The organism is Streptomyces paludis (assembly GCF_003344965.1).
GTDB classification, from domain to species: Bacteria; Actinomycetota; Actinomycetes; order Streptomycetales; family Streptomycetaceae; genus Streptomyces; species Streptomyces paludis.
In genome coordinates, this window is sequence record NZ_CP031194.1 from 286,655 (window position 1) to 341,763 (window position 55,109).

A 55,109-nucleotide genomic window follows, 5' to 3' on the forward strand; every position below is an offset into this window, starting at 1 on the left:
CCAGCTGCCGGAGACCAGCACCGACGATCTGACCCTGCTCTACGCGGACGACCTGCCCCCGCTCCCGGAGCCGGCCACCTCCGAGTCCGGGGTCTCCGCCTCCGCCGAGTCCGCTTCCGCCGAAACCGCTGCCGCCAAGGACGAGTTGTTCTGACCGCGCGGCGGGGGCAGCGGCCGGGGCGGCAGCGGGGGCGGCAACCGGTCGAGCAGCGCGGCGCGTTCCTCGGCGAAGACCGGGTCCGCCTGGTAGTTGGAGTGCCCGAACACCGGCTCGGGCAGCGGGTGTTCCACCGTACGGCCGTAGCAGAGCGGGTCGGTGAGAGGGCCCCGGTCGACCTCCGGGCGGTCGCCGTCGGCGGGGACCCGGACCGGGCCGCCGATGGGGTCGGTGGCGCGCCACAGATTGCGCCAGCAGTGCACCTCCCGGGAGAGCCGGGCCAGTTGACCGGCGCCGAAGTACGCGGGGAACCAGCGGCCGTACAGCCGCTCCAGCGGCGAGCCGTACGTCAGCAGCGCGACCCGGCGGCGGGTGGCGGGCCGTAACTGCCAGACGGCCGCGGCGGCGAGCACACTGCCCTGCGAGTGGCCGGAGAGGACGAGCCTGCCGCCCGTACGGCCGGTCCAGGCGGCGATGCGCCAGGTGAGGTCGGGGACGGCGCGCTCGGCGTAGCAGGGCGGCGCGAAGGGGTGGGCGGCGCGCGGCCAGAACGTGCCGACGTCCCAGAGGATGCCGATGGTGCGGCGGGCCGAGGCGTCCCGGTAGGCGCGGCGGCCCCAGGTGACGAAGAGCAGGAAACCGAACCCGACCAGCCAGGAGCCGATGGCCTGCGCGGTCTGGGCGAACGCCTCGACGAACGAGTCGGTGCCGCGCGCGGCCTGTCCCGGCACCTCGCCGCTCGCCCAGGACCCGGCGACGGCGGCGGCGCCCAGCAGCAGGGAGGCACCGGAGACCACCCCGACCAGCCGGGGCGCGGAGTCCGTGAGCGCGGCCCGGGCCCGGACGCCGGCCACCTGCCGGGTACGGAGGGCGTCGGCCTTCGTACCGCCCCGCTCCCTCGCGTACTCCCGCTCCACGAGCGGAGCCAGCGCGCGGGCGCCGCGGGCGGTCCGTACGGCGAGCACACCGGCCGGGACGACCAGCAGGACCAGCAGGACGGGGATGACGGACGCCTGCCAGCTGAGCAGCACCGGCGGGCCGGGCATCGGGCCGCCGCCCATGCCGGGGGTGGCGTCCCCGTCCAGCCGGTCGGCGACCCACTGGGCGACCCCGCCGGTCATCACCCCGCCCAGGGCGCAGGCGAGCATCGCGACGGCGGGCCCGCCGAGACCGCGCATCGCGGTGCGCGGCTGGGACGTCCGGCGGTACATCCGGCGGGCGACGACGACGAGCGCGACGACCAGCACGACCTGGGCCAGGGACAGTGCCCGGAAGACCTGGTCGACGGGGAGCGCGCCCGTGGAGACCCAGCCGGGCCGGGACCAGCCGACGTACACGACGGAGAGCCCGAGCAGGGCGAGCGAGGCGGCCGGCAGCCGCTCGGTGAGCAGCCGGTCGAGGGAGCGGCGGCGCCCCCGGTCACCGCGGCTCCTGGCGCACACCACCCACAGGGCGACGGCCGCGCAGCACAGCAGCGCCGCCCGCAGCAGTACGCCGAGGACCGCCGCCGGAGCGCCGGGGACACGCGCGTCGTGGTCGGCGCCGGCGGCGGTGAGGGCGGCGGCGACGGTGAGGAAGCCCGCGGCGGTGTGCGCGGCACGGAGCCGGGCGACGAGCCGGCGCCCGTACCAGAACCCGGGCCGGCCGAGGGCGGACCGCACCCCGTCGGTGAGGGACGGATCGGAGGCGAGGGGTTCGGGGGCGGTTGGTTCGGGGGCGGGGAGTCCGGTCGCGGGTGGTTTGGAGGGCAGCGGGTCCGGGGCGGCGGTGCGGTCGGGGACGCCCAGACGGTCGTCGGTGGGCGGGCGTTGGGACTCGTACGCGCTCCACGTACGGTGCGAGAGGTACCAGAGCAGCCCCACCAGCGCCGTCGGCACGACGGAGGCGAGGGCGAGACGGCGGCCGGGCTGCGCCCACCAGCCCTCCCGCTCCGCCGCGAGGAAGCCGAGCCAGGACCGGCGGGCGACGCACTCGGCGGACCCGGCGCACTGCCACGCCGTCAGGTCCAGCGCGACCTCGCAGGCCGCGGCCGTCAGCAGCACGGTCAGGGTGAGGGCGACGAGCCGGACGAGCACCCCGTACAGCCGCTGGGTGCCGGGCACGCCCTTCGTGGCGGGCCGCATCCAGTGGGCGAGGTTGACCACCATGAAGGGGAGCAGCAGCAGCCACAGGGCCCGTGAGCCGTTGCCCGAGGTGAGGTTGGACCAGCAGTACGCCTCCGGGACGGGCCGGCCGCCGTAGCGCTCGGGGTGCCGTTCGGCGTCGGCGTCCACGGCGCGGCGGTATATGGCGGCCGTCTCGTCGCCGGTGACCCGGACCGTACGGGGATCGTCGAGCATCCGGCTCGGGGTGGTGCCGCCGACGCCGTGGACGAGGAGTTCGAGCGCGGCGCCGCCGTGGTGTGCCGCCTCGGCGGACACGGGTGGCGCCGCCGGCACCGGGGACGGCAGCGGTAACGGGGACGGCAGCGGTGTCGGTGTCTGCGTCGGCGTCTGCGGATCCGTTGTCTCAGGGGGCACTTCGGCGGCTCGCTCTCGTACGGGACCCGGCGCGGTGGGGGTGGCGCGGTGGGGTGCGGCGCCCCAGGATGACGGACCTGGGCGGCGGGCACCCCGTTGTCACCGAATCTTCCCGGTCCCCGCCGCCCGCCATCACCGGGGCGGGTGTCGGACCTCCGTGCGAGGATGAGTCCCTTGGACTCGGCGGAAGGACCGGACCGGCGGTGAGCGACAATCAGAACCTCCTCGCGGAGCAGCGCCGCGCGCTGATCCTGGACGAGGTGCGCCGACGTGGCGGAGTCCGCGTCAACGAGCTGACGCGCAAGCTCAATGTCTCCGACATGACGGTGCGCCGGGACCTGGACGCGCTGGCCCGGCAGGGCGTCATCGAGAAGGTGCACGGCGGCGCGGTCCCGGTGGTCGAGGCGAGTACGCACGAACCGGGGTTCGAGGCGAAGTCCGCGCTGGAGCTGACCGCCAAGGAGGACATCGCGCGGGCGGCGGCGGCGCTCGTCCAGCCCGGGAGCGCCATCGCGCTGTCCGGTGGGACGACGACCTTCGCGCTGGCGCACCATCTGGTGGACGTCCCCGAGCTGACGGTGGTGACCAACTCGACGCGGGTGGCCGATGTGTTCCACACCGCGCGGCAGACGGCGGGCGCGGGCGGCCAGCGCTCCGGCTCCCCCGTCGTGGTGCTCACGGGCGGGGTGCGTACGCCGTCGGACTCGCTGGTGGGTCCGGTGGCCGACCAGGCGATCCGCTCGCTCCACTTCGATGTGCTCTTCCTCGGGGTGCACGGCATCTCGGTCGAGGCGGGCCTCTCCACACCGAACATCGCGGAGGCGGAGACCAACCGCCGGTTCATGCGGTCGGCGCGCCGGGTGGTGGTCGTGGCCGACCACACGAAGTGGGGGACGGTGGGGCTGAGTTCGTTCGCGACACTGGACGCGATCGACACTCTGGTGACGGACTCGGGGCTGTCTGAGGAGACGCGCGCGGAGATCGCGGAGCATGTGCCGGGCCTGCTGGTGGCGGACCGGGCCACATCGGGTTCGGTGCCGGGGAACGGCTGACAGGAAGCGTGTCGCGCCGCCCCGCTGCCCAGCGCCTTTGGGCGGCGGTCCGGCCTACGATCGGCGGATGAGCGTCTTCCGGATCGACCGTGCCACCCCGCTCCCCGCCGACGAGGCATGGCGGCGGCTGACGGACTGGCCCGCGCACGGGCGCGTGGTGCCGCTCACCCGGATCACGGTCCTGACCCCGGGCCCGACCCGCACCGGGACACTCTTCACCGCCCGTACGGGGCTAGGGCCTCTCGGGTTCGACGATCCGATGGAGGTCGTCCACTGGCAGCCGCCCGCGCCGGGGGTGCCGGGCCACTGCCGGCTGGAGAAGCGCGGCCGGGCCGTCACGGGCTGGGCGGAAATCCGCGTACGGGACGACGGGCCGGCCGGGGACGGGCGCGGCGCCCGGGTGTGCTGGGAGGAAGACCTGCGGTTCGCCGTACTGCCGCGCCCACTGGACCCGCTGACGGCGCGCGCGGGACGGCTGGTCTTCGGCCGCGCCGTGGGCCGTCTGCTGCGCGGAGGGAGCACGGCGGGCACGGGCGCGGGCGCGGATGCCGGGCATGGCTAGCCCCGGCACCGCGCTCCGGTCAGGTCCGGTCAGGTCAGGTCCGGTGGTGCTCCCTGTCCGGTCCGGTGGGATCCGGTCCGGTCAGGATTCCTCGAAGTAGGCGTCCAGGACCGCGTCCAGCTCGGCCGCCCACCCCTTCAGATCGCTCCTGGCCGCCGCGTCGACCTCGGCGGTGAACCAACGGCGGCTGGACACATGGACCGTGACCGTGAACCGGCGGCCGAACCGGGGGGTGCCGACCTCCACCGCGCCGATCTCGTCCCACCGGAAGTCGGCCTCCTCCTCGTCGAGGCGGAACCGTACGCCGTCACGGTCGGCCGTGATCGAGCCACGCCGGTCGCTCGCCTCGAAGACGGGCCCGTCGTCCTCCGCCGCTGCTTCTCCTTCCTTCTTCCCCTGTTCTGACTCCGCCGGTTCGGACTCCGCCGGTTCGGAGTCGGCCGCGGGGGCGTCCTCCCGGTCGGCGTCCTCGGCCGCCGCGTCCTGGACGTCGGCCTCGGCCGCGGCCTCCGGTTCCGGCTCCTCGGCCGGTGCCGTCTTCTCCTCCGCCCCGGGGCGAGGGGCCGTCAGACCGGGGATATATGCCGGATCTGTCCCCGCGGCGTACTCGGGCTGGACTTTCGGATCTATGCGCTGCTCCACGGCGGGCAGTATGGTCCACGAACCTGTATGAGGCCAGTAGCCCCCGTGCGGGCTGGTCAGTCCGGCCAGACGCCCGTCGTCAGAAAGCGGTCGAGCGCCTCGGTGTACGGGGTGATGTCCAGGCCCTGCCCGGCGAGCCAGGCGTCCGAGTAGTACTTGTCGAGATAGCGGTCGCCCGGGTCGCAGAGCAGGGTGACCACACTGCCCGTGTCACCGGCCTCGACCATCTCCGCGACGATCCGCAGCGCGCTCCACAGGCCGGTGCCGGTGGAGCCGCCCGCCTTGCGCCCTATGGCGCGCTCCAGCATCCGTACGGCGGCGACGCTGGCCGCGTCCGGGACCTTCATCATCCGGTCGATGGCGCCGGGCACGAAGCTCGGCTCCATCCGGGGGCGCCCGATGCCCTCGATACGGGAGCCGCGCTCGCTGCGCGCGTCCGCGTCGTGCCGGGTCCAGCCGTCGAAGAAGCAGGAGTTCTCCGGGTCGGGGACGCAGATCCGGGTGTCGTACTGCATGTAGTGGACATAGCGGGCGATGGTCGCGGAGGTGCCGCCCGTGCCGGCCGTGGCGACGACCCAGGCGGGCTCGGGATAGCGCTCCAGCCGCAGTTGCTGGTAGATCGACTCGGCGATGTTGTTGTTGCCCCGCCAGTCGGTGGCGCGCTCCGCGTAGGTGAACTGGTCCATGTAGTGGCCGCCGGTACGGGCCGCCAGACCCGCCGACTCCGCGTAGATCCCGGCGGCGTCGTCCACGAAGTGGCACTGCCCGCCGTGGAATTCGATCAGCCGGCACTTCTCGGGGCTGGTGGTACGGGGCATGACGGCGATGAACGGCACGCCGATCAGCTTCGCGAAGTACGCCTCGGAGACGGCCGTCGAACCGCTGGACGCCTCGATCACCGGCTTTCCCGGCCGGATCCAGCCGTTGCAGAGGCCGTAGAGGAACAGCGAGCGGGCGAGCCGGTGCTTGAGGCTGCCGGTGGGATGCGTCGACTCGTCCTTGAGGTACAGGTCGATGCCCCACCGCTCGGGGAGCGGGAAGCGCAGGAGATGGGTGTCGGCGGAGCGGTTGGCGTCGGCCTGGACCTTCCGTACGGCCTCCTTGAGCCATGCGCGGTAACCGGGGTCGCTGCGGTCCACGTCGACGATGGCGGCCGGCGTCCCGTCCGTACAGTCCCCGGATCCGTCCGTCTGTGTCATCGCGCGCTCCTCGCTCATCGGTGCTCCCCGATCGGGCCCCGCCCGCACCGTACCTCCACCACCTGCGCGGACGACGGGCGCTCTGGTGCGGCGCCGGATACTTGGGCACACTGCCTTGAGGGGATTCGCAGGGATATGGCATGGAGGGGGCTGAAGAGCCATGGCTGAGCCGGATTTCGACGCGCGTGGGGTGCTCATCGAGCGATGGCCGCGCTCCCTCACCACGGCGGGCCAGGTACTGGTCCAGGACGGCAGGCTGGCGCTGCTGACCAGTTACGGCCGGGTGATCGACAGCGCGCCGCTGCGGGCCGTCAGGACCGCCCGGCCGTGGTTCGCCGGGAGCGGCAGTACGGTCGCCACCGTCAACGGCATCCGCTACCGGCTGACGATGGGGCGGCCCGGGCGGCGCCCGGACGCGACGGCGCTGGCCCGGCGGTTCATGGAGGCCGTCAGCAGGGCGGGGCACTAGGTCCCCCCCTGCGCCCACGCCGCCGCCCGCCGCCCACCGCCCGCCCGGTCAGCCGACCACGGCCGAGCGGGCCGCCGCCGAGCTGTGGTCGACCGCCGCCGGGCCGAACTCCGCCCCGGGGAACGGGCCGTCGGTCGTCGCGCCGTACACCGGGCGCAGCGGCAGGGCCAGCGCGGCGGGCGGGGCGGGAAGCGTGAACCAGATGCTCTTGCCCGTATCGCCCCGGCGCCGCATGCCCCAGCTCTCGCTGACGGCCGCGATCAGGGCGAGACCGCGGCCGCCGGTATCGAACGGACCGGCGTCGTTGACCGCGGGCAGCCGCGGATCGTGGTCGCTGACCGAGACGGTGAGCCGTTCGAGGAGCAGCTCGATGTCGACGGTGCAGAGCTTGTCCGGCTGGGCGTGCCGGTGGACGTTGGTCAGCAGCTCGGTGACGCCGAGTGCCGCGTAGTCGATCAGAGGATCGAGATGCCAGTAGCGCAGTTGCGCCGAGATGATTCTGCGGACCTGACCGATCCGCGACGGCAGGGCCTGGAGCTCCACCGTGCAGTGCCTGCTGGGCCGGCTGATCACGGCTGCGACTCCCCGAATGAGTCCGGAAGAAGACGACGATCGGATCCAGCGGCGCGGCGCGCCGCCGATCCCGCCCGGCGGGGCTGGATCGCAGCGTCACCGCCGGTTAACCCTGAGTGATATGAGACCAGAGTGACGCAGGGGGCCCGACTCCGCAACTCGCGGGCGCCCGGCGGGTGACCGCCAGAACCCGCAAGGTTTGTTGCGCAATTTTTATTGCGCAAGGTTTCTTTCCTGTCTAACCTCGGCGCATGGCCAAGGAGACGACGACCCCGACCATCACCGATCTCGCCGCGCTGAAGGTCTTCGCGCACCCGCTGCGCATCGAGCTGTACCGGCGGCTCTTCACCGCGCGCTCGGCGACCGCGTCCCAGCTCGCGGAGCAGGTCGACGAGGCGGTGTCGCTCGTCAGCTACCACCTGCGCAGGATGGCGGCGCACGGCTTCATCGTCGAGGCACCGGAGTTGAGCACGGACGCGCGGGAGCGGTGGTGGAAGCCGGCCTCCGAGCGGGGGTGGAGCTTCCGCAGTTCCGACTTCATGGGTGATCCGGAGGGCGCGGCCGTGGTCGGGCAGGTGACCCGCCAACTGCTCACGGCGCGCGCCGAACGGTACGCCGCCTACCTCGACCAGCAGTCGGCGTGGCCGAAGGAGTGGACGGACGCCGCGTTCACCGCCGAGTACCTGCCGCGGCTGACGGCGGCCGAACTGGCCGAGCTGAACGAGGAGATGCACGCGTTGGTACGGCGCTGGGAGGAGCGCGGGCGGGCCGCCGAGGAGGCCGGGGAGACCGGGAACACCGCGGGCCGCGAGCAGGTCGCCCTGCATCTGTACGGGTTCCCGTACCGCCCGTGAAACCCCCGAGTCCGTGCATCACCGCGTCGTACATCCCCGCGTTCCCCGAGGAGGCATCCGCGTGACCGCGACAACGACCGCGATATCCGCGACGCGCGGCTCACCGCCCGCGCACCGAGACGCGAACGTACTGCGCTGGCTGGGCGCGCTCGCCCTCTCGCTGCTGGGCGACAACGTGTACTTCCTCGCACTGTCCTGGGCGGCGATCCAGGCCGGCAGCCCGGCGCAGGCGGGGCTGGTGCTCGCCGCCGGTTCGGTGCCGAGGGCGGTGCTGATGCTCGGCGGGGGTGTGGTGGCCGACCGGTTCGGTCCGCGCAAGGTGGTGATCGGCGGGGATCTGACGCGGTGTGTGGTGATCCTGGCCGTGGCGGGCGTACTGGCCGTATCGACGCCCGGTGTATGGCTGCTGGTGGTGGTCGGTCTGGTCTTCGGCACGGTGGACGCCTTGTTCCTGCCGGCCGTCGGCGCGCTGCCGCCGCGTATCACCGGTCCTGACCAGCTGGCCCGGGTGCAGGGGCTGCGCGGGCTGGTCACCCGGGCTGCCACCATCGGCGGTTCACCGCTGGCCGGTCTGGCCATGGCGCTGGGCGGCCCGTCGCTGGCGTTCGCGGTCGCCGGGATCCTGTTCGCGGTGTCGCTGCCGCTGCTGATCGCCGTACGGATCGCGCCGCTCCCGGAGCCGCCGCCCGCCCCGGACGACGACGGCCGGGCCGCCGGGAGCGGTGGCACGGCCTGGCGGGACCTGACCGACGGGCTGCGGCACATCCGGCGCCACCGGGTGCTGGCACCGCTGGTGATCGTCCTCGCGACAGCCGACCTGGGCTTCGCCGGTCCGCTGAACATCGGCGTGGCCCTGCTGGCCGGTGAACGCGGCTGGGGCGTCACGGGACTCGGCTGGATCGTCGGCGGTTTCGGGGCCGGCGCGGTCGCCGCCTCGCTCCTGCTGGCCGTCCGGGGCCGTCTCCCGCGCGCCGGGCTGGTCCAGCAGGGGTTTCTGGCGCTCGGCGCGGTGGCTCTCGGCGCGCTCGCCTTCGCGCCCTCGCTGCCCGTCGCCGTCGGCGTCGGCGCCGCGGTCGGACTGGCCGGCGGGCTCTGCGGGGCGCTGTGCGCGGCGCTGCTCCAGACCGCCGCCGATCCCGCGTATCTCGGCCGGGTCACCGCCGTGGCGAGCCTGTTCTCGCTCGGGGTCGCCCCGCTGACGTACCCGCTCACCGGCGCGGCCGTCGCCGTCTGGGGTACGCGGCCGGTCTTCGTCGCCAGTGCCGCGATCGTGGCGCTCGGGTCCGCCGTCGGGCTCTGCTTCCGGTCCCTGCGCCGCGCCGAACTGCCCCGCTAGCCGTGCGGTTCCTGCGCCCGCCTCTGTACCTACTGGTATGTACAGTGGAGGGATGAGCACTCCCGAGCGGCGCTGAGCGGCGGCGGCGCGTGACCCGGCCCGCCGGCCGTCCGGCGCCCGGCTCCGAGGCCCGACGCGTCGTCCGTACGGTCCTCGGCGATATCGCGCCGGACGCGCTGGGCCTCTGCGACGCGCACGACCACCTCTTCCTGCGCAGCCGTCTGCTGCCCGGTCAGGAGCTGGCCGACCCGGCGCACGCGGCCGGGCGGCTGCGGGAGTTCCGGGCGCTGGGCGGGCGGGCCGTGGCCCAGTGGACACCGTTCGGGATGGGCCGCAGGCCCGCCGATCTGGCGGCGCTGTCACGGTCGGAGGGCGTCCATCTGATCGCCGCGACCGGGCAGCACCGGGCGGACCACTACGACGCGTCCCTGCTGCGCGAGACGGACGGGGATCTCGCCGCGCTCTTCGTCACCGAGCTGACCGAGGGCATCGCCGGGACCGGGGTACGGGCCGGGCTGATCAAGGTGGCCGGGGCGTTCCACGGGATCGACGCGCACGCCCGCCGTACGATGACGGCCGCGGCCCGCGCCCATCACCGTACGGGCGCGCCCATCGCCGTCCATCTGGAGCTGGGCACCGGCGCGCTGGACGTACTCGACCTGCTCTGCGGGGAGTTGGAGGTGGCGCCGGACCGGGTGATCCTGGGCCACCTGGGCCGCTCCCCCGATCCGACGGCGCAGCGGCAGGCCGCCGAGTCGGGCGCCTATCTGGCTTTTGACGGTCCGTCACGCGCTAATCACGCGACGGACTGGCGGCTGCCGGAGCAGTTGGCGGCGCTCGCGGTCGGCGGCTTCGGTGACCGGCTGCTGCTCGGCGGCGACACGACGGTGCCGGAGACTCCCGGAATGCCGTATCTGCTGCGCCGGTTGCGGCCGAGGCTCGAACTCACCCTGGGGGAAAGGCTGCTGGAGCGGATCCTGGTCACCAACCCGGCACGGGCGCTGAGTTTCACCCCCCGGAGCGGCTGAGCGCGCCCAGCGGGTCGTCCAGCACCGGCTGCCACGCCAGCTCCGCCGCGCCCACCAGGCTGTTGTGGTCGAGGGTGCAGGCCAGGATCGGTACGCCGCCGCTGCGGCCCCACAGGCTGCGGTCGGCGACGACGGCGCGCAGCCGCTCCGGATCGGCGGCCAGCAGCTCCCGGTGCAGTCCGCCGAGGATGATCCGGTCGGGGTTGAGGATATTGACCAGGCCGGCGAGTCCGAGCCCCAGCCGGTCGATCAGCTCCTCGGCGGCGCCGCGCACGGAGGGGTCCGCGTACTCCGCGCGGAGCAGATCGCTGGACTGCTTGAGCAGCGAGACCTCGGGGCCGGGCGCGCGGCCCGCGGCGGTGAGGAAGGCGAGCGGGTCGGCCTCGACATCGAGGCAGCCCTTGCTGCCGCAGTAGCAGGGGCGCCCCTCGGGGTTGACCGTGAGATGGCCGACCTCCAGCGCCAGGCCCGAACTGCCGCTGTGCAGACGGCCGTCGAGGACGAGGGCACCGCCGACACCACGGTGTCCGGTGGCGACGCAGAGCAGGTGCTGGGCGCCCCGGCCGGCGCCGTGCCGGTGTTCGGCGAGGGCGGCGAGGTTGACGTCGTTGCCGGTGAGGGCGGGCCCGGCGAGGCCCGCGGCCCGTACCCGCTCGGCGAAGATCTCCCGTACCGGCGCACCGGCCGGCCAGGCCAGATGGAGCGGGTTGAGGGCCGTGCCCTCCGGTTCGGCGATCGCGGACGGTACGGCGAGACCCACGCCCACGCACCGGTGTCCGCCGGCCCGCAGCAGCGCGGCGCCCGCCTCGACGACCTCGCCGAGCACCTGCGCGGGGTCGGCGGTGGCCGTACCGCGGGTGGGCGCCGTGGCGACGATCCGGCCGCCGAGCCCGACCAGCGCGACCCGGAAGCCGTCCGCGTGGATCTGGGCGGCGAGCGCGACGGGACCCTCCTCGGCCACCGACAGCCGGTGCGAGGGCCTGCCCTGGGAGCCGGCCGCCGCGCCGGGCCGGGAGTCCACCCGGATCAGCCCGAGGGCCTCCAGCTCGGCGGCGACGGCGCCCGCCGTGGCGCGGGTGACGCCCAGCTCCGCCGTGAGCACGGCGCGGGTGGGCGCACGGCCCGTGTGCACGAGTTCCAGTGCCGGGCCGAGTGCGCTCCGGCCTCTCTCCAGCCGTGTCCGGGTGGGGGTAGCCTTGCCGTCCATGGAGGGGAGTCTCCCATGATCCGCGGGCCGCGCGGACGCCTTGTACGGACGAGGGACGGCCCCTATCCTCATTTTGTGCCGAACCTAAACAAAGTCAGGACCGGGCTCCGGGGAAGCCCGCCGCCGCTGTCGTCGCTCTCCTCGCTGACCCGGCTCCGTACCGCGCTGACCGTGGTCTTCGCGCTCGACGGATTCCTCTTCGCCGGCTGGGTGGTCCGTATCCCGGCCATCAAGCACCAGACCGGGGCCTCGGCGAGCGATCTCGGGCTCGCCCTGCTCGGCATCTCGGCGGGTGCGGTCATCACGATGGTGCTCACCGGCGGGCTCTGCCGCCGGTTCGGCGCCCGGCCGGTGACCGTGGGGTGCGCGGTGCTGCTCTCGCTGAGCATTCTGCTGCCGCCGCACATGCATTCAGCGCTCACGCTCGGACTGGTGCTCCTCATCTTCGGTGCGGCATACGGGTCTTTGAACGTCGCGATGAACAGCGTGGCGGTCGATATCGTCGCGGCCCTGCGGCGCCCGGTGATCTCCAGCTTCCACGCCGCGTTCAGCCTCGGCGGCATGATCGGCGCGGGGCTCGGCGGGCTGGTCGCGGGCGGGCTCTCGCCCGCCGTCCATCTCGCCCTCCTGACGGTCATCGGTCTGCTGGTCGTCGCCGCCGTCGGCCCCACGCTGCTGCGCGAGGCCCCGCCCGTACCGGACCTTAAGGCCGGGGGCGCCCCGTCGAGCGATACGTCACCGCCACCGGCCGCGCCCGCGAGCCGGCCCGCGCGTCCGGCGCGGCTCGACCGGCACGCCCGCGCGCTGGTCCTCCTCTTCGGCGTGATCGCGCTGTGCACCGCGTACGGCGAGGGCGCGATGGCCGACTGGAGCGCCCTGCACCTCACCCAGGATCTCGGGGCGTCGCCCGGCACGGCCGCCGCCGGGTACTCGCTGTTCGCCCTCGCCATGACCGCGGGCCGGCTCTCCGGCACGGTGCTGGTGGAACGGCTCGGCCAGACCACCGCCCTGGTCGCGGGCGGGGTCACCGCGGCGCTCGGCATGCTGGTCGGCTCCCTCGCGCCGAGCACCTGGCTCGCGCTGACGGGCTTCGCCGTGGCCGGTCTCGGCCTCGCCAACATCTTCCCGATGGCCATCGGCCGGGCCGGCGCGCTGGCGGGTCCCAGCGGGGTCGCCGCGGCGTCCACGCTCGGCTACGGCGGGATGCTCCTCGGCCCGCCCGCGATCGGCTTCCTCGCCGAGTGGTTCTCGCTGCCGCTCGCCCTGACGACGGTCGCCCTGCTGTCCGCCGCCGCGGCGGTCATCGGCTACGCGGCCCGCAACGCGTCGGCGCGTCCGGCCGGCCGGACGGCCGTCCACGACAACCCGGCGCCGAGTGAGTAGCCGTACTCAGGCGTGCCTGTTCGATCCACCTCACTCTGGAGTGACACACACCACTTCGGAGGAGACCACCATGATCTCGGGACGGCTCAGCACGCTCGCCCGGCTGACCTTCGGCAACCGCGCCTCGCAGGTGTATCTGGGTCTGGTCCTGATGACGGCGGCCTTCCTCTCGTACGACCTGGCGTTCACGCACCACCCCGACGCCACGTTCGCCGGGGTGCCGCTGCTCCTTCTCGCCGTGCCGACCGTCCTCGGATTCCTCGCCGCGGGAGGGGTGTTCGGGGACGCGGTCACCGAATCCGCCGCCTTCCTCTACCCGGCCCTCGTCCTCTCGGTGCTGATCCAGTCGGCGGCGCTCGGCGCTCTCGTACGGCTGCTGCGCCGGCCGGGACAGCCCGCGCGCACCGAGACGGCCTGAAGCGCACCCCGGACATCGGTCGTCTGCCGCCTACCGGGCTTCCGCGTTGGCGCGGATCTGCTCGGACAGCCGCGCGAGTTCGGCCGTCGCCGCGGGCGAGGTGTCGCTGAGTCCGCTGTTCACGGCCGTCGGGCCGCGCAGGAAGCGCCGCAGCGCGGCCACGAGCACTCCCTCCGGCAGGGTCCGCAGCGCGCCGAACCCGCGAGGGACCGGCGGCGTCGGCAGCGCGGCCAGATTCTGCCGCATGAGGCGGAGCATGGCGCGGACCGCGGCCGGATCGCCGGCCAGCGCCACCGGGCCGCCCGCCGCGTGGACCGCCTGCCCGAGGGGCACCTCGAACGCGGCGTGTGTCTTGAGCCAGGCGTCCATCCTCGGCTCGGACTTGGTGTTGATCCCGGCGGCACGGAACGTCCGTACGATCCGTTCGAGCCGCGGGGTGGTCCGGCCGTCGGGTTCACCGATCGGCGTCGCCACCCGGCGGGTCAGGAAGCTCGGCGCGCGGTAGCGGACCACGTCGCCGTCCATCGTGCCGCCGGCCGTGCCGAAGCCGAGCAGCACCCGCTCGTGGCCGATCACCGCGCCCAACGGCTCCGGGCCGCCCGCCCAGTTGAGCTGGAACAGCACATCGCCGTCGAGACCGGCGAGTGACTCCAGCACCGCGTCCACCTGATGGCTGCGGACGAAGACCGAGGTCAGGTCGTACCCGCCGGCCGGATGCTCGACCACCGGCACCGGTATCCGTCTGACGACCGGGCTCCCGGCCGCGGCGAGCCGCACCCCGTGCCGGCGCAGGGCGGCCAGGCGCTCGCCCCGGGCGAGGAGCGCGACATCGTGGCCGGCCTCGTGGAAGCGGGCGGCGAACTGGCTGCCGAGGACCCCGGCGCCGTACACGAGCAGTTTCATGGCACCTTTTTCATACGTTCGTTTCAGTCATACGTTCGTTTGAATCAAACGTCTGTAGTGTACGCAGACATGGCGCCACCCGACACCCGCACCCAGATCCTCGACGCGGCCGAACACCTCTTCGGCGAGCGCGGCTACCGCGGCACCTCGGTCCGCGCGATCACCGACCGCGCCGGCGCGAACCTGGCCGCCGTCGGATATCACTTCGGCTCGAAGGCGGAACTCCTGGCCGCGGTCGCCCGCCGGGTGATCGAGCCCCTCAACGCCGCGCAGTGCGCCGGGCTCGACCGGCTGCTCGCCAGGACGCCGGAGCCGGCGGTCAGCGACCTGGTGGAGGCGTTCGCGGGGCCGCTGTTCGACGGAATGCCCGCCGGTGACGCGGGCGGTGCCCAGACATCCCGGCTGATCGTGACGATCCTCAGCGACCCGGCCGAGGAGGTGCGCGGCTGGACCGGTCCGGCCGAGGACACGGTCCGCGAGCGCTACGTGACGGCCTTCGCGCGCGCCCTGCCCGGGCTCTCCCCGGCGGAACTGCGGTTCCGGATGCGGGGAATCCTCGCCGTGACGGCCGTGGACCGCGTGGAGGTCCACCAGCGGCCCGTCCCGGCCTGCTCGCCCCCGGCAGCGGGCGGCGAGGCGGCCCGGCACTGGGCGATCACGTTCCTGACGGCCGCGATGAGCGCACCACCGACGGGGAACTGACACCTCGGAGCTGACGCCTCGGGACGGGCACGCCGACCGGCCCGGACCCGGCGGCCGAACTCGCCGGTACGGCGGGCCGCTTGCCGCCGCTCGCCGGGTCGGCCAGACTCGCCCCATGGGGACACGGAGCGGCGCGGAGCGGGACGCCATCACGGTGGAGATCGTCTTCGCGCTGATGACGGGGATCCTGGCGGCGGGGCTGGTGTTCGCCGCCGTCGCGGTCCCCACGTACTACTGGCGGCTGCCTCCGGTGCTGCTCGGCTGCGCGGCCGGGGCGGCCGGGCTGGTCTTCGTGGCGCGGATCGTCCACGTGCTGCGGGGGTTCCGGGGGCGGCCCGGCCTGACGGGCCCCGACTCATAGGCCAAAAACATGAGTTGGCACGGGCGCGGGCGGTACGGGAGTTGACCGCCCCTGCCGGGTCCCGGGCGGCGCGGAAGCCCAATATTCGGTGGCGGACCCGTGCCGGCGCCCGCGACGATGCCCCGCATGGACGTGAGCGAGGACATCGAAGGCCCCGGGGACACCGATGACGAGGCGACGGTGGCGGCCCGGTGGACGCGCGCGACCGTCTATCCCGACATGTGGGTCGACCCGGACGACGACCCCCGCGAAGTCGGTACCGAACCCGCCGACGAACGCGGCGTCCTGCTCGGCTTTCTGCGCCACTACCGCCTGACCCTGGAAATGAAATGCGCGGGCCTGGACGCCGAGCGGATGGCCCGGCGCTCCGTACCGCCGTCCACGATGTCCCTGCTCGGGCTGGTGCGGCACATGGCCGAGGAGGAGCGGCATCTGCGCCGGGTGATGGCCGGCGAGGACGCGCCGAAGCTGTACCGCACCGACGAGGACCGCGACGGCGACTTCACCGGCGCGCTCGCGGACCCGGCCGTCGTGGCGGACGCCTGGCGGCAGTGGCGGGCGGAGGTGTCGCTCACCGACCGGTATCTCGCCGGTGTCACCGACCTCGACACCGGCAACGCCGGATTCTCCGACCTCGGTCCCCAGCCCGGCGGGGAGGAGCGGCTCCGCGATGTCCTGGTGGCGCAGATCGCGGAGTACGCGCGGCACTGCGGCCACGCCGACCTCCTGCGCGAGCGGATCGACGGCCGGGTGGGCCAGTAGGAGCGCGCCGGGCCGGCCGTCATCCCTACGGCCGACCCGGCAACCGGCAACCGACTTCCTGTACGGGGAAGCCTCAGCCCCGCGCGCCCGTCTCCGGCACCCCGGCCTCCGGGGACGCGCCGGCCGGCGCGTCCGGTGTGCCCGTGCCGCCGTCCTTCGCCGCGGCGGACTGTTTGCGGTCCAGCACGTCCAGCGCCCGCCGGGCCACCGGATGCGTCCGTACGACACCGGCCAGGGTGGTCGAGCCCCGTGTGATGTCCGCGAACGCCTTCCACGCGGGCCGCAGGCCGGTGATCGCGGCGTGCACCACGCCCGGCCGGCGCGCGAAGATGCCGAGCATCCGGCGGCCGACGCCCATCTCGACACCGAGGCCCGCCTTGATGGCGAACGCGTAGTTCAGCGCCTGGCGGCGGGCGTCCACCGCGTCGTGCGACTCGGAGATCCGGACCGCCCACTCCCCCGCGAGCCGGCCCGAGCGCAGCGCGAAGGAGATCCCCTCGCGGGTCCACGGCTCCAGCAGCCCCGCCGCGTCGCCGCACACCAGCACCCGGCCGCGCGACAGCGGCGAGTCCTCACTCCGGCACCGCGTCAGATGCCCGGACGACACCGAGGGTTCGAAGCCGGCGAGCCCGAGCCGCGCGACGAAGTCCTCCAGATAGCGCTTGGTCGCCGCGCCCTCGCCACGGGCCGAGATCACCCCGACGGTGAGGGTGTCGCCCTTCGGGAACACCCATCCGTAACTCCCGGGCAGCGGGCCCCAGTCGATCAGCGCCCGGCCCGCCCAGTCCTCCGCGACCGTCGGCGGCACCGGGATCTCCAGCTCCAGGCCCAGATCCACCTGGTCCATCTTCACCCCGACATGGCCGCCTATCCGGCTCGCGCTGCCGTCGGCGCCGACCACGGACCGCGCGAGGACCGTCCCGCCGTCCGCGAGGACGACGGCGACCGTACGGCGGTCGGGCACGGCCGGGCCGTGCTGCTCGACGCGTGAGACCGTCGCGCCGGTCCGCAGGACGGCGCCGGCCTTCTGCGCGTGCTCCACCAGACTCGCGTCGAACTCCGGGCGGTTGATGAGCCCGAAGAGCATGCGTTTGGAGCGGCGGGTACGGGAGAGCTTCCCGTTCAGCGAGAAGGTCACCGCGTGCACCCGCTCCTTCAGCGGCAACTCGAAGCCCGGGGGCAGCGAATCGCGCGAGGGGCCGATGATGCCGCCCCCGCAGGTCTTGTAACGGGGCAGGTCGGCTTTCTCCAGCAGCAGCACCTGCCGGCCCGCGACGGCCGCCGCGTACGCCGCGGAGGCTCCCGCGGGTCCTGCGCCGACCACGACGACATCCCACACCGGCTCGTCGTGCACGCTTCCGGCGTCTGCGTTCTCGCTGCTCACGATGTGCTTCTGCTCCTGATCCGCCCGGTGGCCCCTGCTGTCGAAACGGCATCCTACGGCGCTGGCGCTCCTTACCCGCTGTGGGAGGATCGACAACGCCTTCTATGTACACCTGACCGATACAACGTCGCACCGACCTGGAGCGTGCCCATGACCGTGAATTCGATCGCCGAGACCGTGGCCTCCCTGATGCCCCGTGCCCGTCAGGAACTCACGGAGCTGGTGGCCTTCCGTTCGGTGGCGGATGTCGCGGTGTTCCCGAAGAGCGAGTGCGAGGCCGCCGCCGGCTGGGTGGCCGACGCGCTGCGCGCCGAGGGCTTCCAGGACGTGGCGGTGCTCGACACCCCCGACGGGACGCAGTCCGTGTACGGGCTGCTGGCCGGCCCCGAGGGCGCGCCGACCGTGCTGCTCTACGCGCACTACGACGTACAGCCGCCGCTGGACGAGGACGCCTGGCAGAGCCCGCCGTTCGAGCTGACCGAGCGCGACGGACGCTGGTACGGGCGCGGCGCGGCCGACTGCAAGGGCGGCTTCCTGATGCATCTGCTGGCCCTGCGCGCCCTCAAGGCGAACGGCGGGGTCCCGGTGACCGTCAAGGTCATCGCGGAGGGGTCGGAGGAGCAGGGCACGGGCGGGCTCGAACGGTACGCCGAGGCGCACCCGGAGCTGCTGGCCGCCGACGCGGTCGTCATCGGTGACACGGGCAACTTCCGGGCCGGGCTGCCGACGGTCACGGCCACCCTGCGCGGGATGACCATGGTCCGTGTCTCGGTCGACACCCTCGAAGGCAACCTGCACTCGGGCCAGTTCGGCGGGGCGGCGCCCGACGCGCTCGCCGCGCTCATCCGGGTGCTCGACTCGCTGCGCTCCGAGGACGGCTCCACGACGGTGGACGGGCTGCCCGCCGACGCCGACTGGGACGGAATCGACTACCCGGAGGCCGACTTCCGCGCCGACGCCAAGGTGCTCGACGGTGTCGGCCTGATCGGCCACGGTTCGGTCGCGGACCGGATCTGGGCCCGGCCGGCCGTGACGGTGCTGGGCATCGACTGCCCGCCGGTGGTGGGCGCGACACCGTCCGTCCAGGCGAGCGCGCGGGCGACCGTCAGCCTGCGGGTGCCGCCGGGCCAGGACGCCGCCGAGGCGACGCGGCTGCTCACCGCGCATCTGGAGAAGCACATCCCGTGGGGTGCGCGGGTCGCGGTGGAACAGGTCGGCCAGGGCCAGGCGTTCCGCGCGGACACCACCAGCCCGGCGTACGCGGCGATGGCCGACGCGATGCGGGTGGCGTACCCGGGCCAGGAGATGCAGTCGTCCGGCATGGGCGGCTCCATCCCGCTGTGCAGCACCCTGGCCGCGCTGTACCCGGCGGCGGAGATCCTGCTGATCGGGCTGAGCGACCCGGAGGCACGGATCCACGCCGTGAACGAGAGTGTGTCGCCTGAGGAGTTGGAGCGCATGTCGGTGGCGGAGGCCCACTTCCTCGCCAACTACGCCCGTTCCAAGCAGGCTTGAGCCACCTCCGGCCGGCGTCCGCCCGAACGGGGCCGCCACGCTCGGGTCTTGGCCGTCGACACGCGCCCCTCACCCCTGGGCCATCGGCCCTCGGGCCTTCCGCCGGGAAGGCCCGAGGACGGGCCGTCAGCCGACCGGGACGCCGTCCTCCAGGTTGAGCACCACTCCGCGCTCCCTGGCCCGCAGCGCCCAGCGCAGCCGCGTGTAGCGGGCCGGGGGCAGCAGCTCGGCGGCCTCCTCCTCGGCGACGAAGCGCCAGCCCCGCAGCTCGGGCCCCGGCAGCAGCAGCCGGCCGGCGTCCCCGGCCGACAGCAGACCGCCGTCGAAGAGCAGCCGCAGCCCGCCGTAGCCCGGCGGCCGGGCCGGCTCCCAGTCGACCACCAACAGACCGGGCACCCGGTCGAGTTCGATGCCTATCTCCTCGGCGACCTCGCGCATTCCGGCGCGCGCGGGCGCCTCGCCCCGCTCCACCACCCCGCCGGGGAACTCCCAGCCGGGCTTGTACGTGGGGTCGACCAGCAGGACCCGGTCGTGCTCGTCGAAGAGAAGCACCCCGGCCGCGACGGTCTCGGCGGTCGGGTCCGGCGTCTGGACGATCTCGCACACCCCGGCCGCGCCGGTCTGTACCGCCGCCGCCAGGGACACGGCCGTCTGCCGGGCCGTGAGCCGGGTGTTGTCGATGACGTGGGCGTCGCCGGTGAGCCAGCTCAGGGCGGCCAGATACGGTTCGACGTGCTCGTCGCACCACCGCCGGTTGGCCTCGTTCGCCTCGTGGTCGTCACCGTGGGCTGAGCGGCCCGCGATCCGCTTGCGAAGGATCGTTTCGTCTGTGGCCAGCAGCACATGCCGTACCGGGATACGGCGGGCGGCCAGACCGCCGAATATCTCGTCCCGGTACTCCTGGCGCAGCAGGGTCATCGGGACGGCCAGCACCCCGCCCACTTCGGCCAGCAGCGCGGCGGCGGTGTCGACCACCAGCCGGCGCCAGATCGGCAGATCCTGAAAATCGCTCACCTCGGCGAGCCGCTTCTGCGGGAGCAGCTGCGCCAGTCCCGCGCCGGTCAGCTCGGGGTCGTACAGAGTGCAGTTCGGGAGCAGGTCGGTCAGTTCACGCGCCGTGCTCGTCTTGCCCGCTCCGAACGCACCGTTGATCCAGACGATCACGGTTCCCCCTCTTCCGGTAGCCCCCAGAGGACTGCCCGCAACACCCTGCCACGGAAACACCCGCCCGTCTCCGGGCCCGTGCGCGGCCGGGTGGCGGTACGGAGCCGTGGCCGGTTCGTTGCCGTTCCGAGGCCCGTCGGGCCGTAACACGGGCACCAGGAGCCTCGTTGGAGGTCCCATACGATCCGGAGCGTGGTCCGGATCCACCACGCGGACACCGCGGACATCGCGGACACAGGGGGTACCTCATGCGCCGGACCGTCATGCCCAAAACACTCGCCGAGCCCGGAGCGCCCGCCGCGCCCCGGCTCCCCGGGCGGCCCCGGGGGTCCCGGGGAGCCCGGCGGCCCGCTCTGACGCTCGCGCTGACGGGCCTCGCCCTCTCCCTGTCGGCCGCCCCCGCCGCGGCCGACAGCAGCGCCTGCACACACCACTTCTCCGGGCCGCAGATCTGTATCCGGCTGGAGGGTCAGGGCGCCAGGAACGCGGTCACCGGGATCTGGACGAACCCGCCCGGGGATCTCACCACGCACGAGGTATCGCTTTACCGGGGCGGCCGGCTCGTCTCGACGGCGACGGCCACCCGGTCGGGCAAGGCGCTGGCGTACACCTGGCCGACCGGGGACACCGGCACCGGCACCGAGCTGTGCGTGAAGTTCCGGGGAAGCCAGCGGCTGGCCTGCCAGACGCCGCGCTGACCTCCCGGGACGCCGGTCCGGTCACCGGTGAGGCGGTACGACGGGACGCGGGCGCCCCGGTACGCCGGCGTTCAGCCGCCGACCACCGCCGCGGGCTCCTCCGTACCGTCCCGGCTCTCCAGCAGCGCGGCGGCCGCCGCGCCCACCAGGCCCGCGTCCGTGCCCATGCGCGCCGGGACGATCTCCAGGTCCCGGACGTACGACAGCGTCGCGTAGTCCCGCAGGGCGCGGCGCAGCGGTGCGAAGAGCACCTCGCCCGCGTTGGCCACGCCGCCGCCGATGACGGCTATCCGGATGTCGGCCAGCGCGGCCGTCGCGGCGATCCCGGCGGCCAGTGCGCGCGCGGCCCGGTCGAACGAGGCGATCGCCACCGGGTGCCCGGCCCGCGCGGCGGCGGCCACGGCGGCGGCCGACGCGTCCCCGTCGGGGCCCGGCCGCCAGCCGTTGTCCAGCGCCCGGCGGGCGATGTTCGGGCCGCTCGCGATGCGCTCGACACAGCCCCGGGAGCCGCACGGGCAGGGGTCGCCGGCCAGCTCGACGCTGATGTGGCCGATGTGGCCGGCGTTCCCGCTCGGCCCCGGGTGGAGCCGGCCGCCCAGCACGAGACCGCCGCCGACGCCGGTGGAGACCACCATGCACAGCGCGTCGTCGTAACCGCGGGCGGCGCCCTGCCAGTGCTCGGCGGCGGCGATGGCGACACCGTCGCCGACAAGCGTCACGGGCAGCCCGCCGGTGGCCGCCCGGACCCGCTGGACCAGCGGGAAGCCGCGCCAGCCAGGGACATTGACCGGGCTGACCGTACCGGCGGAGGCGTCCACGGGTCCGGCGCTGCCGACACCGACGGCCGTGGCCGAGGACCAGAGCGGGGAGGCCGACAGCTCCGCGAGGACCGACTCGACGGCGCCCATCACCGTCTCGCCGTTCTCCCGCGCGGGCGTGGGCCGTTGGGCCCGGACAAGGATCCTGCCCGTACTGTCCACCAACGCACCGGCGATCTTGGTTCCGCCGATGTCGAGCGCGGCGACGGATTCGGTAGGCATCGGTCTTGGATCTCCCGGCGATCGAGGTATCTCCCCTTGGACGGGGAGATGTACGGAACTACTGTTTCGTGACACAGTCTCCATTCACTTGACAACGTTGTCCAGGCTTTATGCTCGACGCCACCCGCCCCGGGCCCCGCCCGGCGGCGTCGCACGTACCGCCGAGAAACGGACAGGACAGCGCACTGTGGCAGATATCGCCCACCGCCCCGAGAGTCGCTACGGCAACCGGCCCACGATGAAGGACGTCGCCGCGCGCGCCGGAGTGGGGCTGAAGACGGTCTCGCGCGTGGTCAACGGCGAGCCGGGGGTCACCGCCGACACCGAGCGCCGGGTGCAGGAGGCGATAGACGCACTGGGTTTCCGCCGCAACGACTCGGCGCGCGTGCTGCGCAAGGGCCGTACGTCGAGCATCGGACTGGTCCTGGAGGATCTCGCGGACCCGTTCTACGGTCCGCTGAACCGGGCCGTGGAGGAGGTGGCGCGGGCGCACGGCGCGCTGCTGATCAACGGGTCGAGCGCCGAGGACCCGGCCCGCGAGCAGGAGCTGGTGCTGGCGCTCTGCGCGCGCCGGGTGGACGGGCTGATCGTGATCCCCGCCGGGCACGACCACCGCTATCTGGAGCCGGAGATCAAGGCGGGGGTGGCGACGGTCTTCGTGGACCGGCCCGCCGGCCGGATCGACGCGGACGCGGTGCTCTCCGACAGCTTCGGCGGCGCCCGCTCGGGCGCCGCGCATCTGATCGCGCACGGCCATCGCAGGATCGGCTTCATCGGCGACCAGCCGGGCATCCACACCGCGAGCGAACGGCTGCGCGGCTACCGTACGGCGATGGCCGACGCGGGGCTGGCGATCGACGACGACTGGGTCTCGCTCGGTACGACGGCGCCGCGCCGGGTGCACGAGGCCGTCGTCGCGATGCTCGGCCAGCCCCGTCCGGTCACGGCGATCCTCACCGGCAACAACCGGGTGACCGTGACGGTGCTGCGGGTGCTGGCGGCGCACGAACGCCCGGTCGCGCTGGTGAGCTTCGACGACATCGAGCTGGCCGATCTGCTGGACCCCGGCGTCACGGTCATCGCGCAGGACGCGGCCACCCTGGGCCGTACGGCGGCGGAGCGGCTCTTCCACCGGCTGGACGGCGGGCTGGAGGCGCCGGCCCATGTCGTGCTGCCGACGCGGCTGATCGCCCGGGGCTCGGGCGAGATCCCGCCTCCCGCCGACGGGTAGCGGCGCTCGCTACCCCGCGGCCGGGGCCGCCGCGCCGCGCGGGTCGCGGAAGGTCTCCAGATCGGCGCGGGTCAGCCCGGTCAGTCCGGTGACCTCGTCGTCGTCCAAGGCCCCGCAGTCGAGTCCGCGCAGCAGATGGCCGCTGAGCGCCCTGGCGGTGGCCGGCTCGTCCATGACCGCGCCGCCCGCCCGGGCGACATAAGCGGCCAGCCGGGCCGCGGCGGGCTCCAGGCCCTCGCGGTAGAAGGCGTAGACGGCGGCGTAACGGGTGGGCAGATGGCCCGGGTGCATGTCCCAGCCCTGGTAGTAGGCGCGGGCGAGGGCGCGCCGGGTCAGCCCGTAGTGCAGCCGCCACGCCTCGTGGACGCGCTCCGCCGGACCGACCGGCAGGACGTTGGTGGAGCCGTCGCTGACCCGTACGCCGGTGCCCGCGGCGGCGACCTGCATGACGGCCTTGGCGTGGTCGGCGGCGGGGTGGTCGCTGGACTGGTACGCGGCGCTGACGCCGACGCAGGCGCTGTAGTCGAAGGTGCCGTAGTGCAGTCCGGTGGCCCGGCCGCCCGCCGCGTCGATCATCCGGGCGACGGTGGCGGTGCCGTCGGCGGCCACGATGGCCTGGCTGGTCTCGATCTGGATCTCGAAGCCGAGCCGGCCCGGCGCCAGCCCCCGCGCCTCCTCGAACGCGCCGAGCAGCCGCGCCATGGCGGTGACCTGCTCGGCGTAGGTGACCTTGGGGAGGGTGAGGACCAGCCCCCCGGGGAGGCCGCCGGCCGCCAGCAGCCCGCTGAGGAAGAGATCGAGGGTCCGTACGGCACGCTCCCGGACGGGCGCCTCCAGGCACTTCACGCGGATGCCCATGTACGGGGCGGCCGTGCCGTCCGCGCAGGCGGCGTGGACGAGCCGGGCGGCGCGGACGGCCGCCGCGTCCTCCTCGTCGTCGGGGCGCGGGCCGTAGCCGTCCTCGAAGTCGACGCGCAGGTCTTCCACGGGCTCGCGGACGAGCTTGGCCCGTACCCGCTCGTACACCGGTCCCGCCAGCGCGTCGGAGAGGCCGAGTACGCGCCCCAGCGAGGCGGCGTCCGGGGCGTGTTCGTCGAGGGCGGCCAGCGCCCGGTCGCCCCAGGAGCGGACGGTACGGGCGTCGAAGGCGTCGGCGGGGACATAGACGGTGTGGACGGGCTGACGGGTCACCGGGTCGCCGGGGTAGCGCCGGGCCAGCTCCGCGTCGACCGGCGCGAGGAAGGCGCCGACGGCCTCCGTGACCGCGGCCGGGAGACTGGTGACGGCCTTCTCCTGCTGCCCCATTCCGGCACCTCTCCCCTGCTCAGCACTGTTCCGGCCTGCGGAATCAACAATCCGTTGAACGACGCTATGCGGCGGGAACGGCGCGCGTCAATGGCGGCCGGACACGGCGCGGGGCCGCGCGGTGAGGATCACCACGCGGCCCCGGGGCCGGACCGGAGCGTGTCCGGGCTCAGCCCTTGCGGTTCTTGATCTCTTCGGTGAGCTGGGGGACGACGTCGAAGAGGTCGCCGACGACTCCGTAGTCGACGAGGTCGAAGATGGGGGCTTCGGCGTCCTTGTTGACCGCGACGATGGTCTTGGAGGTCTGCATGCCGGCGCGGTGCTGGATGGCGCCGGAGATGCCGGAGGCGATGTAGAGCTGCGGGGCGACGGACTTGCCGGTCTGGCCGACCTGGCTGGCGTGCGGGTACCAGCCGGCGTCGACGGCGGCGCGGGAGGCGCCGACGGCCGCGCCGAGGGAGTCGGCGAGCGCCTCGATGATCCCGAAGTTCTCGGCGCCGTTGACGCCGCGTCCGCCGGAGACGACGATCGCGGCCTCGGTCAGCTCGGGACGGCCCGTCGACTCGCGCGGGGTGCGGGAGACGACCTTCGTGCCCGTCGCCAGCTCCCCGAACGTCACGGTCAGCGCCTCGACCGCGCCGGCGGCCGGAGCGGCCTCCACGGGCGCGGAGTTGGGCTTGACGGTGATGACCGGCGTGCCCTGCGAGACACGCGAGGTGGTGGTGTAGGCGGCGGCGAAGACGGCCTGGGTCGCGACGGGGCCGTCGTCGCCGGCCTCCAGGTCGGTGGCGTCGGTGATGAGTCCGGAGCCGGTCCGCAGCGCGAAGCGCGCAGCGATCTCCTTGGTCTCCGCCGACGACGGCAGCAGCACCGCGGCCGGGGAGACGGCCGCGTGGGCGGCCTGGAGGGCGTCGACCTTCGGGACGACCAGGTAGTCGGCGAACTCGGGGGCGTCGGCGGTGAGGACCTTCACCGCGCCGTGCTCGGCCAGCACGGCGGCGGTGGCCTCGGCGCCCGGGCCGAGCGCCAGGGCGACGGGCTCGCCGAGGCGGCGGGCCAGCGTCAGCAGCTCCAGGGTGGGCTTGCGGACGGCGCCGTCCACGTGGTCGACGTAGACAAGAACTTCAGCCATGGTGTGCGATCTCCTGCGGATTGCGAAGTCGATGGGGGCGATGGGTGGGGAGGGGCGCTAAATGAACTTCTGGCCCGCGAGGAACTCGGCGAGCTGCTTGCCGCCCTCGCCCTCGTCCTTGACGATCGTGCCCGCCGTACGCGCCGGCCGCTCCGCCGCCGAGACGACCACGGTCCGTGCGCCGGCCAGGCCCACCTCGTCCGCCTCGATACCGAGGTCGGACAGGTCCAGCGCCTCCACCGGCTTCTTCTTCGCCGCCATGATGCCCTTGAACGACGGGTAACGCGCCTCGCCCGACTGGTCGGTGACCGACACCACCGCCGGCAGCGACGCCTCCAGCCGCTCGGACGCGGTGTCACCGTCCCGGCGGCCCGTGACCGTGCCGTCCTCGACCTTCACCTCGGAGAGCAGCGTCACCTGCGGTACGCCCAGCCGCTCGGCCAGCACCGCCGGGAGCACGCCCATCGCGCCGTCCGTCGAGGCCATACCCGTGATCACCAGGTCGTAGCCGGCCCGCTCGATCGCCTTGGCGAGGACCAGCGACGTACCGATGACATCCGTGCCGTGCAGATCGTCGTCCTCGACGTGGATCGCCTTGTCCGCGCCCATCGACAGCGCTTTGCGCAGCGCGTCCTTCGCGTCCTCCGGACCGACCGTCAGCACGGTGATCTCCGCGTCGTCGGCCTCGTCCGCGATCTGAAGCGCCTGCTCCACCGCGTACTCGTCCAGCTCCGACAGCAGACCGTCGACATCGTCGCGGTCGACGGTCAGGTCATCGGCGAAACTCCGGTCACCGGTGGCGTCGGGCACGTACTTCACACAGACAACGATCCTCAGGCTCACGCCGGCTCTCCTACTGCGTCGTCATTTCTGGGCTGCCTTGTTCTTGTTCCAGCAGCATAGGCGCCCGTGGGGCGGTCCCGGTCGGGAGGACCGGTGCACCGGAGTCCATATATTACTCACCAGTACACCCAGCGGGCTCCCGCTGAGCAAGCGCTCGGAACTGTGACGTTGCCAACGCGTGGGAGAGCCGGAAACGGGAACCCTCAGTCGCGCAGCGCGTTGAAGCGCCCCTGGTGGTACAGGAGCGGCCGGCCCGGGCCCGCCGGGTCACCGACGACGGCCTGGGCGACGATCAGCCGGTGGTCGGCGGCGGGCACCCGGGCGACCACCCGGCAGACCAGCCAGGCCAGTACGCCGTCGAGCAGCGGTACGCCCTCGGGTCCCTCGCGCCAGGCGGTCGGCGGGGCGAACCGGTCGGCGCCGCTGCGGGCGAACGTGGCCGCCAGGTCCGTCTGATGCTCGGCCAGTATGTGGACGCCTATGTACTCCGCCTCGGCGAGCACCGGCCAGCTGGAGGACGAGACCCCCACGCCGAAGGAGACGAGGGGCGGTTCGGCGGCGACGGAGTTCAGTGAGGTGGCGGTGAAGCCGACGGGGCCGTCCCCGTGGGCGGTGATGACCGCGACACCCGCCGCGTGCCGCCGGAAGACGGAGCGGAGCAGTTCGGGGGAGGCGGTCCGGGGCGTCGAGAGTTCGGGAGAAACCGTCATGTCAGGGTCCTTCTACGAGGGGCGCGATGGGGTCCGTGGCTGCTCAGACACCCGGACAGCGCGCACTCGCGTTGCGGGCCAGATCCACGTGGGCCCGCCCGTAGAGAAGGAGTTCTTGGGGCACTTCGTCAGAGTGACGATAGGTGGTGGGCGCAGTCAAGGGCACCCGTCACACCGCCTCGCCGAGCGCGGCGATCACATCGGCCTTGCGCGGCTGCCCGGCCGCCCTGCGGACCACCCGCCCCCGGGCGTCCAGGACAAGCACGGTCGGGGTGCGGAGAATGCCCAGCTCCCGGACGAGTTCGAGCCGTTCCTCGGCGTCCAGCTCCACATGGGAGACACCGTCGACCATCGCCGCGACTTCGCTGAGTGTGCGTCTGGTGGCCCGGCAGGGCTGGCAGAACGCGCTGGAGAACTGGACGAGCGTGGCCCGCTCCCCCAGTTCGGCGCCGAGTTCCGCCGCGCCGAGCGCCCGCTCCCCGTCGTCCCGCACCTTCAGCCTCCCGTCGCGGCGCCGCCGTACCAGTCCGAACGCGGCGGCCGCCGCCAGCACCGCCGCGCAGACCACGAGTCCTGTCGTCTCCACCCCAGCACCAGCGTTCGCACGATCGCAAAGTATTCCCGGCGCTCCGAACAGCGGTGATGGGCGATGCTGAGGGGATGGACATCGACATCCGAGGACCACGGTTCGGCGCGACCCTCACCACCCTGGTGCTCGCCGCGGTACTGATCACCAGCAGCGGGGTCCTGCTCGGCTGGCAGGCGCTCTGCTTCGCCGTTGGCGCGGCACTGGGGGTGCCGCGGTCGCCGTACGGGGTGCTCTTCCGTACGGTCGTACGGCCCCGGCTGGGGCCGCCCGCGGAGTTCGAGTCGCCCGCCCCGCCGCGGTTCGCCCAGGCGGTGGGCCTGGTGTTCGCGCTGGTGGGGCTGGTCGGCTATCTGTGGGGGCCGCCGTGGCTGGGACTGCTGGCCACCGGCTGTGCGCTGGCCGCCGCTTTCCTGAACGCGGCCTTCGGCTACTGCCTGGGCTGTGAGCTGTATCCGTTGTTCCGGCGCGGTGTGGCGGTATTGCGGTTGACGTGACGAGAATCTCGCCCCGCGCGCAGACGAGGACTGGCCTCACGGCCGTGTTTGGGGCACGATCGGCGGAATGCCGAAAACCTACGGCTGCGTAACTTCCGCCGGGAGAACCCTCCCCGGAACAGAAGGGTCCTCCCCAGATGGCAGAGCTCGTCTATCGGCCGGTCATCGGCGCCGCTCTCACGATGTTCAAGGCGCTGGACCTGAAGATCGACACGCAGGGTTCCGAGCACATCCCGCGCACCGGTGGCGCCGTGCTCGTCAGCAACCACATCAGCTATCTGGACTTCATCTTCGCCGGACTCGCCGCCCTGCCCCAGAAGCGCCTGGTGCGCTTCATGGCGAAGGACCAGGTCTTCCGGCACAAGATCTCCGGGCCGCTGATGCGCGGCATGAAGCACATCCCGGTGGACCGCAAGCAGGGTGAGACGGCGTACGCGCACGCGCTGGCCTCGCTGCGGGCCGGCGAGATCGTCGGGGTCTTCCCCGAGGCGACCATCTCGCAGTCCTTCACGCTCAAGAGCTTCAAGTCCGGCGCGGCCCGCATGGCGCAGGAGGCCGGTGTGCCGCTGATCCCGGTGGCGCTCTGGGGCACCCAGCGGGTGTGGACCAAGGGCCGGCCGCGGAACTTCAAGCGCAGCCACATCCCGGTGACGATCCGGGTCGGTGAGCGGGTGGAGGCCCCCGCCGACCAGTACGCGGGCGCGATCACACGGCGGCTGCGGGACCGGGTGCAGGAGCTGCTGGAGGCGGCGCAGCGCGCCTATCCCGTACGCCCCAAGGACGCGAACGACACCTGGTGGGTGCCCGCGCATCTGGGCGGGACCGCGCCGACGCCGACCGAGGCGCGCGAGGCGGAGCAGCACTGACACCGTCGTCGTCCGCCGCCGGGGCGGGGAGAGGGCCGAAACGTCTCTCCGCGCCCCCGGCGAGCAGGTGGGCCGTGGCGCTCAGCCCGTCGTGGGAAGCGCCGAGGGCAGTGTGCGGGTGAGGTGGGCCCGGTCGGTGGCGGCGCGCAGCGCGCCCAGCACCGCCGGGTGCGGCGCGTCGTACAGCTCCGGATAGTCCACCTCGCCGAACTGGGGGCGTACGGGCCAGGCCAGGCGCTCGCCGGTCACGGAGAACCGGGCGTCGACGCCCGGTTTGTTGCCGCGCGCGTCCTGCCGGGCCCAGCCGTCCGGCGGCGCTCCCGGGAGCAGGACGGCGACCAGTCCGTGGACGAACGAGTCCGGGCCGTCGCCGGCGGCGAGGCGCTGGTAGCACAGGGCCGTGGGCAGGGACTCCGCGCGCAGCAGCGCGGCCAGCGCGTGCGCCTTGGCGTGACAGATGCCGGTGCGCAGCGCGAGGACGTCCGAGGCGCGCCAGGTGACGCGTGGATCGTCCGCGTCCCAGGAGTGCGGAATCGTGTCACGTACGTGTTCGTACGCCGCTTTCGCGTATGAGTATGCGTCGGGGCTCTCCGCGCGGAGCCGGGCGGCTGTCTCCCGTACGAGCGGATGCTCATGGTCGATGGCCTCGTCCGCCGCGAGATAGGCAGAGATATCAGGGTTCTGCTGGATGAGCCGCATGACCGCCACCCTAGGGATACGGCCGACCGGAACGCAATAGATTTCCGATCGGCCGTATTTCTATGCGGTCCGTATTTCTATGCGGCCGCTGCCATCTCTTCCTTCAGCGCCTGCACGAAGGTGTCCACGTCGTCCTCGGTGGTGTCGAAGGAGCACATCCAGCGGACGTCGCCCGCCTTCTCGTCCCAGAAGTAGAAGCGGAACCGCTCCTGGAGCCGCACGCTCACCGTGTGCGGCAGCCGGGCGAAGACCGCGTTGGCCTGGACGGGATGGAGGATCTCGACGCCGTCCACCGCCCGCACGCCCGCCGCGAGCCGCTGGGCCATCGTGTTGGCGTGCCGGGCGTTGCGCAGCCACAGATCGCCCGTGAGGAGCGCCTCCAACTGCACGGAGACGAAGCGCATCTTGGACGCCAGCTGCATGGACAGCTTGCGCAGATGTTTCATCGCACGGACGGCGTCCGGGTTGAGCACGACGACCGCCTCGCCGAACAGCATGCCGTTCTTCGTCCCTCCGTAGGAGAGGACGTCCACGCCGACGGTGTTGGTGAAGGTGCGCATCGGGACGTCCAGGGACGCGGCGGCGTTGGCTATCCGCGCGCCGTCGAGATGGACCTTCAGACCGAGGCCGTGCGCGTGGGCGCAGAGCGCGCGGATCTCGTCGGGCGTGTAGACCGTGCCCAGTTCGGTGTTCTGGGTGATCGACACCACCTGCGGCATGGCCCGGTGCTCGTCGTCCCAGCCGTACGCCTGCCGGTCGATCAGCTCGGGCGTCAGCTTGCCGTCGGGTGTCGGTACGGTGAGCAGCTTGAGCCCGGCGACGCGCTCGGGCGCGCCGCCCTCGTCCACGTTGATGTGCGCGGACTCGGCGCAGATCACCGCGCCCCAGCGGTCGGTGAGCGCCTGGAGGGCGACGACGTTGGCGCCGGTGCCGTTGAAGACGGGGAACGTCTCCGCCGTGGGCCCGAAGTGGCGGTACATGACGCGCTGGAGGTGCGCGGTGTAGTCGTCCTCGCCGTACGCGGTCTGGTGGCCGCCGTTGGCGACGGCGAGCGCCGCCAGGATCTCGGGGTGCGCGCCGGCGTAGTTGTCGCTGGCGAAACCGCGCACCCCGGGATCGTGGTGCCGGGCGGCGTCCGTCGTACGGGACCTCACGGCTCGGGGGTCAGCCACAGTCGGTGTCCATTCACTTCGCCGGCGGGCCGGTCCCAGACACCGGCGATGGCCTCGGCCAGTTCCGTGACGTCCGTGTAGCCCGCGAATTTCGCGTTCGGGCGCTCGGCGCGCAGCGCGTCGTGCACCAGAGCCTTGATCACCAGGATGGCAGCCGCGGCCCGGGGGCCCTCCTCGCCCCCCGCCTTGCGGAAGGCGTCGGCGAGCGCGAGGGTCCATGCCTCGGCGGCGGCCTTGGCGGCGGAGTAGGCGGCGTTGCCGGCGGTGGGGCTGCTCGCGCCGGCCGCGCTGATCAGTACGTACCGTCCCCGCTCGCCGCGGAGCAGCGCGTCGTGGAAAGCGAGGGTGGTGTGCTGGACGGTGCGGATCAGCAGCTTCTCCAGCAGGTCCCAGTCGGCGAGGTCGGTCTCCGCGAAGGTGGCGCTGCCGCGCCAGCCGCCGACGAGGTGGACCAGCCCGTCGACCCGGCCGTACTCCTTCTCCGTACGGTCGGCCCACGCGCGCGTGGCGGCCGGGTCGAGCAGATCGACGGTGTCTCCGATGACGGTGGCCGCGGGGTGCGCGTCCCGGGCCGCGTCGACGGCCTCGGCGAGTCGCTCGGCGTCCGCGTCGGCGCCCACGACGGTCGCGCCCGCCCCGGCGAGCCAGGTCAGGGCGGCGCGGCCGGCCGGTCCGGCGGCGCCGGCCACGGCGACCACCCGGCCGTCGAGGGAGCCGGCGCGGCCCGTGTCGGTGTCCGCGCCGGTGGAAGCGCCGGGCGTACCCGTGCCGGTGGTGCTCGTGTCCATGCGGTCGATCTCCTTGTCCGGAACGCTCACGCGGCTACGCGCCCGGCGTCCGCCGTGGTTCCGTCCGTGCTGCCGGGGCTGGTCCCCGTAATGCCCTGGGTGGAGACAATCACCTTCTTGAGCTTCTTGGAGAGCGCTTCGTAGAACATGCTCAGCGGAAACTCGTCGGGCAGCACGTCGTCGACCAGTTTCCGGGGCGGCAGGGTCAGGTCGAGCGCGTCGGGCCCCTTGGCCCAGCGGGAGCCGGGGTGCGGCGGGAGATAGCCCGAGACCAGGTCGTACGCGGCGAGCCAGTGGACGAGCTTGGGGCGGTCGATGCCGGCCCGGTAGAGGTCCTCGATCTCGGCGCAGAGCTGATTGGTGACCTCGGCGGCGCGCGCCCAGTCGATGCGCAGGGTGTTGTCCGTCCAGCGCACGACATCGTGGCGGTGGAGGTACGAGAAGAGCAGCTGGCCGCCGAGCCCGTCGTAGTTCTTCACCCGGGCACCGGTGACCGGGAAGCGGAACATCCGGTCGAAGAGGACGGCGAACTGGACGTCACGGCCCTGCGGGAAGCCGTCGGCCTCCAGCCGTACCGCCTCGCGGAAGGCGGTGAGGTCGCAGCGCAGCTCTTCGAGCCCGTACATCCAGAACGGCTGGCGCTGCTTGATCATGAAGGGGTCGAAGGGCAGATCGCCGTGGCTGTGGGTGCGGTCGTGGATCATGTCCCAGAGGACGAACGCCTGCTGGCAGCGCTCCTGGTCGGCGACCATGGCGCGCAGGTCGTCGGGCAGCTCCACCCCGAGGGTGTCGACCGCCGCCCCGGTGACCCGGCGGAAGCGGGCGGCCTCCCGGTCGCAGAAGATCCCGCCCCAGCTGAACCGCTCGGGTGCCTCGCGCACGGCGATCGTCTCGGGGAAGAAGACGGCGGAGTTGGTGTCGTACCCGGAGGTGAAGTCCTCGAAGGTGATGCCGCAGAAGAGCGGGTTGTCGTAGCGGGTGCGCTCCAGCTCGGCCAGCCACTCGGGCCAGACCATGCGCACGACGACGGCTTCGAGATTGCGGTCCGGGTTGCCGTTCTGGGTGTACATCGGGAAGACGGCGAGGTGCTGGCGGCCGTCCGCGCGGTCGGCGGCGGGACGGAAGGCGAGCAGCGAGTCCAGGAAGTCGGGGACCGCGAAGCCGCTGTCGGCCCATTTGCGCAGGTCGGACACGGAGGCGGCGTGGTAGGCGGCGTCGTACGGGAGCAGCGGGGAGAGCTGCTCGACCGCGGCGACGACCCGGTCGAGGGTGACCTCGACGAGCGCGCGCGCCGGGGCGCCCTCGGCGTCGAAGTCGATCGATCCGTCCGCCGACTGCCAGGGCCGGATCTCCTCGACGGCGGCGCGGAGTTCCGGCCAGGCCGGGTGGTCGATCACCCGTGCCGCGTCGTGTCCACCGGCCGCGGCGGACGCGGCACCGGCCTCCGCCGGACCGGATGCGGTGGATTCACCGGATGCGGTGGCGTCCTGCGCAAGAATTTCCGTCATGTCACGTCCCTCACCGTAGAACCTGGCGCACCTGGGCGCTGACCTCACCGTATAGGCCGCTGGATCATCCGGACAAGCGGCGCCGGAAGAAATTATCCGGCCGTAACCCCATGGTCACCGCTGTTTTTCCGGCGATACGGCGTCGTGGCGCTTACTTCCACCGTATCTCCGGGTCGCTCGGGTGGCAGCTCCACCGGTGGGCGTTAGGGTCGGGCGCGGAGCCGCTGTCGACGGAAGCGAGAGAGTCTTGACTTTCCACACCATCGGTCATCGCGGAGTGATGGGTGTCGAACCGGAGAACACCCTGCGCTCCTTCCGGCAGGCCGAGCGGGCCGGTATGGACGCCATCGAGCTGGATCTGCATCTGAGCAAGGACGGCGCCCTCGTCGTCATGCACGACACCACGGTGGACCGTACGACGGACGGTACGGGCGCCATCGCCGACCGGACCCTCGCCGAGCTGCGGGAGCTGGACGCGGGGCTGGGCGAGCGCGTACCCGTCTTCGAGGAGGTCCTGGACGCCGTCGCGTCGCCGCTCCAGGCCGAGATCAAGGATGTGGCGGCGGCGCGCGCGCTGGCGGCGGTGATGCACGCGCGCGGGCTGGTGGAGCGGGTGGAGGTGTCGTCGTTCCACGACGAGGCGGTCGCCGAGATCGCCTCGCTGGTGCCGGGCGTACGTACGGTGCTGATCGCCAGCCGGTGGGGCGCGGACGTGGTGGACCGGGCCAGGGCGGTGGGCGCCGCCTCGCTGGCGCTGAACATCCGCCGGCTGAGCCTGGAGGTCGTGGAGCGCGCGCACGGCGAGGGGCTCGGCGTCATCGGCTGGGTGGTGAACACCCAGGACCAGCTGCGGCTGGCGCGGGCGTTCGGGCTGGCGGCGGTGACCACCGACCTCCCGGAGATCCGGCGCGCCGGACGGTTCACGGCGTAGGCACGCACGCTTCGGGGTGCCGGACGCGTCGGACGCGTACCGGCGTCTCAGTCCAGCGGCTTGACCAGCAGCTCGAACGCGAGATCGGCGCGCTGGGGCACACCGAAGCGCTCGTCGCCGTACGGGAACGGCAGCAGCTTTCCCGTACGGCGGTAGCCGCGCCGCTCGTACCAGGCGATGAGGTCCTCGCGCGCCGTGAGCACCGTCATCTGCATCTCCGTGACGCCCCAGCCCTCGCGCGCCATCCGCTCCGCCGTCTCGATGATCCGCCGGCCGAGACCGCCGCCCTGCGCGTCGGGCCGTACCGCGAACATGCCGAAGTAGGCCGCCTCACCGCGGTGTTCGAGCTGGCAGCAGGCGGTCAGCACCCCGTCCAGCTCGATGGCCAGCAGTCGGCTGCCGGGCGCCTCCACGACATCGAGCACCCCGCGCGCGTCGGTGCGCTGCCCCTCCAGGAGGTGCGCCTCCGTGGTCCAGCCCCGCCGGCTGCTGTCGCCCCGGTAGGCCGACTCGATGAGCGCGACGAGCGCCACGGCGTCGGCGGCCGTGGCGTCGCGGAAGACGGGCTCCGCGACGGAGTGCGGGGCGGTGGCGGTGGTGGCGGAATGTCCAGTCCGGTTCATGCGCCCGCAGCGTAATGCCCCGCTCCGCGTAGCCGGTGACCGGGGCGGGCAGGGTCACCGGGGTGCCGCCGGATCCGGACGACGCCCGCGGTTCCGGTGCGCGCCGGATCCGAACGACCAGATGGGAGTGTGCGACCTCGTGACATCCGAAGCACGGCAGGCCCTTGTCGTCCGTGGCGGCTGGGAGGGACACCGGCCCGTGGAGACCACGGAGCTGTTCCTGCCGTTTCTGCGCGAACACGGCTACACCGTACGGATCTCGGAATCCCTGGACGTCTACACCGACGCCGGGCTGCTCGCCGCCACCGATCTGGTGGTGCAGTGCTGGACAATGGGCGAGCTGTCCGGGGAGCAGAGCGCGGGACTCTCGGCGGCGGTCCGGGCGGGTACGGGGCTGGCCGGCTGGCACGGCGGGATCGTCGACTCCTTCCGCGGCGACCTCGGCTACCAGCTGCTGACCGGCGGCCAGTTCCTGATGCACCCGGCCGGCTTCTCCGAGCACGGGGTGACGCTCGTCAAGGAGCGCGCCGACCATCCCGTGATCGAGGGGCTCACCGACTTCCGGGTCCATACGGAGAAGTACTGGCTGGCCACGGATCCGCTGATCGATGTCCTGGCGACAACGGAGTTCGCGGCGGACGAGGAGCGCTCCCGGCCGGTGACCATGCCCGCGGTGTGGACCAGGAGCTGGGGCGCGGGGCGCGTCTTCGTCTCGGCCATCGGCCACAAGCCGGACGATTTCGATGTGCCCGAGGTACGGACACTGACCGAGAGGGGGCTGCTGTGGGCGAGCCGCTGAGGATCGGGGTCGTCGGGGCGGGCGCCATCAGCGGCGCCTATCTGGACACCCTGGAACGGCTGGACGGGATACGCCTCACCGCCGTCACGGACCTCGATCCGGCCCGCGCGGGCGCGCTGGCCGCCCGGGTGCCGGGCGGGGGCGTCGCGGTCGTCGGCTCGGTGGCGGATCTGGTCGTACGGGACGATGTGGACGCCGTGCTGAATCTGACCGTCCCCGCCGTCCACGCGGAGGTGGCGCTCGCCGCGCTCGGCGCGGGCAAGCATGTGTACGGCGAGAAGCCGCTGGCCACCACGCGGGCGGCGGCGGACGGGCTGCTGGCCGCCGCGGCGGCGGCCGGACTGCGGCTGGGCTGCGCGCCCGACACTGTGCTGGGCACGGGCCTCCAGACCGCCCGCGCGGCGGTCGACGGCGGGCTGATCGGCACACCGGTGGCGGCGACGGCCTTCATGACCACCCCGGGCCACGAACGCTGGCACCCGGACCCGGAGTTCTACTACCGGCCGGGCGGCGGACCGCTGCTCGACATGGGCCCCTACTATCTCTCCGCGCTGGTGCATCTGCTGGGCCCGGTCGTCGAGGTGACCGGCGCGGCCTCCCGGCCCAGGGCGGAGCGGGAGATCGGCAGCGGGCCGCGCGCGGGCGAGCGGTTCGGGGTCGCCGTGGACACCCATGTCACCGGAGTGCTGCGGCACGCGGGCGGCGCGCTGACCACGCTGGTGATGAGCTTCGACATCCAGGCCGCGCGGCTGCCGTCCATCGAGGTGCACGGTACGGCGGGTTCGCTGTCGGTGCCCGACCCCAACCACTTCGACGGGCTCGTGGAGCTGCACCCGGCGGGCGGCGAGTGGACGGCCCTGCCCGTCTCGGCGGGATGTCCGGGAGCGGGGCGCGGCATCGGACTCGCGGACCTGGCAGAGGCGTTGGCGGAGGACCGGCCGCACCGGGCCTCGGCCGAACTGGCGCGCCATGTGCTGGATGTGATGCTCACCCTGCTCGACGCGGCGCGGGAGGGCCGGTCGCTGGGGGTGTCGAGCGACTGCGTACGGCCGGAGCCGGTGCGGCTGTAGTCGCACTCAACGGCTTTACCCCGACGGCGTCTTCCGGGGGGCGCGTCCCGAACGGCGCGCCCCCCGTGTCCCGTTGCGCCCTTGCGCGCCCGAATGGGCGCCGGGCGGGCGGGGCATGACCTTGCGGACGGCCCGGCGGACCCGGTCCACCGGCCGGTCATCGGCTCGCTCGGGGGAGGTACGGGGTGCACGGACCGGCGACGGCCGGCTGGCTGCTCGTCGCGCTCTGCGCGGCGGCCGGCGGCTTCTGTCTGCTCCGGCTGCGCGGTGGCGCGCCGGAGCAGCGCCGTTCGGCGGGCGGCGAGGCGCTGATGGGGTTCGGGATGGCGGCGATGGCGGTGCCCGCGGCCGTGCTGACCCCGCCCCGGTGGGTCTGGGCGGGGTACGCGGTGGTGTTCGGCGCGGCGGCGCTGCATGTCCTGATGCCGGCGCGGGGCGGGGAACGGGCGAACGCGCCCCGGACGGACCGGTCGTCCCGGCACCGGCACCGTTCGCACCATCTGCTGGGGATGCTCGCGATGGTCTACATGGCGGGGGTCATGGCCGCCGCGCCGGGCGGCGCGCACGGCGCGCACGCGGGGGCCGGCGTGGGCGGAACTCCCCTGGTCACCGGGGTGCTGCTGGTCTACTTCGCCGGATATGTGCTGTGGTCGGGCACCCGGCTGCTGCCGGTGGCGGCCACGGATCCGGCACCGCCCGGGCAGGCGGTGGCCGTGGCCGGCTGGGGCGGGCGGCCGGAGCTGGTCTCCGCCTGCCGGCTGTCCATGGGCCTCGCCATGCTCGCGATGCTGATGACGCTCTGAGCGCCCCGCCGGACCGGCGCGGTCAAACGTGTCCTGGATCACTTGGCGGAAAAGGCGATACCCCTGAGCGGGCCCGCGCTCATAGTCTGGTGCGCATGATGGTCTCCCTGGCACTGCTGCTGCTCGGAGCACTGGCCGCCGTGGTCGCCCCGCGACTGCTGGCGCGCGCCGAATGGCCGGAGCGGGAGCCGGTGGTGGCGCTCTGGGTGTGGCAGTGCGTGGTGGCGGCCGTGCTGATGTGCTTCGCGCTCTCCATGGTCTTCAGCGCCGCCGCCGCCTGGCTGGCGGTACGCGGCCATGTCTTCGCGCCCGCCCCGCGCGGTGTGGTGGAGGCGTACGCCTTCGGTCCGCACCGGCCCTGGTCGGCGGTGCTCGCGGTGGTGCTGGCGAGCGGCGGGCTGTGGACGGTGGCGATGCTGACCCGCGAGATCCACCGGGCGCGCCGGCGGCGCGGGCGGCGCCGTGAGGAGCTGCTCGTCCGCTCTCCCCTGCTGCCCGGCGAGGAGCCCGGCGGCGAGCGGCTCGTGGTGCTGGAGGGCGAGCGGCCGGACGCCTGGTGGCTGCCGGGCGCGGCGCCCCAACTGGTCATCACCACGGCCGCGTTGCGCCGCCTGAAGGGGCGTCAGATCGATGCCGTACTGGCCCATGAGCAGGGGCACGCGCGGGCCCGGCACGACTGGCTGCTGCACTGCTCGGGGGCGCTGGCGAACGGCTTCCCGCAGGTGCCGGTGTTCGCGGCGTTCCGCGACGAGATGCACCGGCTGGTCGAGCTGGCCGCCGACGATGTCGCCTCACGGCGGTTCGGCCGGCTGACCATCGCGCTCGCCCTGGTCGAACTCAACGAGGACCGTGGGGTGTTCGGCCCCGGCGGTACCCCGGGCGCGCAGGTGCCCCAGCGGGTCAGCCGGCTGCTCTCGCCGGCCGGTCGGCTCCCGGCCGGCCGCCGGCTGCGGCTGACCGCCGCGGCGGCGCTGGTGCCGGTGGTGCCGGTCCTGATCGCCTTCGTACCGGCACTCCGCGCCCTGGGTTAGCCCCGCCCGCCCGAAGGCGCCCGAGGTGAACGCGCCGGGAACACGATCGGCACGTACGGGTGGTGGGCCTTGTCCCCGGGGCGGTGCCCCGGCAAGGATCGGATACATGACGTTCAAGGGTGTACTTTTCGACTTTTCCGGAACCCTGTTCCGCATCGAATCAGCGGGCTCCTGGCTGCGGGCCGTCCTCGACGAGTCGGGGATCGCCGTACCCCCCGACGAGGTGCGCCGCTACGCGATGATGCTGGCCGTCACGGGCGCGCTGCCCGGCGGTCCGTCACCGCAGCGGGTGCCGCCGGAGCTCGCCGACGTGTGGGCCGTCCGGGACAGCGGCGCCGAACTGCACCGCGCCGCGTACACCGGTCTGGCACGCCAGGTGGAGCTGCCGGCGCCCGGGCTGTACGACGCGCTCTACGACCGTCATATGACCCCGGCCGCCTGGCGTCCGTACACCGACGCCGCCGAGGTCCTCAGCACGCTGCGGCACGCCGGAATCGGGATCGGCGTGGTCAGCAACATCGGCTGGGACCTGCGCCCGGTCTTCCGCGCGTACGGCCTCGACGCCCTGGTGGACACCTATGTGCTGTCGTACGAGCACGGCGTCCAGAAGCCCGACGCGCGGCTGTTCCGGATGGCGTGCGAGGGGCTGGGGCAGGATCCGCACGATGTGCTGATGGTCGGCGACGACCGCCGGGCCGACGGCGGCGCGGCCGAGCTGGGCTGCACGGTCCACTTCGTGGACCATCTGCCGGTGGAGGAACGTCCCGCCGGACTCCGGCCCGTGATCACCCTGGCGGGCGCGGGCCCGCTGGCCTGAGCGGCGCGCACCGGGGCGGACAGCGTGGGCCCCGGGCCATGAGCGCGGGAGCGCCGGGCGTCTTGGACGATCCCCCGCGTCGCCCAAGGCGCCCGGCAGTCCGCCGCCCGCTCCCCGGTCAGGGGGGCGCGGCGGACGCTTTGAGTATATTCGCTCGGAGTCGGCCGACGGGGGAGCCCCGGACGTCTCACGGCGCCCGGCGCCCGGTGGCGAGTGGCGCCGGCGTTCCGCCGGGCGGAGGACCGCCCGGCGGAACGGGTCGGGCACCGGGTGTCAGTGCCGGAAGTCCGCGACGTAGTCGGGCTGCGTCTGCACGTTCAGCTCGTGCATCCGTACCCGCTTCGCCGGGTCGGTGAGGCGGTCGTCGAGCCTCAGCACATCGAAGCCCTTGACCATGTCGTTCGAGTAGATGTGGCCGTTGTAGTAGTACGCGGACCAGGTGCCGCCGCCGACCAGCCGTTCGGCGGAGAGCGGGCCGCGCTCGAAGAACGCGATCTCCTTGGGCTGCGAGGAGTTGGTGAAGTCCCAGACGGAGACACCGCCCTGGTACCAGGACTGGACCATGATGTCGCGGCCCTTGACCGGGATCAGCGAGCCGTTGTGGGCGACACAGTTCTCGGTGTCGGCCTGGTGGCGCGGGATCTTGTAGTAGCTGCGGAAGACCAGCTTGCGCTTGTCGCCCTTGCCGACGATGTCGTAGATACCGTTGGCGCCGCGGGTGGGGCCGATCCGCTCGTTGCAGGTGGCGGCGCCGCCACCGCCCAGCTCGTCGGTGAAGACCACCTTGTTGACGGCCTGGTTGAAGGTCGCCGAGTGCCAGAAGGCGAAGTTGACGTTGTCCTGGACCTGGTCGATCACCCTGGGGCGCTCGGGGTCCTTGATGTCCATCAGGACACCGTCACCCATGCAGGCGCCGGCCGCGAGGTTCTTGGACGGGAGCACGGTGATGTCGTGGCAGCCGGAGGTCGCCGAGACACCCGGGTTGGTGGGCGCGCCCGGGTTGCCGCCGTCCGGGAACAGCACCTCGAACTTGATCAGTTCGGCCTTCTGCGGGGCCTTGCGCGGCACCTTGATGATGGAGATGCCGTCGTGCGGCGGCTGGCAGTCCGGGAAGGACACGCTGGGCGCGTACGAGGAGACGTAGATGTAGACGTCCTTGGCCTTCGGCACCAGCGTGTGGGTGTGCGAGCCGCACGCGGTCTCGACAGCGGCGACGTACTTCGGGTTGCGCTTGTCGCTGATGTCGAAGATCTTCATGCCCTCCCAGGACTCCTTGATCGTCGCCGACTGCGCGACGCTGTTGCAGGAGTTGTCACTGCGGGAGGAGTCGGTGGAGAGGAAGAGCAGGTTCCCGGAGACCGAGATGTCGTTCTGCGCTCCGGGACAGAGCACCTGCGCGACGGACTTCGGGGCCTTCGGATTGCTGATGTCGAGAATCCGGAAACCGTCGTAGTTGCCGCTGTAGGCGTACTTGCCCTGGAAGGCCAGGTCCGAATTGGTCCCCGTGATGAGGTCCTTCGGGACGTTGGCGAGATGCTTGATGTTGGAGCTGTGGACGATCTCGTCCACTCCGGGTATCTCACCGGCCGCGATGGCGGCCTTCACCTGAGCGGCACGCTCGCTGGAGACGGTCGTCTCCTGTACGGCGGCGTCACCGGGTTCGGGACTGGCGATGGCCGGTCCCGCGGTCAGCAGAGTCGCGAAGAGCCCGGCCGCGGCTGCCGCCACGCCCAGACGTCTGCGCCGCACTCGTGGGGTGTGCAACGAGGTCACTGCGTCCTCCCTTGTCTCCGGGTCAGAGTGATCCGGTACGGACCCCGGCAGTATCGTTCTTTTCATGTACATCCCAACAGATGGCAACAGAGACGTAATGAAAGTTTTTGATCTCAGGTAAGTGGAAGCGTGTTAGGGATGTGTTCCATCACCCATGTGCCGTAGGAGGCCGCTGTGTTGATCCGTCGCCGGAGTCCGCGCCACCGCCGCGCCGCCCTCGCCGCGGTGGCGGCCGTCGCCGTACTCGCCCTGGGAGCCTGCGACTCGGGGGACGACAAGAGCGCGGAGCCGCCAAGTACCAGGCAGGACAAGGGAATAGGCGTGATCGCGCCCGGCGCGCCGGGTGAGCCGGCGAGGACCCTGTCCGCCGAGGAGGCCAAGAAGGCCCGCCCGGACAACACTCCCAACTCGGCCGATTTCACTTACGCGCAGATGATGATCGTCCACCATGGCCAGGCGCTGGAGATGACCGCTCTCGTCCCGGAGCGGGCCGATTCGGATGTGGTGAAGCGGCTCTCGGCACGGATCGCCGCCTCCCAGGAACCCGAGATCGGCGCGATGGAAGGATGGCTGGAAAGCAATGCCGGGGCAAAGAAGGAAACGGGCCATCACCACGGGACCATGCCCGGAATGGCGACCGAGGCCCAATTGACGCGATTGCGCGCGGCGAAGGGCGTCGCTTTCGACGAACTCTTCCTCAAACTGATGATCACGCACCATCAGGGCGCGGTCGTCATGGCCACCGACGCGATATCGGACGGCCGGAACATCCAGATCGCGGACATGGCCAAGGATGTGATCGCACAGCAGAGCATCGAGATTGACCGCATGCGCTCGATGTGACCGCGTCGCCCGGACGGCGGATGGTCAGCGGCGGTGGTGGCGCGGGGTCAGATGCCCCTCGTCGCGGGCGCCCGCGATGAGCCGGAGCGCCTTGCGGCGGCTGAATCCGGTGGCGGCCATCACCGCGAGTACGGGGTCCTGGCCGGCGCGCTGGGCGGCACGGTAGACCTCGGCCACCCCGCGCCGGGCGGCGCTGCCGCGCGGGAGGGCCGGGGTGGCGCGGTGACGGCCGGGCTCGGCGTTCGGCGGGGTTCCCGCCACGGGGGTCGTGGGCTCGGGCTCGGGGGCCGGGTCGACCGCGACCGCGGGCATGGGTGTGGGTGTGGGTGCAGATGCGGGTGCGGGTGCCGGCTCGGTCGCGGGCTCGGGTTGCGCGGCCAGTCCCGTATCCGGTCCTGTTTCCAGTACGGGATTCGGTGCGGGATCCGACGCGGTGTCAATCTGCGGTACGGGCGGGCGGTGCCGCCCCGCGACCACCTGGCACGCGCTCTGGAGCGGGGCCTCGATCGCCTCGGCGAGCGCGGCGAAACCGGCCAGGGCCAGCGGCGGATCGGCCTGCGCGTCCTCGATCGCGATACGGCCGTCCCGTACCACCGCCAGCACATCGATGCGGGCGCCGTCCGCGAAGGTCAGCCGGACATCGACCCAGGGCGGCAGGATCTCGCGCCGCCCGGCGCCGTCCCGGGGATCACCGGCGCCGGTGACGGTGCCGTGCCCCTGCACCTCCCACGCGGGCCACGTGCGCGCGTCTCGCTCCTGTGGTTCCTGGGCGGAAATCGATTTATGTTCCGACACATTCACCACTTAATCAGGCAATCCGCCCTTATGGTCATGGCGCGCACACACCCGAACCTGACGGCACCCTGTCGGCTCAGCCGCCCGCCAGGCGCGCGTCCTGCCCGGCGGCCGCGCCGAGGACGCTGTCGAGCAGCCCGGGGAAGAGCGCCTCCAGATCCGCCGCCCGCAGCCCGTTCATCTTGGCCGTCCCCCGGTAGACCTGCTGGACCACCCCGCTCTCGCGCAGCACCCGGAAGTGGTAGGTGGAGGTGGACTTGGAGACGGGCAGCGCGAAACACGAACAGGACAGCTCGCCGTCCGACCCCGCGAGCTGCCGGACGATACGGAGCCGCAGGGGGTCGGAGAGCGCGTTCAGCACGCCTTCGAGACGGATCTCCGCACGCGAGGGGTGAGCGAGTTCGCGGGTGCTGGGCGCGGCGGTCGCGGCGGTCACGGCGGCTCCACTGGGTCGGGGTGACCGCCATTGTACGACGCCCTTCGTATTTAGCCCGGTTTCATACCGGCCGGGCGGCCCCGGCGGGCGGCGGCGCCGCCTCTTCCGCGGTGGACAGGACCAGCGTCACCTCCACCGGGGCCCCGGACGGCAGCGCGGCCACCCCGACCGCCGTACGCGCCGGGGGCGGGCCCGCCAGCAGGGCGCGTACGCGGGCGCTCGCGCCGTCCGCGACCCTGCTGTGCTCCGTGAACCCGGGCACGACGGCGAGATGGACCGTCATGGACACGGCCGACTCCAGCCGCAGCCCCGCCGACCGGGCCGCCTCACGCGCCGCCTCGACCGCCCGCCCGGCGGCGAGCGCCGCCAGCGGGACCGCGTCCTCGACGGTCAGACCGGCCCCGAGCACACCGGCGGCGATGACTCCGCCGCCGGCGCGCGGGGTCATCCCGGCGGTGAAGACCAGCCCGCCCGCGATCCGGGCGGCGGCGTAGTCCCCGGCCGGTACGGGAGTGTCGGGAACAGGGGCGTCGCGGGCGTCGGGTGCGGGCGTGCCGGCCCCCGGGAGGTCCGTACCGCTCACTGTTCGGCGCCCGTGTCGCAGGAGGTCAGCACCTCGTGCCCGTCCTCGGTGAGCAGTACGGTCGCGGAGAAGCCGATCCCCGCGGTGTCCTTGATGCGCAGGGTGGGCACCACATGGACGACCATGCCGGGCGCGAAGACACGCCGCTCGTTCTCGCCCAGCGAGAGCAGGTGTCCCTCGCCCCAGTCCGGGGCGAAGGCGATACCGACCGAGTAGCCGCTGCGCTTGCGGTACGTGTGGGCCAGCCCCGCGTCCGCGATGGCCTGCTTGCAGGCCGCGTGCGCCGCGGCGGGGGAACCGCCCGGCACGACATGCGCCAGGGCCGCGTCCCGGGCCGCGAGACAGGCCGGTGCCATCGCCGCCGCCTCGCCGGTGAGCGGTCCGGTCCATACCGTGTGCATCAGCGGGGCGTTGTAGCGTCCGGTCGTCGCCGACATCTCCAGCAGGACGGGCTCGTTGGGCCGGATGACCCGGTCGGTCCAGCTCGCGTGGATCGTGCCGGCGCGCGGTCCGGACGCGACGAAGGGCTCCATGCCGAAGTACTCGGAGCCCGCCGCGATGAGCCCGCCGAAGGCCGCGGCGGCCACGGCGCGCTCGGAGGCGCCCGGCACCGCGGCCGCGGCAGCGGCCGCCATCCCGGCGTTGGTGGCCCGCGCGGCGTCCCTGATCCGCTCGATCTCCAGCGGCGACTTGAGCAGCCGGGCGGCGGCCAGCGCGTCGTCGATGTGTGTCACCTCGGCGCCCGCCGCCCTCAGCAGGCCGCCCAGCTTCAGGAACGGCTCCGGCGGCAGGAACCAGGAACGGGCCTCCACCCCCACCGCCCGTGCGCCCGGCGCCAGTTCGGCCAGGAGCGACACCGTGGCGGCGACCGGGTCGGCGCTGTCCGGGAAGCCGGTGATCCGGTCGAAGTAGGTGGTCTCCGCCGCGTTGACCGTCTCGGTCTCGCGCATGAGCAGGGCCGCTTCGCCGTCGGCCGTGACGATCAGGCACTGGTAGGTGTAGTAGCCGGGCGTGGCGTGGCCGGAGAGGTAACAGACGTTCTCCGGGGTGTGGACGATGACGGCGTCCAGCTCCTGGGCCTTGAGTGTGGCGCGCAGGCCGGCGAGCCGGCGGTCGTACTCAGCCGCGGGAAAGACGGGGGGCATGGGTGGCTCCTGAGGTGGTGACGGGATCCGTGGGGGCGGCGGCCGGGGCGGCCGGGTCCGGGGCGGCGAGGGTGAGGCGGGTCAGCGGGGGCGCGGGGGCGGTGCCGAGCAGGTCGGTCCGCAGATCGGTCAGATACGACAGCCCCTGCCGTACGGCGGCGGTCTCGGCGGCCGACACCGTCGCCACGCACAGAGCGCTGATGTCGTCCGGGCAGCCGGCCACCTGCCGGCCCTCGGGGTTCCAGACCCCGCTGCGGCCGAAGTAGTGCTCGCCCGCGAGGTCACCGACCGCGTTGACGACCAGCGTGGAGACGGTGTTCTCGACGGCCCGCGCCGGGTGGTAGACCCCGTAGCGGTACTCGGTCGGGCCGGTGGCGAAGGCGGAGCAGAAGAGGACGGCGTGCGCGCCCGCGCGGGCGTAGGCGCGGGTCAGCTCGGGGAACCCCGCGTCGTAACAGATCCCGAGCCCCAGCGTGACCCCGCCGTCCTCGATGACCATCAGCCGGTCGCCGGGGGCGAAGGGGGCGCGTTCCTCCTGCCACAGATGGGTCTTGGCGTAGTGGCCGCGCACCGTGCCGTACGGATCGATCACGAGCACCGCGTTGTACGGGCGTCCCCCGGGCTCCTCGCCGCGTACGGAGCAGCCGAGGAGGACCCACACGCCGTGCGTGGCCGCCGCCGCGGCGAGCGGGGCCAGCGGCGAGCCCGGTGGCGGCGCCGTACCGGCCGGGGGCGGGGTCAGGGACCAGCCGGCGGGGTCGGCGAGTACGGCGGCCGGGTCGTATCCGCAGGCGAACAGCTCGGGCAGGGCGAGCACACGCGCGCCGCGCGCGGCGGCTTCGGGGACCAGCCGGGCCGCCGTGGCGAGGTTGGCTGCGAGGTCGCCGGGGACGCTCTCCGCCTGGCCGAGGGCAATGGTCAGGCTGCCGAGGGCGATGGTCGGGCTCATGCCGTACCCCCGTCCGCGCCGTCCGTCTCCGGGCCGGTCAGTGCCGCGGTGAGGATCGCCCGGTACAGGCCCACGGACGCGCGCAGTTCCTCGACCACGATGTGCTCGTCGACCGCGTGCATCACCTCCAGCCGGCCGGGGCCGCAGACCAGCGCCGGGACCCCGGCGGCCCGGAAGTGCGTCATGTCGCAGTTGACGGTGAGTCCGCCGAGCGAGTCGTCGGCGCCCGCCGCCGCGAGGGCCGCGCGGCACAGCGTGACGAACGGGTCGTCAGCCGGTGTCTCCGAGGGACCGCCGGTGCTCGGCGCGCACTCCACGACCGAGGCCGTCGCGCCCGTACCGCGCGCGTTGAACCGGTCGAGGATCTCCCCGACCGCCGCCACGACGGACTCCGGGGTCTCCCCCGGCAGCAGCCGCCGGTCCAGGGTGACGCGGCAGCGCTCCGGTACGGCGTTGGGCGCCTCGCCGCCCTCGATCAGTACGGGGGTGCAGGTGGGCGCGCCGAGCAGCGGGTGGCCGTGGTCCGTGAGCGAGGCGCTGTACTCCTCCAGCAGGGTGATCACGGTGGCGGCGGCGGTCACCGCGTTCACGCCCTGGCCGGGTGTGGCGGCGTGCGCGGCCCGGCCGACGACCTCGATGACCGGGCGGACCGAGCCCTTGTGGGCGGTCAGCAGCCGCATGCCGGTGGGTTCGCCGACGATGACCGCGTCGGGCAGCCGGCCCGCCGCCGCCAGCAGGGGTACGAGATGACGGGCGCCCATCGAGTCGCCCTCCTCCTGCGAGACCGCCGAGAAGACGATCTCCCCGCGCGGGGTTTGGCTGCCGGCGTCGGCCGCGCGGGCCAGTTCGATCGCGGCGCACGCCATGGCGGCGAGCGGGCCCTTGGCGTCGGCGGTGCCGCGTCCGTACAGCCGTCCGTCGCGGAGGGTGGGGACGAAGGGCGGGCTGGTCCAGCCGCCGCCCGCCGGGACGACGTCGAGATGCGAGTTGAGCATGATCACGGGGCCGCCGGGGCCGAACCGGCGGCGGGCGGTCAGATTGACGCGGCCGGGCGCCAGCCGCTCGGTCTCGATGGCGAAGCCGGCCGCGGCGAGCGGGGCGGCGAGCAGGGCGGCGGTGGTCTCCTCCTCGCCGGTGGGGGTGGTGGAGTCGCAGGCCACGAGCGCGGTGAGCAGCGCGAGTACGTCGGGGACGGGTGCGAGGAGTGCCTCGGTTGCGGTGGGGGCCGGAGTGGTCATGGTGTGAACGTCCTTGCTCGGTCTGCGGTGTGGACGGGCGTGCCCACCGGGGTGAGCCGCGCGGGATCGACGGAGACCCGGACGCCGAGTCCGGGAGCGGCGGGCAAGTGGACCGCGCCGCCGCGCAGTTCGGGGCCTTCGGTGACGTCGTGGGCGAGGTGGGCGCAGCCCCAGAGTTCGGCCACGGCCACCCCGAGCCCGGCCGCCAGATGCGCGGTGGTCGCGCAGCCGAGGCGTCCGCAGTCCATCTGGCCGAGGCCGACGTCGAGTCCGCGCGCGCGGGCGGCGGCGATCGCGGCGGCGAGGGCGTCGACGGTGCCCGCCTTCTCCAGCTTCAGATGGACGCCGTCTGCGGCGCCCGCGTCGGCGACGGCGTGCACCGAGGCCGCGTCGGTGACCGACTCGTCGGCCCACACGGGCACGCGCGCGGCCGTACGGACGGCGGCCATGGCCGCCAAGTCGCCGGGCGCGGTGGGCTGTTCGAGCCAGGCGACCCCGTGGTCCGCGAGCCAGTGGGTGGCCGCGACCGCGGTGTCCGGGGTCCAGCCGCCGTTGGCGTCGGCCGCGATCGCGACCGTACGGGAGGTGCCGGCGGCCCGGTCGACGGCGTCCCGTACGGCGGCGATCCTGGCCCGGTCCAGGGCCGGATCGCCGCCGACGCGGACCTTGACCCGGCCGAAGCCGGCCTCGGCGGCGGCGGAGGCGAGGGCGGCGGCCTCGGCCGGGGTGCCGAAGCCGATCGGGGCGTGGGTGGGCAGGGGGCCGGGTGCGGCGGAGTCTGCCCGGGTCGCGTGATCGCTCCCCGTACCGGATCCGGAGCCTCCCCGGGCCGCGTGGTCGCTGCCCGTACCGGCACCGGAGCCCGAGCCGGAGCCGCGCAGGGTCGCCCAGAGCGGCAGACCCGCGGCCCTCGCCGTGGCGTCGCGCCAGGCGATGTCCAGCAGCGCGGCGGCCGGCGGGCAGTGCGTGGCCAGACCGGCGACCAGCGCGGCGGGATCCGCCCACGCCGGGTCGGTGGCGGGCGGGAGTCCGGCCAGGGCCGCGGTGATGCCGCCGGTGGTGTGGTGGGTGGCGTAGGCACCGTTCCCCCGGGTCTCGGCCCAGCCGACATGGCCGTCGGCCAGCCGTACCCGGAGGAAGACCTCCGTCAACTCCGCCGTGTCCACGGAGGTATGACGCAGCCTCAGCCGCAGCGGCAGCCCCACGACGCCGTACCGCGCCTCCGTGACGGGCGGTGGCGGCACCGCGCGCGGGCCCCGGCCGGCGGTCACGCCGGGTCCAGCGAGCCCACGACCTCGATGATCCGGTCGAGGGCGGCGTCCCACACGGTCTCGTCCTGGGCGAAGCACAGCCGCATCCGGCTGGTACCGGCGAAGCCGAACTGGTAACCGGGGTTGACGATGACCCCGGCGTGCTCCTTGAGCGCGAGCGCCACCGCCTGGTCGCTCGCGCCGGTGAGCACCTCGGGGAAGAGGTACGCCGTGCCATAGGCGGCGTTGACGCGCATGACCGACGACGCGTTGATCTTCTTCACGGTGGTGTCGCGCAGCGCCTGGTACTCGACGAGGCGCCGCTCCAGGAACTCGCCGTCGTCGGCTATCCAGCGCGCCAGCAGGTGCTGCGCGTAGGACGGCGCGCGCAGGGCCGTGCAGGACTGTACGTCCTCCATCACGTCGACGAGCGCGGTGGGGGCGACGGCGACCCCGAGCCGGTAGCCGGAGAGCGACTCGGTCTTGGAGGGGCCGAGCAGGGTCACCGTACGCTCGGCCATCCCCTCGTAGGCGGCGAGGTGGTGGAACGTCTCGCCCTCGTACACCAGCCGGCAGTACAGCTCGTCGGCGATGACGGTGAAGTCGTGGCGGCGGGCCGCGTCGGCGATCGCGCCGATCGTCTCCTCGCCGTAGATGGCGCCGGTGGGGTTGTTGGGGTGCGAGAAGACCATCAGGCGCGGGCCCTCGGCGGCGGCGTCCTCCAGCGCCTGGAGGTCGAGGGTGGGACGGCCGCGCTCGCCGCTGTCGCTCTCGTCGGGCCAGATCATCGGGATACGGCGGACGCGGGCGCCGAAGTAGCGCAGCATGCGCTCGGTGGAGAGGTAGTCCGGGTCCGGCAGCAGGACCAGGTCACCGGGCGACAGGATCGCGGCGAGGGCGGTGAACAGCGCGCCCTGGGTGCCGGGGGTGAGGATGACGTCGGAGGGCCCGCCGGCCGGGATGCCGAGCACGGAGGAGACGTTGTGGGCGACGGCCTCCCGTACGGCGCGGTCGCCGCGGTACGGGGTGTACGTCATGCCGTCCCCGCCGGCGGCGGCGTTGAAGGTGGGCAGGGCCCACTCGGGCGCCGGGAAGCGGTGGGTGTCGGCGTAGGTGGCGTCGAGCGGGGCGGCGGGCCCGGGGCCGTACTCCAGCTCGCGTTCCAGTTCGCGTACGGACTTCCCGAGCCGGGCGGTGTGTTCGGGGAGGGACAGGCGCTCGATGGCCTCGGGCTGGTGGATCACGGTCGGATTCCTCACTGTCTTCGGTACGGCGGGGGGTTGGAGGGGCCCGGAGGCCCGTTGGACGGCCGGTCGGCGGTCCGGCCGGGTCAGAGCGGGTCCGACACGCTCGCGGGCTGACCGGCGATGGAGCCCGCCAGCAGGGTCAGTCCGCCCAGCACATGGGTCCGGGTGAGCGTGGCCGACTGCTCGGCGTCGCCGCGCAGCAGCGCTTCGACGATGGCGGTGTGTTCGTCCACGGAGATCTGCGCCCGCTGGGCATCCGCCAGATAGAGGGCGAGATAGCGGTCGCTCTTGGCGCGCAGCTGGTCGAGGGCCGCCAGGGTGGCGGGCATCGCGGCGAGTTCGTACACCGTGTCGTGGAACTCCCGGTCGAGCAGCCGCACTTGGATCGCGTCCCCGAGCGATACGGCGATGCGCTGGCGCTCCAGGAGCAGGCCGAAGTCCGCCGCGAGGGCGCCGCGTTCGGCGGGGTCCGCCTGTGCGGCGGCTGCCGCGAGCACACTCTCCAGCGCGGCCCGCCCGTTGTAGATGTCCCGGGCGTCGGCCACCGAGACCTCGGCGACGGTGGACTTCTGGTGCGGCCGGTCCACGACCAGGCTCTCGGCGGCCAGCCGCGACAGCGCGTCGCGCAACGGGCCCCGGCTGATGCCGAGTTCCTGGGCCAGGGCCTCCTGGCTGAGCTGTTCGCCGGGCGCCAGGACGCCGGTCAGGATGCGTTCGCGGAGCTGCTGGTAGGCCCAGTCCTGCTTGCGCAGGCTCCAGGGGGCGGTGGGGCGGGCGGCGGAGCCGCGGCGTTGCGGCGGGGGTGACGGCGTCATGGCCCTACTCTCCGAGGATCTGCTCGAAAAAGGCGCGCGTTCGCTCGTGGCGCGCCGCCGTGAACAGGGTCTCGGCGGGCCCGTCCTCCACGATCCGGCCGTCCGCCATGAACACCACCCGGTCCGCGCTTCTGCGGGCGAAGCCCATCTCGTGCGTGACGACGACGATGGTCATTCCGCTGTCGGCCAAGTCGCGCATGACAGCGAGGACTTCGCGGGTGAACTCGGGGTCGAGGGCGGAGGTGGGCTCGTCGAAGAGCATCAGCTCCGGGCGCATCGCCAGGGCGCGGGCGATGGCCACCCGCTGCTGCTGGCCGCCGGAGAGTTCGTACGGATAGTGGTCGCGGCGCTCGGCGAGGCCGACCCGGGCCAGGAGTTCATGGGCCTCCTCGCGTGCCTGCGCCCGGGAGACGCCCCGTACCCGTACGGGGGCCAGCGCGACGTTCTCCGTGGCGGTGAGATGGGGGAAGAGGTTGAACTGCTGGAAGACCATCCCGATCCGGCCGCCGACCGAACGCGGTTTGGAGCCCGCCTTCGAGAGCAGCTCGCCCTGGAAACCCACACTGCCGGTCTCCAGCGGTTCCAGTCCGGCCAGACAGCGCAGCATGGTGGACTTGCCGGCACCCGAGGGGCCGAGGACGGCGACGGTCTGGCCGGCGGGGATGGTCAGATTCACCTCGCTGACCACGGCGTTGCCGTGGTAGCTGCGGCCGAGGTTCTCGGCGACGAGTACGGTGCGCGCCTTGGCGGACTCGGACCCGGGCGCGGACTCGGGCGCGAGTGTGGACGCGGGTGCCATAGCCGCCTCCGCCGTGGTCTCCGGTTCTGACCTGGTGTCGCTCATGACAGCGCTCTCTCCGGTTCCGGTTCCGGCGGCGGGCCGCGCGGTACTCATCGGGCCGCCGGGTCGACGGCCGCCGTGAGGACGGGTTCCCGGGGGACGGGCTCCTTGGTGCGCCGCGCGGCGGCGCGCCGGTTCACATCGAGGTGCCGCTCCAGCCGCCGTAGCGCGAAGGTGAACACCGTGGTGAGGACGAGGTAGTGGACGGCCGCCGCGCCGAGCGAGCCGACGTAGTCGAAGTCGGCGGCGGACTGGCGCTGCGCGGTCAGCATCAGGTCCTGGACACTGACGACGGAAGCCAGCGCCGAGGTCTTGAGCATCCCGATGAACTGATTGCCGGTGGGCGGCAGGATCAGCCGGGTGGCCTGCGGAAGCACCACCCAGCGCAGGATGCCCGCCTCGGAGAGCCCGAGCATCCGCGCCGCCGTCCGCTGGCCCTTGTCGACGCCGAGCAGCCCGCCCCGGACGATCTCGGCCATGTAGGCGATCTCGTTGAGGCTCAGCGCGATGACCGCGCAGGTGAACGGGGAGAGGCTCAGCCCCCACAGCGGCAGCACATTGAAGACGAAGATGAGCTGGAGCAGGACGGGCGTGCCCCGGAAGAACCAGATGTACCCATCCGCGAGCCAGCGCAGCGGCGCGAACCGTACGCCCTTGAGCAGGGCCACCAGCACACCGCCCACGACCCCCAGCGCCATCGAGAGCACCGTGAGGACGAAGGTCAGCATCGAGGCCGTCAGGAAGTCGGCGGACACCGCCTTGTGGAGGAACTCCATGCTACGAACCGCTCGCGGAGGAGGACGCCGGGGCGGAGGGCGACGCCGTCGACCCCGTACCCGCACTTGCACCCGTACCCGTATCCGAGGAGGTGAAGTAGTTGGAGTCCTCGGGCAGTTGGTACTTGGCCATCAGCTTCGCGTAGCCGCCCGACGCGACGAACCGGTCCAGCGCCGCGCTGATCGCGGTCTTCATCCCCGTGTCGCCCTTGCGTACGGCTATCCCGATCCTCGTCTCGTTCTTGAAGGTCGCCGCGAGGGTGAACCTGTCCTTGGTGGCGGCCAGGGTGGCCGCCGCGCCGGGGGTGGAGGTGTCGAAGGCGTCCGCGCGGCCCGACTGCACGGCGAGCATCGCGTCCTGGTTGTTGGGCAGCGACATGATCTTCATCTCCGCGCGGCCCTGCTGCTTCAACTCCTTGTTGTACTCGGTCATATACGTCTCGCCGATGGCGCCGCGCGTGACGGCGACGGTCTTGCCGGAGAGGTCCTCGGGGATCCGGGCGATCTTCTTCGGGTTGCCCTTCGGGGTGAGCAGGGTCTCCCCAATGATCATGTACGGGACGAAGTCGACCTTCTTCTCGCGCTCGGGCGTGATGTACATGGCCGAGTTGATGACATCGGTCCGCTTGCCGGACAGCGCCGGGATGAGCCCGTCGAAGTCGATGTCCAGGACCTTGGCCTTCAGCCCCATGGACGCGGACAGCGCCTTGATCATGTCGATGTCGAAGCCCTGGGGACCGTCGCTTCCCTGGGACTCGAAGGGCGGGAAGCTGGCCGCCGTGCCGTAGGTCAGGGTGCCGGACGAGGCGAGGTTCTTCGGCGGCGTGACATCGGCCGCGACGGCCGACGACGACGCGGTGTCGGAACTGCCGCAGGCGGAGACCGCGGCCATCATGACAACGGCGGTGCACACTGCGGCGGTTCGCGTGGTACTTGCTCTCACCGGACTGCTCCCTACTGGCGTTTTTCCTGTTCAGGAGGTTCTGTAAACAGTTGCCAGTCACTGTGGCCGGGAGGAGTGTCCACACCATTGCTGCTTTGTTAAACCGAAGTTCCCGCTCCGGCCGGGATCCGGTCCGCGCGGAAACACCCCGGACACACCGGTGGCCCCGGCGAGATGTTCATCTCGCCGGGGCCACCGGTGTCACACGGAAAGGGCCGGCCGTCTCAGAGCGCCCGGTGGTACTGGAGCGGCCCCGCCACCTCGGCGGACAGCTCGCGCGCGGTGCGCAGCGCGAAGTGCGGGTCGCGCAGCAGTTCGCGCCCGATCAGTACGGCGTCCGCCCGGCCGTCCGCGACGATCTCCTCCGCCTGCCGGGGCTCGGTGATCAGACCGACCGCGCCGACGGGCATCCCCGTCTCCTTCTTGACCCGCTCGGCGAAGCCCACCTGGAAGCCGGGGGACGGCACGATCCTGGCGTCCGGAGCGCTGCCGCCGGTGGAGGTGTCGAGCAGATCCACCCCGTGCGCGGCCAGATCCGCCGCGAACCGGACGGTGTCCTCGGCCGTCCAGCCCTCGCGGTCGTCCTCGTCGTTCTCCGAGAGCCAGTCGGTGGCCGAGATACGGAAGAAGACCGGCAGCTCGTCCGGCCACACCGCGCGCACGGCGTCCACCACGCGCAGCGCGAAGCGTGTGCGGTTCTCGTAGGAGCCGCCGTACTCGTCGGTCCGCCGGTTGCTGTACGGGGAGAGGAACTGGTTGATCAGATAGCCGTGCGCGCCGTGCACCTCGACGACCTCGAAGCCCGCCGCCAGCGCCCGCCGGGCCGCCGCCGCGAACTGCTCGACGATCTCGTCGATCCGTACCGCGGTCAGCTCTTCCGGTACGGCCGAGTCCGGGTCGAACGGCAGCGGGCTCGGGGCCACGGGCGTCCAGCCGAATCCCTCGCCGGGCTGGATCGCCGCGCCCCGCGCCACCCAGGGCCGCTCGGTCGACGCCTTGCGGCCGGCATGGGCGAGCTGGACGGCCGGGACGGTGCCCTGGCTCTTCAGGAAGGCGGTGATACGGCGGAACGCCTCGGTCTGCCGGTCGTTCCACAGCCCGAGGTCCCACGGGCTGATCCGCCCCTCGGGGCTGACGGCGGTCGCCTCGGCCAGGATCAGCCCCGCGCCGCCGGTGGCCCGCGAGGCCAGGTGCTGGAAGTGCCAGTCGTTGGGCGCGCCCAGGTCAGGGCCCTCCGGCGCGGCCGAGTACTGGCACATCGGCGCCATCCAGAGCCGGTTGGGGATGGTCAGCGACCTCAGGGTGTACGGCTCGAAAAGGGCACTCACGGGGTGACTCCGTTTCCTGTGCGGTGGGGGAGATGGCGGACCGGCATTTTCGGTTAGTACGATAACTCCCGTAGTACGACACCTGTCAAATTAAGGAGGTCATCAAGGGGTCCGGGGCACGGCGGGCTCCCGATCTTCGCCGGTCAATTTCGCCTCCTTTCAAGGCAGTTGAGGGAAGACGCTCTTGTTCCGCCACTGCCGTCACCTCCATGCTGTGACGCACCCGCGCCCCACTCCCACCCCATGGAGAAGCACCCGTGTCATCACCATCAGAGGCACCAGAGGCACCACAGGCATCGCGCACACCACGCACACCACGCACGCGGACGCGGACGCGCCGGGGACTGGCTGTCGGTGGCGTTGTCGTCGCGCTGTTCGGCCAGTTGCTCGCGGGGACCGCCGTAGCCGGTACGAAGGCCGCGGCCCCAGGTGAAGCGCCCGACATCCGGCCCATCACCTGGGGCTCCTGTGCCTGGAGCGGCGGCACGGGCGGCTTCGAGTGCGGGGTGATCGAGGTGCCCGCCGACTGGGCCGAGCCCTCGGGGCCCGCCGTCGAGGTGGCGGTCGTACGGCACCGGGCAGGCGACCCCGAGCGGCGGATCGGGGCGCTGCTGCTCAACCCCGGCGGCCCCGGAGCCTCCGGAGTCGACTTCGCGCGGGGCGCCGCCACGACCTTCTCCCCCGAGATCACGGCCCGTTTCGACCTGGTCGGATTCGACCCGCGCGGGATCGGCCGCAGCACTCCCGTACGGTGCGACGGCGACCTGGTGAACGCGCGCAGGGCGCTGCTCCAGCCGCAGGACGAGGC

58 protein-coding genes (2 of these 58 running past the window's edge) are annotated in these 55,109 nt (G+C 73.0%); 25 read left to right on the forward strand and 33 right to left on the reverse strand.

Annotation, left to right across the window (positions count from 1 at the left end):
- On the forward strand, nt 1-154 hold the 3' portion of the coding sequence (locus DVK44_RS01210; protein WP_114657833.1) for a right-handed parallel beta-helix repeat-containing protein. It extends 2,351 nt beyond the left edge of the window; only the last 154 of its 2,505 coding nucleotides appear in the window; the start codon falls outside the window, past its left edge; its stop codon occupies nt 152-154.
- Here the strand turns inward: DVK44_RS01210 and DVK44_RS01215 are convergent.
- Nucleotides 40-2,577 carry a hypothetical protein gene (locus DVK44_RS01215; protein WP_408055279.1) on the reverse strand — a complete coding sequence of 846 codons (2,538 nt, stop codon included), beginning with the start codon at nt 2,575-2,577 and terminating at the stop codon, nt 40-42. The two genes, DVK44_RS01210 and DVK44_RS01215, sit on opposite strands and share 115 nt — an antisense overlap.
- Before the next feature lie 302 nt (nt 2,578-2,879).
- On the opposite strand from DVK44_RS01215, the gene DVK44_RS01220 reads away from it, so the two are divergent.
- Both DVK44_RS01220 and DVK44_RS01225 read left to right on the forward strand, forming a co-directional pair.
- Entirely contained in the window at nt 2,880-3,728 is an 849-nt protein-coding gene (locus tag DVK44_RS01220; protein WP_114657834.1) for a DeoR/GlpR family DNA-binding transcription regulator, read from the forward strand.
- 67 nt (nt 3,729-3,795) lie between these two features.
- Complete coding sequence (locus DVK44_RS01225) at nt 3,796-4,290, forward strand: SRPBCC family protein (protein WP_114664821.1); 495 nt, start codon at nt 3,796-3,798, stop codon at nt 4,288-4,290.
- An 81-nt stretch (nt 4,291-4,371) separates the two neighbouring features.
- On the opposite strand, the gene DVK44_RS01230 is transcribed toward DVK44_RS01225, so the two are convergent.
- Both DVK44_RS01230 and cds1 read right to left on the reverse strand, forming a co-directional pair.
- Nucleotides 4,372-4,932: a hypothetical protein gene (locus DVK44_RS01230; protein ID WP_114657835.1), complete on the reverse strand. Its 561-nt coding sequence runs from the start codon at nt 4,930-4,932 to the stop codon at nt 4,372-4,374.
- A 56-nt stretch (nt 4,933-4,988) separates the two neighbouring features.
- On the reverse strand, nt 4,989-6,131 hold the full coding sequence (gene cds1 / locus DVK44_RS01235) for an L-cysteine desulfhydrase Cds1 (protein ID WP_114664822.1): 1,143 nt from the start codon (nt 6,129-6,131) through the stop codon (nt 4,989-4,991).
- 160 nt (nt 6,132-6,291) lie between these two features.
- Here cds1 and DVK44_RS01240 point away from each other — a divergent pair, with 160 nt between their 5' ends.
- Entirely contained in the window at nt 6,292-6,600 is a 309-nt protein-coding gene (locus DVK44_RS01240; protein ID WP_114657836.1) for a hypothetical protein, read from the forward strand.
- A 48-nt stretch (nt 6,601-6,648) separates the two neighbouring features.
- Here DVK44_RS01240 and DVK44_RS01245 read toward each other — a convergent pair whose 3' ends face one another.
- Nucleotides 6,649-7,173, reverse strand: coding sequence for an ATP-binding protein (locus tag DVK44_RS01245; protein ID WP_181957376.1), 525 nt, complete (start codon nt 7,171-7,173; stop codon nt 6,649-6,651).
- A 251-nt stretch (nt 7,174-7,424) separates the two neighbouring features.
- Between DVK44_RS01245 and DVK44_RS01250 the strand changes: the two genes are divergently transcribed.
- The 3 genes from DVK44_RS01250 (at nt 7,425) to DVK44_RS01260 (ending at nt 10,391) form a co-directional block, all read left to right on the forward strand.
- Entirely contained in the window at nt 7,425-8,027 is a 603-nt protein-coding gene (locus DVK44_RS01250) for a winged helix-turn-helix domain-containing protein (protein WP_114657837.1), read from the forward strand.
- 61 nt (nt 8,028-8,088) lie between these two features.
- Nucleotides 8,089-9,363 (forward strand): MFS transporter, encoded by a 1,275-nt coding sequence (locus DVK44_RS01255; protein ID WP_114657838.1) that lies wholly within the window; start codon nt 8,089-8,091, stop codon nt 9,361-9,363.
- Between the two features lie 89 nt (nt 9,364-9,452).
- Nucleotides 9,453-10,391: a phosphotriesterase family protein gene (locus DVK44_RS01260; protein ID WP_114657840.1), complete on the forward strand. Its 939-nt coding sequence runs from the start codon at nt 9,453-9,455 to the stop codon at nt 10,389-10,391.
- Here DVK44_RS01260 and DVK44_RS01265 read toward each other — a convergent pair.
- Complete coding sequence (locus DVK44_RS01265) at nt 10,372-11,598, reverse strand: ROK family protein (RefSeq protein ID WP_114657842.1); 1,227 nt, start codon at nt 11,596-11,598, stop codon at nt 10,372-10,374. The two genes, DVK44_RS01260 and DVK44_RS01265, sit on opposite strands and share 20 nt — an antisense overlap.
- Before the next feature lie 75 nt (nt 11,599-11,673).
- On the opposite strand from DVK44_RS01265, the gene DVK44_RS01270 reads away from it, so the two are divergent.
- Nucleotides 11,674-12,981, forward strand: coding sequence for an MFS transporter (locus DVK44_RS01270; RefSeq protein ID WP_114657844.1), 1,308 nt, complete (start codon nt 11,674-11,676; stop codon nt 12,979-12,981).
- Nucleotides 12,982-13,051: 70 nt separating this feature from the next.
- Nucleotides 13,052-13,399: an SCO4225 family membrane protein gene (locus tag DVK44_RS01275; RefSeq protein ID WP_114657846.1), complete on the forward strand. Its 348-nt coding sequence runs from the start codon at nt 13,052-13,054 to the stop codon at nt 13,397-13,399.
- 30 nt (nt 13,400-13,429) lie between these two features.
- Here DVK44_RS01275 and DVK44_RS01280 read toward each other — a convergent pair whose 3' ends face one another.
- Nucleotides 13,430-14,302, reverse strand: a complete 873-nt coding sequence (locus DVK44_RS01280) for a ketopantoate reductase family protein (RefSeq protein WP_114657849.1) — start codon at nt 14,300-14,302, stop codon at nt 13,430-13,432.
- A 69-nt stretch (nt 14,303-14,371) separates the two neighbouring features.
- Here DVK44_RS01280 and DVK44_RS01285 point away from each other — a divergent pair, with 69 nt between their 5' ends.
- From DVK44_RS01285 to DVK44_RS01295, 3 genes are all read left to right on the forward strand, one after another.
- Nucleotides 14,372-15,004, forward strand: coding sequence for a TetR/AcrR family transcriptional regulator (locus DVK44_RS01285; RefSeq protein ID WP_114657851.1), 633 nt, complete (start codon nt 14,372-14,374; stop codon nt 15,002-15,004).
- A gap of 115 nt (nt 15,005-15,119) precedes the next feature.
- A complete protein-coding gene (locus DVK44_RS01290; protein ID WP_114657853.1) occupies nt 15,120-15,365 on the forward strand; it encodes a DUF6332 family protein in 246 nt (81 codons plus the stop codon).
- 126 nt (nt 15,366-15,491) lie between these two features.
- On the forward strand, nt 15,492-16,127 hold the full coding sequence (locus DVK44_RS01295; RefSeq protein WP_228446942.1) for a DinB family protein: 636 nt from the start codon (nt 15,492-15,494) through the stop codon (nt 16,125-16,127).
- 73 nt (nt 16,128-16,200) lie between these two features.
- Here the strand turns inward: DVK44_RS01295 and DVK44_RS01300 are convergent, their stop codons facing one another.
- Nucleotides 16,201-17,511, reverse strand: a complete 1,311-nt coding sequence (locus DVK44_RS01300) for a geranylgeranyl reductase family protein (protein ID WP_114657855.1) — start codon at nt 17,509-17,511, stop codon at nt 16,201-16,203.
- 150 nt (nt 17,512-17,661) lie between these two features.
- On the opposite strand from DVK44_RS01300, the gene DVK44_RS01305 reads away from it, so the two are divergent.
- The gene (locus tag DVK44_RS01305) at nt 17,662-19,026 is read left to right on the forward strand and encodes a dipeptidase (protein WP_114657857.1); all 1,365 of its coding nucleotides are present in this window, start codon (nt 17,662-17,664) and stop codon (nt 19,024-19,026) included.
- 126 nt (nt 19,027-19,152) lie between these two features.
- Here DVK44_RS01305 and DVK44_RS01310 read toward each other — a convergent pair whose 3' ends face one another.
- The gene (locus tag DVK44_RS01310; RefSeq protein ID WP_114657859.1) at nt 19,153-20,190 is read right to left on the reverse strand and encodes an NUDIX hydrolase; all 1,038 of its coding nucleotides are present in this window, start codon (nt 20,188-20,190) and stop codon (nt 19,153-19,155) included.
- Between the two features lie 248 nt (nt 20,191-20,438).
- Between DVK44_RS01310 and DVK44_RS01315 the strand changes: the two genes are divergently transcribed.
- Nucleotides 20,439-20,888 carry a hypothetical protein gene (locus DVK44_RS01315; protein ID WP_114657861.1) on the forward strand — a complete coding sequence of 150 codons (450 nt, stop codon included), beginning with the start codon at nt 20,439-20,441 and terminating at the stop codon, nt 20,886-20,888.
- A gap of 71 nt (nt 20,889-20,959) precedes the next feature.
- On the opposite strand, the gene DVK44_RS01320 is transcribed toward DVK44_RS01315, so the two are convergent.
- Nucleotides 20,960-21,928: an ROK family protein gene (locus DVK44_RS01320; RefSeq protein ID WP_114657863.1), complete on the reverse strand. Its 969-nt coding sequence runs from the start codon at nt 21,926-21,928 to the stop codon at nt 20,960-20,962.
- A 187-nt stretch (nt 21,929-22,115) separates the two neighbouring features.
- On the opposite strand from DVK44_RS01320, the gene DVK44_RS01325 reads away from it, so the two are divergent.
- On the forward strand, nt 22,116-23,159 hold the full coding sequence (locus DVK44_RS01325; protein WP_114657865.1) for a LacI family DNA-binding transcriptional regulator: 1,044 nt from the start codon (nt 22,116-22,118) through the stop codon (nt 23,157-23,159).
- A 9-nt stretch (nt 23,160-23,168) separates the two neighbouring features.
- Here the strand turns inward: DVK44_RS01325 and DVK44_RS01330 are convergent, their stop codons facing one another.
- The 5 genes from DVK44_RS01330 to DVK44_RS01350 form a co-directional block, all read right to left on the reverse strand.
- On the reverse strand, nt 23,169-24,464 hold the full coding sequence (locus tag DVK44_RS01330; protein WP_114657868.1) for a DUF6986 family protein: 1,296 nt from the start codon (nt 24,462-24,464) through the stop codon (nt 23,169-23,171).
- 169 nt (nt 24,465-24,633) lie between these two features.
- Complete coding sequence (locus DVK44_RS01335; RefSeq protein ID WP_114657870.1) at nt 24,634-25,596, reverse strand: electron transfer flavoprotein subunit alpha/FixB family protein; 963 nt, start codon at nt 25,594-25,596, stop codon at nt 24,634-24,636.
- A 57-nt stretch (nt 25,597-25,653) separates the two neighbouring features.
- On the reverse strand, nt 25,654-26,439 hold the full coding sequence (locus DVK44_RS01340; RefSeq protein ID WP_114657872.1) for an electron transfer flavoprotein subunit beta/FixA family protein: 786 nt from the start codon (nt 26,437-26,439) through the stop codon (nt 25,654-25,656).
- 203 nt (nt 26,440-26,642) lie between these two features.
- Complete coding sequence (locus DVK44_RS01345) at nt 26,643-27,149, reverse strand: flavin reductase family protein (protein WP_114657874.1); 507 nt, start codon at nt 27,147-27,149, stop codon at nt 26,643-26,645.
- A 169-nt stretch (nt 27,150-27,318) separates the two neighbouring features.
- Nucleotides 27,319-27,735, reverse strand: coding sequence for a TlpA family protein disulfide reductase (locus tag DVK44_RS01350; protein WP_114657876.1), 417 nt, complete (start codon nt 27,733-27,735; stop codon nt 27,319-27,321).
- 74 nt (nt 27,736-27,809) lie between these two features.
- On the opposite strand from DVK44_RS01350, the gene DVK44_RS01355 reads away from it, so the two are divergent.
- Together DVK44_RS01355 and DVK44_RS01360 are read left to right on the forward strand one after the other, a co-directional pair.
- Nucleotides 27,810-28,232: a DUF4395 domain-containing protein gene (locus DVK44_RS01355; RefSeq protein WP_114657878.1), complete on the forward strand. Its 423-nt coding sequence runs from the start codon at nt 27,810-27,812 to the stop codon at nt 28,230-28,232.
- Nucleotides 28,233-28,369: 137 nt separating this feature from the next.
- Nucleotides 28,370-29,098, forward strand: a complete 729-nt coding sequence (locus tag DVK44_RS01360; protein WP_114657880.1) for a lysophospholipid acyltransferase family protein — start codon at nt 28,370-28,372, stop codon at nt 29,096-29,098.
- A gap of 81 nt (nt 29,099-29,179) precedes the next feature.
- Here DVK44_RS01360 and DVK44_RS01365 read toward each other — a convergent pair whose 3' ends face one another.
- The 4 genes from DVK44_RS01365 to DVK44_RS01380 form a co-directional block, all read right to left on the reverse strand.
- Nucleotides 29,180-29,797: a transglutaminase domain-containing protein gene (locus tag DVK44_RS01365; RefSeq protein WP_114664825.1), complete on the reverse strand. Its 618-nt coding sequence runs from the start codon at nt 29,795-29,797 to the stop codon at nt 29,180-29,182.
- Between the two features lie 77 nt (nt 29,798-29,874).
- Nucleotides 29,875-30,969: a threonine aldolase family protein gene (locus DVK44_RS01370; protein WP_114657882.1), complete on the reverse strand. Its 1,095-nt coding sequence runs from the start codon at nt 30,967-30,969 to the stop codon at nt 29,875-29,877.
- Nucleotides 30,948-31,757 (reverse strand): SDR family NAD(P)-dependent oxidoreductase, encoded by an 810-nt coding sequence (locus tag DVK44_RS01375; protein ID WP_114664826.1) that lies wholly within the window; start codon nt 31,755-31,757, stop codon nt 30,948-30,950. The genes DVK44_RS01370 and DVK44_RS01375 overlap by 22 nt, the downstream gene beginning before the upstream one ends.
- A gap of 26 nt (nt 31,758-31,783) precedes the next feature.
- Entirely contained in the window at nt 31,784-33,265 is a 1,482-nt protein-coding gene (locus tag DVK44_RS01380; RefSeq protein ID WP_162793623.1) for a DUF6421 family protein, read from the reverse strand.
- A 280-nt stretch (nt 33,266-33,545) separates the two neighbouring features.
- Between DVK44_RS01380 and DVK44_RS01385 the strand changes: the two genes are divergently transcribed.
- Nucleotides 33,546-34,196: a glycerophosphodiester phosphodiesterase gene (locus tag DVK44_RS01385; RefSeq protein ID WP_114657884.1), complete on the forward strand. Its 651-nt coding sequence runs from the start codon at nt 33,546-33,548 to the stop codon at nt 34,194-34,196.
- A gap of 47 nt (nt 34,197-34,243) precedes the next feature.
- Here DVK44_RS01385 and DVK44_RS01390 read toward each other — a convergent pair whose 3' ends face one another.
- Nucleotides 34,244-34,819, reverse strand: coding sequence for a GNAT family N-acetyltransferase (locus DVK44_RS01390; protein WP_114657886.1), 576 nt, complete (start codon nt 34,817-34,819; stop codon nt 34,244-34,246).
- A gap of 121 nt (nt 34,820-34,940) precedes the next feature.
- On the opposite strand from DVK44_RS01390, the gene DVK44_RS01395 reads away from it, so the two are divergent.
- From DVK44_RS01395 to DVK44_RS01415, 5 genes are all read left to right on the forward strand, one after another.
- A complete protein-coding gene (locus tag DVK44_RS01395) occupies nt 34,941-35,618 on the forward strand; it encodes a ThuA domain-containing protein (protein WP_114657888.1) in 678 nt (225 codons plus the stop codon).
- Entirely contained in the window at nt 35,603-36,688 is a 1,086-nt protein-coding gene (locus DVK44_RS01400) for a Gfo/Idh/MocA family protein (protein WP_114657890.1), read from the forward strand. Before DVK44_RS01395 ends, DVK44_RS01400 begins: the two co-directional genes overlap by 16 nt.
- A 185-nt stretch (nt 36,689-36,873) precedes the next feature.
- Complete coding sequence (locus tag DVK44_RS01405) at nt 36,874-37,491, forward strand: DUF5134 domain-containing protein (RefSeq protein WP_114657892.1); 618 nt, start codon at nt 36,874-36,876, stop codon at nt 37,489-37,491.
- Nucleotides 37,492-37,586: 95 nt separating this feature from the next.
- Nucleotides 37,587-38,522 carry a M56 family metallopeptidase gene (locus DVK44_RS01410; protein ID WP_114657894.1) on the forward strand — a complete coding sequence of 312 codons (936 nt, stop codon included), beginning with the start codon at nt 37,587-37,589 and terminating at the stop codon, nt 38,520-38,522.
- A 106-nt stretch (nt 38,523-38,628) separates the two neighbouring features.
- Nucleotides 38,629-39,339 (forward strand): HAD family hydrolase, encoded by a 711-nt coding sequence (locus tag DVK44_RS01415; RefSeq protein ID WP_114657896.1) that lies wholly within the window; start codon nt 38,629-38,631, stop codon nt 39,337-39,339.
- Nucleotides 39,340-39,612: 273 nt separating this feature from the next.
- Here DVK44_RS01415 and DVK44_RS01420 read toward each other — a convergent pair whose 3' ends face one another.
- The gene (locus DVK44_RS01420; RefSeq protein WP_114657898.1) at nt 39,613-41,112 is read right to left on the reverse strand and encodes an LVIVD repeat-containing protein; all 1,500 of its coding nucleotides are present in this window, start codon (nt 41,110-41,112) and stop codon (nt 39,613-39,615) included.
- 174 nt (nt 41,113-41,286) lie between these two features.
- Here DVK44_RS01420 and DVK44_RS01425 point away from each other — a divergent pair, with 174 nt between their 5' ends.
- Nucleotides 41,287-41,955, forward strand: coding sequence for a DUF305 domain-containing protein (locus DVK44_RS01425; protein ID WP_181957378.1), 669 nt, complete (start codon nt 41,287-41,289; stop codon nt 41,953-41,955).
- A 24-nt stretch (nt 41,956-41,979) separates the two neighbouring features.
- Here the strand turns inward: DVK44_RS01425 and DVK44_RS01430 are convergent, their stop codons facing one another.
- From DVK44_RS01430 to DVK44_RS01490, 13 genes are all read right to left on the reverse strand, one after another.
- Nucleotides 41,980-42,678, reverse strand: a complete 699-nt coding sequence (locus tag DVK44_RS01430; protein ID WP_228446943.1) for a DUF6214 family protein — start codon at nt 42,676-42,678, stop codon at nt 41,980-41,982.
- Between the two features lie 148 nt (nt 42,679-42,826).
- Nucleotides 42,827-43,186: an ArsR/SmtB family transcription factor gene (locus tag DVK44_RS01435; RefSeq protein WP_114657900.1), complete on the reverse strand. Its 360-nt coding sequence runs from the start codon at nt 43,184-43,186 to the stop codon at nt 42,827-42,829.
- A 61-nt stretch (nt 43,187-43,247) separates the two neighbouring features.
- Nucleotides 43,248-43,769, reverse strand: a complete 522-nt coding sequence (locus tag DVK44_RS01440) for a RidA family protein (RefSeq protein ID WP_114657910.1) — start codon at nt 43,767-43,769, stop codon at nt 43,248-43,250.
- Complete coding sequence (locus DVK44_RS01445; protein ID WP_114657912.1) at nt 43,766-44,914, reverse strand: M24 family metallopeptidase; 1,149 nt, start codon at nt 44,912-44,914, stop codon at nt 43,766-43,768. Before DVK44_RS01445 ends, DVK44_RS01440 begins: the two co-directional genes overlap by 4 nt.
- Nucleotides 44,889-45,863 (reverse strand): carbon-nitrogen hydrolase family protein, encoded by a 975-nt coding sequence (locus DVK44_RS01450; RefSeq protein ID WP_114657914.1) that lies wholly within the window; start codon nt 45,861-45,863, stop codon nt 44,889-44,891. The genes DVK44_RS01445 and DVK44_RS01450 overlap by 26 nt, the downstream gene beginning before the upstream one ends.
- Nucleotides 45,860-47,101 (reverse strand): M20 family metallopeptidase, encoded by a 1,242-nt coding sequence (locus DVK44_RS01455; RefSeq protein WP_114657916.1) that lies wholly within the window; start codon nt 47,099-47,101, stop codon nt 45,860-45,862. Before DVK44_RS01455 ends, DVK44_RS01450 begins: the two co-directional genes overlap by 4 nt.
- On the reverse strand, nt 47,098-48,372 hold the full coding sequence (locus DVK44_RS37555; protein WP_269439570.1) for a mandelate racemase/muconate lactonizing enzyme family protein: 1,275 nt from the start codon (nt 48,370-48,372) through the stop codon (nt 47,098-47,100). The genes DVK44_RS01455 and DVK44_RS37555 overlap by 4 nt, the downstream gene beginning before the upstream one ends.
- A complete protein-coding gene (locus tag DVK44_RS01465; RefSeq protein WP_114657918.1) occupies nt 48,369-49,595 on the reverse strand; it encodes an aminotransferase class I/II-fold pyridoxal phosphate-dependent enzyme in 1,227 nt (408 codons plus the stop codon). Before DVK44_RS01465 ends, DVK44_RS37555 begins: the two co-directional genes overlap by 4 nt.
- 86 nt (nt 49,596-49,681) lie before the next feature.
- Nucleotides 49,682-50,413, reverse strand: coding sequence for a GntR family transcriptional regulator (locus tag DVK44_RS01470; RefSeq protein WP_114657920.1), 732 nt, complete (start codon nt 50,411-50,413; stop codon nt 49,682-49,684).
- A gap of 4 nt (nt 50,414-50,417) precedes the next feature.
- Nucleotides 50,418-51,257: an amino acid ABC transporter ATP-binding protein gene (locus DVK44_RS01475; RefSeq protein ID WP_228446944.1), complete on the reverse strand. Its 840-nt coding sequence runs from the start codon at nt 51,255-51,257 to the stop codon at nt 50,418-50,420.
- 47 nt (nt 51,258-51,304) lie between these two features.
- Complete coding sequence (locus DVK44_RS01480) at nt 51,305-52,030, reverse strand: amino acid ABC transporter permease (protein WP_114657924.1); 726 nt, start codon at nt 52,028-52,030, stop codon at nt 51,305-51,307.
- A gap of 1 nt (nt 52,031) precedes the next feature.
- Nucleotides 52,032-52,973: an ABC transporter substrate-binding protein gene (locus DVK44_RS01485; protein WP_228446945.1), complete on the reverse strand. Its 942-nt coding sequence runs from the start codon at nt 52,971-52,973 to the stop codon at nt 52,032-52,034.
- Between the two features lie 224 nt (nt 52,974-53,197).
- A complete protein-coding gene (locus DVK44_RS01490) occupies nt 53,198-54,301 on the reverse strand; it encodes an NADH:flavin oxidoreductase/NADH oxidase (RefSeq protein ID WP_114657926.1) in 1,104 nt (367 codons plus the stop codon).
- A gap of 257 nt (nt 54,302-54,558) precedes the next feature.
- Between DVK44_RS01490 and DVK44_RS01495 the strand changes: the two genes are divergently transcribed.
- On the forward strand, nt 54,559-55,109 hold the beginning of the coding sequence (locus DVK44_RS01495; RefSeq protein ID WP_228446946.1) for an alpha/beta fold hydrolase. It continues 1,114 nt past the right edge of the window; 551 of the gene's 1,665 nt are visible here — the first part of the coding sequence; it begins with the start codon at nt 54,559-54,561; the stop codon falls past the right edge of the window.

What these genes read in the sequence shown, in the direction of transcription:
- DVK44_RS01345 (WP_114657874.1), bottom strand. Translation starts at nt 27,149, where the DNA reads ATGACGGTTTCTCCCGAACTCTCGACGCCCCGGACCGCCTCCCCCGAA.
- DVK44_RS01385 (WP_114657884.1), top strand. Translation starts at nt 33,546, where the DNA reads ATGGGTGTCGAACCGGAGAACACCCTGCGCTCCTTCCGGCAGGCCGAG.
- DVK44_RS01395 (WP_114657888.1), top strand. Translation starts at nt 34,941, where the DNA reads ATGGGAGTGTGCGACCTCGTGACATCCGAAGCACGGCAGGCCCTTGTC.
- DVK44_RS01475 (WP_228446944.1), bottom strand. Translation starts at nt 51,257, where the DNA reads ATGAGCGACACCAGGTCAGAACCGGAGACCACGGCGGAGGCGGCTATG.
- DVK44_RS01280 (WP_114657849.1), bottom strand. Translation starts at nt 14,302, where the DNA reads ATGAAACTGCTCGTGTACGGCGCCGGGGTCCTCGGCAGCCAGTTCGCC.
- DVK44_RS01225 (WP_114664821.1), top strand. Translation starts at nt 3,796, where the DNA reads ATGAGCGTCTTCCGGATCGACCGTGCCACCCCGCTCCCCGCCGACGAG.
- DVK44_RS01365 (WP_114664825.1), bottom strand. Translation starts at nt 29,797, where the DNA reads ATGCGGCTCATCCAGCAGAACCCTGATATCTCTGCCTATCTCGCGGCG.
- DVK44_RS01330 (WP_114657868.1), bottom strand. Translation starts at nt 24,464, where the DNA reads ATGGGGCAGCAGGAGAAGGCCGTCACCAGTCTCCCGGCCGCGGTCACG.
- DVK44_RS01390 (WP_114657886.1), bottom strand. Translation starts at nt 34,819, where the DNA reads ATGAACCGGACTGGACATTCCGCCACCACCGCCACCGCCCCGCACTCC.
- DVK44_RS01375 (WP_114664826.1), bottom strand. Translation starts at nt 31,757, where the DNA reads ATGGACACGAGCACCACCGGCACGGGTACGCCCGGCGCTTCCACCGGC.
- DVK44_RS01315 (WP_114657861.1), top strand. Translation starts at nt 20,439, where the DNA reads ATGCGCCGGACCGTCATGCCCAAAACACTCGCCGAGCCCGGAGCGCCC.
- DVK44_RS01415 (WP_114657896.1), top strand. Translation starts at nt 38,629, where the DNA reads ATGACGTTCAAGGGTGTACTTTTCGACTTTTCCGGAACCCTGTTCCGC.
- DVK44_RS01250 (WP_114657837.1), top strand. Translation starts at nt 7,425, where the DNA reads ATGGCCAAGGAGACGACGACCCCGACCATCACCGATCTCGCCGCGCTG.
- DVK44_RS01275 (WP_114657846.1), top strand. Translation starts at nt 13,052, where the DNA reads ATGATCTCGGGACGGCTCAGCACGCTCGCCCGGCTGACCTTCGGCAAC.
- cds1 (WP_114664822.1), bottom strand. Translation starts at nt 6,131, where the DNA reads ATGACACAGACGGACGGATCCGGGGACTGTACGGACGGGACGCCGGCC.
- DVK44_RS01455 (WP_114657916.1), bottom strand. Translation starts at nt 47,101, where the DNA reads ATGACCACTCCGGCCCCCACCGCAACCGAGGCACTCCTCGCACCCGTC.
- DVK44_RS01450 (WP_114657914.1), bottom strand. Translation starts at nt 45,863, where the DNA reads ATGAGCCCGACCATCGCCCTCGGCAGCCTGACCATTGCCCTCGGCCAG.
- DVK44_RS01445 (WP_114657912.1), bottom strand. Translation starts at nt 44,914, where the DNA reads ATGCCCCCCGTCTTTCCCGCGGCTGAGTACGACCGCCGGCTCGCCGGC.
- DVK44_RS01410 (WP_114657894.1), top strand. Translation starts at nt 37,587, where the DNA reads ATGATGGTCTCCCTGGCACTGCTGCTGCTCGGAGCACTGGCCGCCGTG.
- DVK44_RS01380 (WP_162793623.1), bottom strand. Translation starts at nt 33,265, where the DNA reads ATGACGGAAATTCTTGCGCAGGACGCCACCGCATCCGGTGAATCCACC.
- DVK44_RS01295 (WP_228446942.1), top strand. Translation starts at nt 15,492, where the DNA reads ATGGACGTGAGCGAGGACATCGAAGGCCCCGGGGACACCGATGACGAG.
- DVK44_RS01305 (WP_114657857.1), top strand. Translation starts at nt 17,662, where the DNA reads ATGACCGTGAATTCGATCGCCGAGACCGTGGCCTCCCTGATGCCCCGT.
- DVK44_RS01360 (WP_114657880.1), top strand. Translation starts at nt 28,370, where the DNA reads ATGGCAGAGCTCGTCTATCGGCCGGTCATCGGCGCCGCTCTCACGATG.
- DVK44_RS01265 (WP_114657842.1), bottom strand. Translation starts at nt 11,598, where the DNA reads ATGGACGGCAAGGCTACCCCCACCCGGACACGGCTGGAGAGAGGCCGG.
- DVK44_RS01240 (WP_114657836.1), top strand. Translation starts at nt 6,292, where the DNA reads ATGGCTGAGCCGGATTTCGACGCGCGTGGGGTGCTCATCGAGCGATGG.
- DVK44_RS01335 (WP_114657870.1), bottom strand. Translation starts at nt 25,596, where the DNA reads ATGGCTGAAGTTCTTGTCTACGTCGACCACGTGGACGGCGCCGTCCGC.
- DVK44_RS01470 (WP_114657920.1), bottom strand. Translation starts at nt 50,413, where the DNA reads ATGACGCCGTCACCCCCGCCGCAACGCCGCGGCTCCGCCGCCCGCCCC.
- DVK44_RS01285 (WP_114657851.1), top strand. Translation starts at nt 14,372, where the DNA reads ATGGCGCCACCCGACACCCGCACCCAGATCCTCGACGCGGCCGAACAC.
- DVK44_RS01320 (WP_114657863.1), bottom strand. Translation starts at nt 21,928, where the DNA reads ATGCCTACCGAATCCGTCGCCGCGCTCGACATCGGCGGAACCAAGATC.
- DVK44_RS01355 (WP_114657878.1), top strand. Translation starts at nt 27,810, where the DNA reads ATGGACATCGACATCCGAGGACCACGGTTCGGCGCGACCCTCACCACC.
- DVK44_RS01480 (WP_114657924.1), bottom strand. Translation starts at nt 52,030, where the DNA reads ATGGAGTTCCTCCACAAGGCGGTGTCCGCCGACTTCCTGACGGCCTCG.
- DVK44_RS01290 (WP_114657853.1), top strand. Translation starts at nt 15,120, where the DNA reads ATGGGGACACGGAGCGGCGCGGAGCGGGACGCCATCACGGTGGAGATC.